This window comes from Bacteroidota bacterium, assembly GCA_038746285.1.
Lineage (GTDB): Bacteria > Bacteroidota > Rhodothermia > Rhodothermales > JANQRZ01 > JANQRZ01.
Window position 1 is genome coordinate 1 of the sequence record JBCDKT010000001.1, and the last position, 57,351, is coordinate 57,351.

Genomic DNA, 57,351 nt, shown 5'->3' on the forward strand with positions numbered 1-57,351 from the left:
CGCGTGTTTGGCTGGGCGTGGGCAGTGGTGCATCGAGAGCCGGGTCAGCGTGGGTTCGTAGTGCTGAAGAAGCGTTGGATCGTGGAGCGGACGTTCGCGTGGTTCGGTGGCTACCGTCGGTTGTCGAAGGACTACGAATATATCCCGGCGGTCAGCGAGGCGATGGTGCATCTGAGCGCGATCCGCTTGATGCTTCGTCGAGTAGCATAGCTTACCAAACAGTCTCTAAGACTATCTAGACCTGAGAGCGACTGTAACGAGTTGTTATTCTGTATGGAGAGACCGCCTCCACCGAACGTAATAGAAGCGAGACCCTCCAGCCCTTCCAACGTCTCCAACGCTCCGTTTCCAAGGAGAGAAAAACCTGTTGCAGAGGTGAGGTTCTCTAACCCCGACAGCGAAATGAGTCCACTGTTCTGAAGGATTCTAACATCATCGCCAACAGAGGCGAGCCCTTCTAATCCTGAGAGCGACGTCAGTGCTCCATTCGATGAGATCTCTACTGAACCACCGACAGAGACGACCCCATCTAGCCCTGAGAGGGACGATAGGGCAATGTTGCTCTCTATGACCAAGTCATCTCCAACCGAGCCTATGCTTTCTAGGCCCGCCAGCGATTCCAAAGCGACGTTACGCCTTATGAAAAGGTCCTCACCGACAGAGGTAAGTCCAGATAAAGGAGAGAGACTGATGATATCGGACGCATTCGGGAAAGTGCCAATGAAGAGACTCCCTGTTACCTCCGTGCAATCGAACGCGTCGACATCGTCTTGATCGCTGAGTATAATAGTCCCCTCGCACACCTGTGCCTGAGCGGGCGGTACGGTGCTGGCGAGGGCGAGGAGAGCGAGAAACAGTAGGTAGCGCATAGCAAGCGTGAGGTTGGTTTAGTGTGAGCCTTAGCTAACTCCAAAGTATGGGTCACCCACCAAACATGTGGCGCTTCCGACCGATTACTTCTGGCGCACCGCGCTGAGATGCTTATCCAGTACCCCCTACGAGCGACCCGTCTCGGACTGCTCCGCTGGCACCTCCGGCCGGACCGGCACCGGCTCTGCGGTCTGGCCGTCGCCCGCCTCGCGCACCGGCTCCAGCGTCGCGTCCTCGGCCGTCGCTACGGTGTCGTCGAGGTCGCTGAACTCCTCGATGAACATCTCCCAGACGGTGATGAACAGCCCCGCGATGATCGGGCCGATGACGAAGCCGGAGAGGCCGAAGGCCACGATCCCGCCGAGCGTCGAGAACAGGATCACGTAGTCCGGCAGCTGGGTGTCGCGCCCGACGAGGAGGGGCCGGAGGACGTTGTCGACGAGTCCGATCAGGAGGGCCCCGACCGCGATCAGGATGATGCCTTTGGCGACCGACCCGGTGGCGATGAGGTAGACCGCCGCCGGCCCCCACACGAGCGCCGAGCCGACCGCCGGGAGCATCGAGAGGATCGTCATCACAACCCCCCACAGCACCGGCGCGCCGAGCCCGAGCACCCAGAAGAGCAGCCCCCCGAGCGTCCCCTGCACGATGCCGACGACGAGCGTCCCCTTCACCGTCGCCCGCGAGACCTGGGCGAAGCGGGCGAAGAGCTTGCGCTCGCGCGGGTCGCCGAGCGGGAGCGCCCGGATCAGCCCTTCGATGAGGCGGTCCCCGTCGCGCAGGAAGAAGAACAGCAGGTAGAGCGTGAGCACGAACAGGATGAGCACGTTCACGGCCCCCTGCCCGAGCGCAATCGCCTGCGAGGCCACGAACTGGCTCACCGTGACGGCCGTGTTCTCGAGCGACTCCCGCACCCGGTCGAAGTCTACGTTGAAGCGCTGCATCTGCTCGCTGGCCAGCGGGAGCCACCGCTCGAACGCCTCCACGGGGGCCGTCACGTCGATCTCGCCGGAGGCCACGCGGTCGTAGACCGTCACGGCCTCGCCCGTCACCGCGATGCCGATCCCGGTCAGCGGCAGGATCACGAGGAGCACGACGGCCCCGATCGTCAGCACCGACGCGAGCGTGCGCCGGCCGCCGAGTTGGTCGCGCAGCGCCTCGTAGACCGGGTTGAACAGGATCGCCAGCACGACGGCCCAGAAGACCGGCTCCAGAAATGTCCGCAGCAGCCCCAGGAACGCGAGCGTCACCAGGACGACGAGCGCGAGGAAGGAGGCGTTTTCGACCGTGCGGATGCGCATACTTGGGGGCGCGGAGAGGAGAAGCGTGCCGTAAGGTAGCGCTCCTACGCGGCGCGGCGGCAGAGGGTGCACGAAAGTGTGAGAGACTGCTGAGGATTCACCTGAGCGGGCTACGCGCGGCTGCGACGCCCCGCCTCGGCGTCGCGCTGCATCGACGCACCGCAGAGGGTGCGCCTGGTGGGGTCGCTATGCTCCCCGATCCTACGGATTCGCGCTTCTTGAGGCAGATCGTCTCGCTCGCGCTCGCCTTCACTCTGGAAACGAAGTTCGGCGCAGCCAAATCTCAACAGTCTCTAACGTTTCCGCCGGCACCGGAGCTTCGAGCCCGAGCACGGATACACGCACCACCTCCCTCGCCACCGCACCGCTCCTATGCTGCCTCGCCTCGCGCTCTGCGCCCTCGCACTCACCCTCGCCGCCTGCGCCACGGCCCAAGATGAGGGGTTGACCGACCGCACCCTCCCCGGCTTCTCGACCAACACGGCCCAGCGCGCCATCGACCTCGGCGAACTCCGCGCCGGCGGGCCGCCGAAAGACGGCATCCCGTCGATCGACGAGCCGGTGTTCGTCTCGGCGGGCGAGGCTGCCGACTGGCTGGAGCCGCAGGAGCCGGTCGTCGCGCTCACCCTCGGCGGCGAGACGCGGGCCTACCCGCTCCAGATCCTGACGTGGCACGAGATTGTCAACGACGTGTTCGAGGGCGGCGCGGCCCCGGTGGCGGTGACGTTCTGCCCGCTCTGCTACAGCGCCGTCGCCTTCGACCGGCGGGTCGAGACCGAGGGCGGCACGCGAACCCTCACGTTCGGCGTCTCGGGGTTTCTCCGCTACTCCGACCTCGTGATGTTCGACCGCGAGACGGAGACCCTCTGGCAGCAGCTCACGGGCGACGCGCTCGTCGGCGACCTCCTCGGGACCCAACTCACGGTGCACCCGGCGCAGATCGTCTCGTTCGAGCAGTTCCGCGCGGCCTACCCCGAGAGCCGTGTCCTCTCCCGCGAGACCGGCCACACCCGCGACTACGGGCGCAATCCCTATGCGGGCTACGACGACATCGACCGCCAGCCCTTCCTCTTCGACGGCCCCGAGGACGACCGGCTCCGCCCGATGGAGAAGGTGGTCGCGCTCAAGCTCGACGGCGCGGAGAAGGCCTACCCGTACACGCTGACCCGCGAGCAGCGTGTGGTGAACGACGAGGCGGCCGGCACCCCACTCGTCGTTTTCCACGCCGACGGGGCCGTCTCCGCCCTCGACGCCGCCGAGATCGCCGCCTCCCGGCAGGCCGGCTCGACCGGCGTCTTCGACCGGCGCGCAGGCGGGCAGACGCTGACGTTTCAGTGGGACGATGGGTTTGTGGACACCGAGACCGGGAGCCGGTGGGACGTGACGGGCCGCGCCGTCGCCGGGCCGCTCGCGGGCACCCAGCTCGCCCGCCTCCCGCACGGCGACTACTTCGCCTTCGCGTGGCTCGCGTTCAAGCCCGAGACAGAGATCTACCGGTAGGGCACATCACCGCCGCGCCAGCTTCTTCACCAGGTCCTGCCTGCTGTGCGCAATCGCAAGTGGTTCTACCTCACTACCGTCTTCTAATGCAAGGTAGACGACGCGAAATCCTTCGACGATCAGCTCCCAAAACGCCTCGTTCCCTATCTCCGGCACTTGGCGGCCCATGCACGGGAAGTCTTCCAACCGGGATACCGACTCGAACAACCGGCTGACGATGGGGCGGGCGTACTCCGGCGAGCGGTCTTCGTAGTAATCGCGGATCGTTGCCAAGTCTTGCCGGGCGGCTACCGACCACGCTATGACAGCCACTGCTCGAACTCCTCGCGCACCTCGTCGTGCGGCACGGTGCGCCCTGCCCGCACGTCCGCCAGCCCGCGCTCGACTTTCTGGAGGAAGTATAGTTCGTACAGGATGTCCTCGAACGTGACATCCTCATCGAGGCGCTCGATCAGGCGCAGGGAGGCTTGCTTGTCTGAAAGCGTGCAGGGAGGCATGGGTCGGGTTAGGGTCGCTTGTTCTCGGTTCTACGCCCGGGACGCAGATTGTTCTACGCACCCGCTCTCGCCCGGAGGTGCGCCTGCGCGGCGGCGAGGCGGGCGATGGGGACGCGGAAGGGCGAGCACGAGACGTAGTCCAGCCCGGTCTCGTAGAAGAACGCCACCGACTCTGGCTCCCCGCCGTGCTCGCCGCAGATACCGATCTTGAGGCTGGGCTTCGTCGCCCGGCCCTGCGCCGTCGCCGTCTGGACGAGGAGGCCGACGCCCTCGCGGTCGAGGACCTGGAACGGATCGTCGGGGAGGAGGCCGTGCGCGGTGTAGTGCGGGAGGAAGGTGCCCGCGTCGTCGCGGCTGTAGCCGAAGGTCATCTGCGTGAGGTCGTTCGTGCCGAAGGAGAAGAAGTCGGCGGCCTCGGCGATGGGGCCCGCCACGAGCGCGGCGCGCGGCACCTCGATCATCGTCCCGACGAGGTAGTCGACGCGCGCGCCCTGCTCCTCGAAGACGGCCTCGGCGGTCGCCTCGATGAGGGCGCGCTGGTGGGCAAACTCGGCGACGGTCCCGACGAGCGGGACCATGATCTCGGGCCGGACCTCGCCCCCCTCGTTCTCCAATTCGACGGCCGCTTCGAGGATGGCGCGGGCCTGCATCTCGGTGATGGCCGGGACGGTGATGCCGAGGCGGCAGCCCCGGTGCCCAAGCATCGGGTTGAACTCGCCGAGCGCTTCGACGCGGGCCTGCACGGCCTCGGCCGTCATCCCGAGGCTCTGGGCGAGCGCCTGCTGGTCTTCGGCGTCGTGCGGGAGGAACTCGTGGAGCGGCGGGTCGAGCAGGCGGACCGTGACCGGCCGGCCGGCCATCGCCCGGAAGATGCCCTTGAAGTCCTGCTTCTGGTGCGGCAGGAGGGCGTCGAGCGCGGCGCGGCGCTCGGCCTCGCTCTCGGCGAGGATCATCCGGCGGACCGTCGTGAGGCGCTCGGCGTCGAAGAACATGTGCTCGGTGCGGCAGAGCCCGATGCCCTCGGCCCCGAAGCGGACCGCCTGCGCGGCGTCGGCCGGCGTGTCGGCGTTCGTGCGGACGCGGAGGGTGCGGAAGCCGTCGGCCCAGCCGAGGACGGTCGCAAAGGCGTCGCTCATCTCGGGATCGACGAGCGTCTGCTCGCCCCGGATCACCTCGCCCGTCGTGCCGTTGATCGAGAGCCAGTCGCCCTCCTGGATCGTCGTCCCGTTCGCAGCGAACGACCGGGTGCCGTAGTCGATGCGAATGTCGCCGCAGCCGGCGACGCACGGCTTACCCCAGCCTCGGGCCACGACGGCGGCGTGCGAGGTCATCCCGCCGCGTGCCGTCAGGATCCCCTCGGCGGCGTCCATCCCACCGATGTCTTCGGGGCTGGTCTCGACGCGGACGAGGATCGTCGGCGTGCCCTCGGCCCGGTGCGCCTCGGCGTCCTCGGCGCTGAAGACGGCCCGCCCGACGGCCGCCCCCGGCGAGGCGGGGAGGCCAGTCCCGATCACGTCGGCGCTGTAGTCGGCGTCGTCGGCGAAGCGGGGGTGGAGGAGCGCGTCGAGGTGGCCCGGCTCGACGCGGTCGCGGACGACCTCCTCCTCGGTCGCCAGCCCGGCCTCGACGAGGTCCACGGCGATGCGGACGGCGGCGGCTCCGGTGCGCTTGCCGGTCCGGGTCTGGAGGAGGTAGAGCGCGCCCTCCTGGACGGTGAACTCGATGTCCTGCATGTCGCCGTAGTGCCGCTCCAGGCGGCCTGCCACGTCGACGAGCTGGTGGTAGGCCTCGGGGAAGGCGGCCTCCATCTCGGCGATCGGCTTCGGGGTGCGGATGCCCGCGACCACATCCTCGCCCTGCGCGTTCTGGAGGAACTCGCCGTAGAGTTCGGGGGCACCGGTCGAGGGGTTGCGCGTGAAGCAGACGCCGGTGCCGCTCCCCGCGCCGGTGTTGCCGAAGACCATCGCCTGGACCGTGACGGCGGTGCCGAGGAGCCCCCCGCCGAGGCGGTTGATCTTGCGGTAGCGGATGGCGCGCTCGTTGTTCCACGACGCGAAGACGGCATCGATGGCGAGGCGAAGCTGCTCGGCCGGGTCGGTCGGGAAGTCGCCGCCGGTGTGGGTGCGGTAGACGGCTTTGTAGCGCTCGACGAGGTCCCGGAGATCGGCGGCGCTCAGGTCTAGGTCGTGCCGGGCGCCCCTCTCTTTTTTGAGCGCGTCGATAGCTGCCTCGAAGTGCTCGTGGTGGACGCCCACGACGACGTCGCCGAACATGTCGATGAAGCGGCGATAGGCGTCGTAGGCGAAGCGCTCGTTGCCGGTCTCGGCCGCGAGGCCGGCCACCACCTCGTCGTTCAGGCCGAGGTTGAGGACCGTGTCCATCATCCCCGGCATCGAGATCGCCGCACCGCTGCGGACTGAGACCAGAAGCGGGCGCGCCGCATCCCCGAGCCGCCGCCCCATCGCCTCTTCGACGTGGCCCAGGCCGCCCTGGACATCGGCCTCCATGCCGTTCGGCCACGCGCCGTCGTGCTCGATCACGTAGCGGCAGGCGGCGGTCGAGATCGTGAACCCGGGCGGGACAGGCAGGCCGATGCTGCTCATCTCGGCGAGGTTCGCGCCCTTGCCGCCGAGGAGCGATTTCATGGAAGCGCTTCCGGCCGCGGTTCCGTTTCCGAACTGGTAGACGTGCGAGGTGAGCATGGTAGCGGGTTGTGGGGCAGGAGTGACGGCGCGCCCTCGGTCCTGCCGCTAGCGTGCCACGGCTGCGAGGAGGCGGATAGTGCGCCGAGAGGGAAGAGACGGGCTACGCGGGCGATGCACTGTCCGGCTGGGCCGCGCTCGCGATGCCCCGCAGGTAGGCGACCGCTTCGGCGTGCTCGGCCGGGACGTCGCTCCAGAATACGGCCTCTTTGATGGCCCCGGTGGCGGCGCGCTCCGGTCCTTCCAGCGTCGGGACAACCTCGTCGAAGAGGGCGGCCCGGCGGAGCGCCTCGTCCTTCTTCGCCATCATGAACGCGAAGGCGGGGTCGTGCTCGTTCGGGATCTCGCCCTCCAGGATCGCCTCGCGGATCCACTCCTTGACGATCCCGACGGCGACGCCCTCGCGCACGCCGAGCGTCTCCATGATCTCGTGCCCGTCCACCGGCGGCTCGAAGTGGCGCAGCCGGTCCTTCTCCTCGACCTCGGCGAACTTGGCCTCGACCCTGTCGAAGGCGGCGAGGTAGCGGCGGACGCGGCTCGGGTTCTTACTCGTGATGTCGGCGCGGACGAGCAGCATCAGGTCGTCGATCCGGTCGCCGGCGTCGAAGAGGAGGCGGCGCACGGCGGAGTCGGTGACGGCGTCGTCGACGAGCGCGACGGGGCGGTGGTGGAGCGCGACGAGGTCGCGGACATAGATCATCCGCTCGTCGAGCGGGAGCTTGAGGCGGCGGAAGAGGGTCGGGACGTTGCGCGCACCGCGGTCCTCGTGGCCGTGGAAGGTCCAGCCCGAGGCCTTCGAGAAGCGCTTGGTCTCGGGCTTGGCGTGGTCGTGGAGGAGCGCCGCCCACCGGAGCCACAGCACGCGCTCGTCGTCGCGCTCGGCGGTCATCGCGGCGAGGTTGTCGACCACCTCGAGGGTGTGGAAGAAGTTGTCCTTGTGGCTCTGCCCGCCGACGGTCTCGACCCCCGCGAGCGCTGGAAGCTCGGGCAGGAAGTGCTCCAGCAGCCGGGCCTGGTACAGAATCTCCAGCCCGACCGACGGCTTGGGCGAGAGGAGGATTTTGTTCAGCTCGTCCACGATCCGCTCGGCGCTGACGATCGCGAGGCGCGGGGCCCGGTCCCGCATCGCGCGCTCGGCGTCGATGTCGAGGTCGAAGCCGAGTTGGGCGGCGAAGCGGGCGGCGCGGAGCATCCGCAGCGGGTCGTCCTCGAAGGTGACGTGCGGGTCGAGCGGCGTGCGGAGCTTCTTGCCGACGAGGTCGATCATGCCGCCGAAGGGGTCGAGGACGTTGCCGAAGCGCTCGGCCCCCAGCGCGAGGGCGAGGGCGTTGACCGTGAAGTCGCGCCGGGCCTGGTCCTCCTCCAGGGTGCCGTCCTCGACGAGTGGCTTGCGGCTCTCGGCGCGGTAGCTCTCTTTGCGCGCCCCGACGAACTCCAGCACCAAGCTGCCTTCCGACTCGGGCAGGCGGATCGCGGCCGTCCCGAAGTTTTCGTACACATGCACCGTGCGTCCGCCCATCTTCTTCCCCACCGCCTTCGCCAGCGTGATCCCGCTGCCGTTGCCGATAGAGACGAAGTCGAGATCGGTCGTTGGACGCCCGAGGAAGGCGTCGCGGACGGCCCCGCCGACGGCGTACGCCTCGATCTTGAGCCTGTCGGCGACGGCCCCGACAGTGCGGAGCACGGCCTCGTGCGGAAGAGGGGTATCGCTCATGCGAACACGACCGTATTCATTTCAACTGGAGAGCACGTCATCCTGAGCGGAGGCCGTAGGCTGGAGTCGAAGAACCCGAAGGCTCGGCGAAGCCCATCTCTTCGGAGAAAGCCTCAGCAGCATGGTATCCCGGTGCCCGAAAAGATCCATTCGACTGCGCTTCGGGCTGCGCCCTCCGCTTCGCTCAAGATGACCCGGTGGAAAGCGTGGGGTCTCACGGCTCAAAGCGCCGAGGGAAAGCTACCAACCCGAGCCCGCCTTCGCACACCCGGCAGCGTCTTCGCTCTGTTTTGATGCGTCGGCGCTGAACCCGGTCCCCGACGTGTATGTTGGACGCACCGTGCCTTCTCTCCTCGATCCCTGCCGCTATGCGCCTGCTGCTACTCCTCCTTCTTGCTGCCCCTCTTGCGGCGCAGGACATCCCCGCCGTCGGCACCGAGCAGACGCTCGACGTGGCGACGTGGAACATCGAGCGCTTCGGTGATGCCGGCGGTCCGAGCGACGCAGGGCAGTTCGCCAACGCACTCGCCGTGATCCGGGCGGCCGAGATCGACCTGTGGGCGCTTCAGGAAATGAACGACGAGGACGACTTCGAGGCGCTCGTCGATTCGCTCGGCGACGGGTGGGAGGGCGAGTGGCGGCGCGGCGGGCCGCTCGGCTACGGCTTCATCTACAAGACGGACATCATCAGTCCGCTCCTCGACCTCGTCATCCTGGACGAGTTCTCGTTCGCCTTCGCCAGCCGGCCGCCGCTCCTACTCCTGGCGAACGTCACGCTGCCCGACACGACCGTCCGGGGCCTCCACTTCATCGACATCCACGCCAAGTGCTGCAGCGACCAGCCGAGTTACAACCGTCGCCTCGACGCGTCCGGGGCGCTCAAGGACTACCTCGACGAGGAGATCCTGGCCGACGGCGACAAGGCGATCATCCTCGGCGACCTCAACGACGAACTGCGGAGCTCGATCACGCCGGGCGAGGTCTCGCCCTACCAGAACTTCCGCGACGACGGCGACAACTACCGCTTCCTCACCGAAGTCCTCGACCTCGCGAACGTCCCGACGTTCTGCTCGAACCAGTCCTGCACCTCGGGCTCGACGCTCGACCACATCCTCCTCACGCGCGAGGTCGAGAGCGACTACCAGGACCGCTCGCTGTCGCGCTTCGACGAGGTGCTCGAAGAAATCCCGAACTACACCTCCACGACCTCGGACCACGTCCCGGTCTACGCCCGCTTCGACTTCGCGCCGGTGGTCTCGACCGAGAACGAGACCGCGCCGACCGCCTTCGCGCTCCGCGCCCCGTTCCCCAACCCGTTCCGCGAGGCGACCACGCTGGCCTACGACCTCCCGGCGGCCGCCACCGTGCAGCTCGAAGTCTTCGACGCCCTCGGCCGCCGCGTGGCGACACTCGGCCAGGGTCCGCGCTCGGCTGGCACGCACGAGGTCACTTTCGCCCCGGTCCGCCTCGTCCCCGGCCTCTACCTTGTCCGGCTGACAGCGGACGGGCAGACCGCGACGCGGCGGCTCGTGCATGCACGATGAGAACTCATCGTCAGGCGCGGGGTAGATGCTGCTCGCACAGAGGAAAAGACCCATGAGTTTGCAAGAGCTTATCGAGGCCGTCCGGCAGCTCCCGCCGGAGCAGCGCCGCCAGTTTGAGGTGGCGTACGAGCGGATGCGGTCCGGCGGTGACGGGGCCGAGGCCGACGAGCGCAGCGCCTACGACAAGTTGAAGCACCTCATCGGCAGAGCCGAAGGTCCGCCCGATCTGAGCACGAACCCTGACTATATGAAGGGGTTTGGCGAGGACTCACTGTCGTGAGCCCGACCGCGATTGCTGACACGGGCTTTATCGTAGGCCTGCTCAACCGGCGCGACACCTATCACGATTGGGCAACTGGGCACGTCGGGCGTTTCTCTGTCCTCCATACGTGCGAAGCCGTCATCACCGAGGCGTGTTTCCTGATGCACGAACGAACCGGCAGCGCCGAGTTAGTGATCGGGATGCTCTCCACCGGCGGCCTTGTCGCCAGCTATAGTGTCCAGGGTGACGAGGCCCGCATCGAGGCGCTGATGGCGAAGTACGCCGACGTGCCGATGAGCTTTGCCGACGCCTGCCTCGTGCGGATGAGCGAGCGGCACCCTGAACGCGAGATCGTCACGGCCGACGGCGATTTCCGCGTGTACCGTCGCAGCGGCAGCGACATGATCCCTGCGATCCTTCCCTAGCATCGCTGCCGCACGCTGCGCGTGCTTTGTCTTCACGCGCTTCTCGTGCTCGCCGGAGGTATTGGTTTTTATTTTGAACCAGTCTAAACAACAAGCCCCAACCCGCCATGTATCGCCCGCTGCTCTTCCTCCTCGCTGCTCTCCTTGTCCTCCCCGCCTGCCAGACATCTGACTCTGACGTGACCGCCGACGGTGCCACCGCCGAGTCCGGCGAACTCGTCATCTACTCCGGCCGCAAGCAGGCCCTCATCGAGCCCATCGTGGACCGCTTCCGCGACGAGACCGGGATCGACGTCCAGGCCCGCTACGGCAGCGACGCCGAGATGATCGCGGCGCTCGAAGAGGAGGGCGACCGCAGCCAGGCCGACCTCTTCCTCGCCAACACCGCCGGCGCGCTCGGCGCGGCGCGCAACGCCGGCCTGTTCACCGACCTCCCGGACAGCTTGCTCCAGATGCCGTCGGGCTTCGTCCCGTCGAGTGGGCAGTGGGTGCCGGTGACGGTCCGCTTCCGCGTCCTCGCCTACGACAGCACGCGCGTCGACCCGAGCACGCTCCCCGCCTCCGTCCTCGACATGCCGGGCGCGTCGAACCTGGCCGGCCGGATCGGGTGGACGCCGACGTACTCCAGCTTCCAGGACTTCATCACCGCCCTCCGCATCGACCAGGGTCCCGAGGCGACCGAGGCGTGGATCGAGGGCGTGCAGGCGCTCGAGCCGAAGGCCTACGGCTCGAACACGCCGATGCTCGAAGCCCTCGCCGCGGGCGAGATCGACGTGGCGCTGACGAACCACTACTACGTCCTCCGCCTCCTCAACAACGCCGCCGACGCCCCGCCGCCGGTGGGGACCCACCGCTTCGCCGAGGGCGACGCGGGCAACCTCGCGCTCGTCACCGGCGCGGGCGCGCTCGGGACCGGGCAGAACCGCGAGAGCGCACTCCGCTTCCTCTCGTTCCTCCTCCAGCCCGAGACGCAGGCACTCTTCGCCGAGGAGGTGCGGGAGTACCCGGTCGTGCGCGGCGTGGACGTACCGCCGGCGCTCCTGTCGTTCGACGAGGTCCAGAACCTCAGCCCGGACATCGACTTCGAGGAACTCCGCGACCTCGAAGGCACGCTTGCCCTGCTCCGCGACGAAGAACTGCTCTGAGCGACGAGCTACGAACGACGAGCTACGAACGGGCGTACCCTGCCCCCATGCTCTCACTCGACGTTCGCCGCTCGCCGTTCGCAACACGCTGGTATCTCTGGACGCCGGTGGCGCTCGTCGTCATCGGCGTCTCTGTGCCGCTGGCCTACCTCGTAGTCCGGGCGTTTGAGGCGGAGGCGGACACGCTCGTCTCGCTGGTTTTTCGAATGCGGAACCTGCGGCTGCTCGGCAACACGGTCGGGCTGGCCGCGGCGGTCCTCGGGGCGACGGCGGCGCTGGCGCTCCCGCTCGCGTGGCTCTCGGCGCGGACCGACGTGTGGGGCCGCCGGGCGGTGACGCTCCTCGGCGTGCTCCCGCTCGCGGTGCCGGGCTACGTGATGGCCTACGCCCTCCTCGCCACGGCCGGGCCGAACGGAACGCTCGCCGACCTTGCCGGACTCGTCGTCCCCCGGCCGCACGGGTTCGTCGGAGCGTGGCTCGCGCTCAGCCTCTCGACGTTTCCGTACCTCTTCCTAAACCTTCGGACGGCGCTGCTGGGTCTCGATCCGGCGCTGGAGGAGTCGGCGCGGTCGCTCGGGGCGACGCGGCGGGCCGTCGTGGGGCGCGTCGTGCTGCCGCAGCTTTTGCCGGCCTTTCTCGCGGGCGGGCTGCTCGTCGTCCTCCACGTCCTGGGCGACTTCGGGGTCGTCTCGCTGATGCGGTTCGAGACGTTCAGCTACGCGGTCTACCTCCAGTACGCGGCCTCGTACGACCGGATCTACGCAGCGTGGCTGGCACTGATGCTGCTGGCGCTGACGGGCTCGCTGCTCTGGGGCGAGGCGCGGCTGCTGCGGGGGCGGCGCTTCGACCGGGCCGGGAGCGGGGCCGTGCGGCGCCGCCGGCGGACCCGGCTCGGGGCGTGGCAGTTCCCGGCGGTCGGGTTCGCAGGCAGCGTCGGGCTGCTCTCGGTCGGGGTGCCGGTCGTGACGATCGTGTACTGGCTCGGGCGCGGGACGGAGCGCGACACCTGGGGCCACCTCGCCGCCGCGCTCGCCGACTCGGCAACGGCGAGCGCACTCGCGGCGGTGCTGGCGGCGACGCTCGCGGTGCCGGTGGCGTACCTCGGCGTGCGGCAGGCGACGCGCGGGACGCGGATCCTGGAGCGCGTCGCCTACCTCGGCTACGCGACCCCGCCGCTCGCGTTCGCGCTCGCGTTCGTGTTCTTCTCGCTGCGCGCGGTGCCGTGGGCGTACCAGACCCTTGGGCTGCTCGTCTTCGCCTACGCGCTGCACTTCCTCGCCGAGGCGCTCGGGCCGGTGCGGAGCGCGCTCTACCAGGCCCCGCCGCAGGTCGAGGAGGCGGCGCGCTCGCTCGGGCGCTCGCCGGTCGGGGCGTTCTTCGCGGCGACGTTTCCGCTCCTGCGCCGGGGTCTCGTGGTGAGTGCGGCGTTTGTGTTCCTCTCGGCACTGAAGGAACTCCCGATCACGTTTCTGCTTTCTCCGCTCGGCTTCGAGTCGCTGGCGATGCGGCTGTGGAGCGCGGCGAGCGAGTCGCTCTTCAGCGCCGCTGCACCCTACGCCCTCGCGCTCGTCCTGGCCTCGGCGGTGCTCGTCGGGCTGCTCTTACAACGGGAGGAAGAGTAGGGGTTTGATTAATCAAACCCCTACGGGTGCCAGGCGAGAGCGATGATGCTAGCTTCTTGCCCACTGTCTTACCGTCCACCGTCTCACCGTTCACCGTGCCGTCCCTTCTCACGGTCTCCTGCCTCTCGAAACGTTTCGCCGCCGGCGCGCTGCCGGTCGTGAACGGCCTCTCGTTCGAGGTCGCCGAGGGCGAGACGTTTGCCCTCCTCGGGCCGAGCGGGTGCGGGAAGACGACGGCGCTCCGCTGCATCGCGGGCTTCGAGCAGCCCGACGGCGGGACGGTTGCGCTCGGCGGCCGGATGCTCGTGGGCGAGGGGGCGCTCGTCCCGCCGGAGCGGCGCGGGATCGGGTTCGTGTTCCAGGACTACGCCCTCTTCCCTCACCTCTCGGTGCGCGACAACGTCCTCTTCGGCCTCGGCACCCTGCCCAAGCGGGAGCGCCCGGCCCGCGCCGACGAGGTGCTTCGGCTGGTCGGCCTCGGCGGGCTGGAGGACCGCCGGCCGCACGCGCTCTCGGGCGGGCAGCAGCAGCGCGTGGCCCTCGCCCGCGCGATGGCCCCGCGCCCCCGGCTCCTCCTCCTCGACGAGCCGTTTTCCAACCTCGACGCGCTCCTCCGGCAGGAGATGCGCGCCCGCGTCCGCGACCTCCTCAAGCGCGAGGGCATGACCGCGCTTCTCGTCACCCACGATCAGGAAGAGGCCCTCTCGTTCGCCGACCGCGTGGCGGTGATGCAGGCCGGGCAGATCGACCAGACGGGAACGCCAGAGGAGATCTACACGACGCCGCGCACGCTCTTCGTCGCCCAGTTCCTCGGGCAGACCAACCTCCTGCTGACCCAGGCCGAGGGCGACGAGGCGGAGACCGTCCTCGGGCGTCTCAGGCTGGACCGGGCGGCGCACGGCTCCGTCCTGCTCTCGATTCGGCCGGAGCACCTGGCGCTGGCTGCGTTCCCCGAGACGGAAGCATGCCTCGCGGGCACCGTCCTTGCGAGGGAGTACCGCGGTCACGACATCACCTACCGCGTCGGGCTCGGGACGGACGGCGGGGTGGACTGCCTCGTCCACTCCGACAACCGGACGACCTTTGCCCCGGGCGATGCTGTCTGGGTGCGGGCGCTGGAACCGGCGGTCGTCCTGGAGAAGATCGGCGCGGCTCCGTCGTGACCGAGGCCGCGAGCCGATCCTGTCCTTACTCATTCCGACAGCACTATGCGTACTGCGATCTCCATCCTTCTTCTCGGCTCCACCCTCGTCCTCGCCGGGTGCGACGCCAGCGAGACCGACCAGGCCATCGACCTGCTAACGGACGGCGCGTGGCGGATCGTCGACCCAGCGGCCAATCCCGATTTGCCCGTGCGCTACGAGTTCCGGCAAAACAACCGCGGCGGCCGTCTCGACCTCACCTTTGCCAACGGTTCCGAGCTGACCACGGAGTGGGCGCTCGACGAGAACGCTACGGTCCTCGTCTACCGAGACCAGGGCGGTGAGCAGATCAACATCCCGATCCTGACGCTCACCGAAACCGACCTCAGGCTGGAGTTCGACGGCACGCCCGTCGATTTCGTCCGGGCGTAGGCTACGGCCTTAGACGTCGCCGTCCGGGGCGACGCGGATGTCCCAGGCGAGCATCTGCTCGATGTCAGCGTAGTCCTCCTCGTCGTCGCCTTCGAGTAGGAACTTGTAGTCGCCGAGGTCGCCGCGCTGGCTGGCCTTGACGCGGCTCCAGGCGGTCCCGTCGGTGTCGGTGAAGGCGTCCGGGAACGGACTCGGAATCCGGTGCGACGGGTGGTAGTTGCGGTAGGTCTTCTGGGCTTCGTAGAGCGCGGCCCGGCGCGCCCCGGCCCGCGTCACGCTCCGGCCCTCGACCCGGAAGGGGGCGACCGTGATGCTCGCGCGCACCTCGTCGCCGCCGCTTTCCTCCTCGGGGTCGAGGTACTCTGGGCGCATCACCTTGAAGTCGTCGGGGTGCGGGTAGGCACTGCGTTCGGCGTCGTACATGGGGCGGCGTTGCTTTTTCTCTGGATGCAGCGTTTGCAGGTAGACAGGGCGTCGTAAACTACCGACGCCCCGCCGAGCCTCCCACCAAGACCCCTCGAAGTTTCGCGCTCGGCCTCACCCGAACCACGCGACGACGACATGGACCCGCACCCCCTGGCGATGCCGGCCGCCCTGGGCGACCTGCCCGACGGTATCGACTTCGAGGACGACGACGACCTCCTCGACGACGACGAGTTCGACGACAGCGACCTCGAACTCGACGACGACGACTTCGACGAGGACCTCGACTTCGAAGAGGATGAGTTCGACGACGACGACCTCGTCTTTGACGACGACGATTTTTAGAGGACGAGACGCTGGTGCCGGATCGGCTGACCGGTAGCGGCGACCGGTGGCGAGGCAGCGGGCACGCGTGATAGCCGTTATCGGTTCAGCTAGGATGCTGTTATTGTGGCCTGCCGGTCGGGCCTCGCCTGCGCGCGGTTATCCACAGGGGCTGTCGTTCTGTGTATTGTTGTGCATAACGGATATATTGCGTGCGTATACACGCTCTGTTCGTCGCTCTCGCTTGACGAACGGGTGTGGACAAGCCGGTACGAAAGCCGGCTCACGGGTGTAGATATCGTGTGGGAAAGTTGACTTGCAGGAAAGGCCAATGTCCGGTTATTTACTGGGCACGGCTCTACGCGAATCTGCCTCCTCCCCACATCAATAACGGACACCCCGCCATGCCCCGTACCACGAAGACGCCCCCGCCCTCCGACACTGCGCACGGCCTCACCGTCGACCGCACGTTCTCCACCGAGGGCGACGGCCCCTTCGACAGCCTCGAGTGGGAGCACCGCGACGCGGCCATCAAGAGCCACACCGGCGAGGTCATCTTCGAGCAGAAGGACGTCGAGTTCCCGACCTCGTGGAGCCAGCTCGCGACGAACGTCGTCGCCTCGAAATATTTCTACGGCGACATCGCCGCCGGCAACGGGACCCCCGCCGACGGGCAGCGCGAGTACAGCCTCAAGCAACTCGTCCACCGCGTCACGCGCACGATCGCCGACTGGGGCCGCGACCAGCACTACTTCGCCTCCGACGCCGACGCCGAGACGTTCTACGACGAACTGACCTGGCTCTGTGCCAACCAGTACGGTGCCTTCAACTCGCCGGTCTGGTTCAACGTCGGGCTCCACCACCAGTACGGCATCCGGGACTCGGGCGGCAAGACGATCTACGGCTGGGACCCGGCGACGGACACCATCCAATCGGTCGACCCCTACGAGCGCCCGCAGGGAAGCGCGTGCTTCATCATCTCGGTCGACGACTCCATCGACGACATCTGGAAGCTGATGGAGGAGAGCGCCCGGCTGTTCAAGTTCGGCTCGGGCGTCGGGGCAGACTGGAGCACGCTGCGCTCGACCCACGAGAAGCTCTCCGGCGGCGGCATCCCCTCGGGCCCGGTCTCGTTCATGAAGGTCCAGGACGCCACGGGCGGGACGATCAAGTCGGGCGGCAAGACGCGCCGCGCGGCGATCATGCAGACGCTCAAGTCGTGGCACCCGGACATCCGCGAGTTCGTCGCGGCTAAGATGGAGGAGGAGAAGAAGGCCCACGCCCTCATCGAGCAGGGCTACGACGGCAGCTTCAACGGCCCCGCCTACGGCTCGGTCGCCTTCCAGAACGTCAACCAGTCGGTGCGCGTGGACGACGCGTTCATGCAGTCCGCCGCCGACGGCACCCCCTACGCGCTCCGCGCCGTCACCGACGGCGCGACCGTCGAGACGGTCCAGGCCAAGACGATCCTCGACCAGATCGCCGAGGGCACCTGGGTCTGCGGCGACCCCGGCCTGCAGTACGAGGACACGATCCAGCGCTGGCACACCTGCCCCAACTCGGCCCCGATCAACTCATCCAACCCGTGCGTGACCGGCGACACGCTCGTCGCCACCGAGGCCGGCCTCCAGCGCATCGACGCGCTCGTGGGGACCACCCCGAAGGTCGTCGGCCTCGACGGGAGGCTCCACGACACAACGCGGGTGATCGAGACGGGGATGAAGCCGGTCTACCGCCTCCGCACGCGCGCCGGCTACGAGCTGCGCCTCACGGCCGACCACCGCGTGTGGACCGAGAACCGGGGCGACGTGCCCGCGGCCCAGCTCACCAAGGACGACATCGTCCGCCTCCAGCCGGCGCCCTTCGGCACCGAGACGCTGGGCGGCGACACGGCCGAGTACGTCGGCCTCGTCCTCGGCACGGACCGGCCGAGCGGCGAGGCCCCGGCCCCGTACGACGCGTGGGAAGAGGCGGTCGCCGACAAGGCCCTCACGACAGCGCGCAGCCTCGGCGACGGGGCCCCCCTCTCGCCGAGCCGCTTCGGGACGCTACCCGGCGGCGGCGTGACCGTCGCCCAGCGCACCAGCACCTCGAACGCCGCCGCCGTCTACCGGACGGCGGCGAGCTACGCCATCTTCGACGCCGACGCCTCGGCGCAGCGCCTCACCGACCGAGCGCTCCGCCTCGACCGCAGCGGCGCGGCGGCGCTCCTGCGCGGCCTCTTCACCGCCGCCGGCGTGGTGGTCAACTACGGCAACCGGAGCCAGTACGTCGGCCTCAACTCGACCTCGGAAGAACTGCTCCAGCAAGTCCAGCTCCTCCTGCTCAACTTCGGCATCCGGTCGAAGATCGTCCGCAACCGCCGCCCGCTCGGCCAGATGACGGCGCTCATCCCCGACGGCGAGGAGCTGCGCGAGCAGAAGATCGACCAGATGCACAGCCTCCGCATCTGCCGCTCCAGCCGGATGCAGTTCCAGCAGGAGATCGGGTTCATGGAAGAGAGCCGGAAGGCCGGCGAGCTGCGGACGCTCAACGCCCGCATCCGCACCTACCGCGACCGCCTCGTCGACCGCGTGGACAGCCTCGCCCTCCTCGGGATCGAGCCCGTCTACGACCTCACGGAGCCTGCTACGAGCCACTTCGCCGCCAACGGCGTGGCCGTGCATAACTGCTCCGAGTACATGTTCCTCGACAACTCGGCCTGCAACCTCGCCTCGCTCAACCTCCGCAAGTTCCAGCAGGAGGACGGGACCTTCGACGTGGACCGGTTCTGCGCGGCGTCGCGGATCTACCTCACGGCGCAGGAGATCATCGTCGACAACGCGGGCTACCCGTCGGCCAAGATCGCCAAGAACTCGCACGACTACCGGCCGCTCGGGCTCGGCTTCGCCAACCTCGGCGCGCTCCTGATGTCGATGGGCCTCCCCTACGACTCCGACGAGGGCCGCGCCGTCGCCGGCGCCATCATGGCGATGGAGCACTGCGAGGGCTACGCCCGCTCGGCCGAGATTGCGGCCAACGAGAAAATCGGCCCCTTCAACGGGTTCGAGGCCAACCGCGAGCCGTTCCTCGCGGTGATGCGGATGCACCGCGACGCTGTCGCCGAGATCGACGAGTCCTGCCCGGCCTACCTCCGCGAGGCCGCCCAGGCCTCGGCCGACCGGATGGTCGCGCTCGGCGAGGCCCACGGCTACCGCAACGCCCAGGCGACGGTCCTCGCCCCGACCGGCACGATCGGGTTCATGATGGACTGCGACACGACCGGCATCGAGCCCGACATCGCGCTCGTCAAGTACAAGCTCCTCGCAGGCAAGGGCGAGGGCATGATGAAGATCGTCAACAACACCGTCGGCGACGCCCTCGCCGCGCTGGGCTACTCCGCCCAGGACGCCGAGGCGATCCTCACCTACGTCGACGAGAACGACACGATCGAGGGCGCGCCCGAGCTCAAGGACGAGCACCTCGACGTCTTCGACTGCGCCTTCAAGCCCTTCAACGGCGAGCGGTCGATCCACTACGAGGGACACATCAAGATGATGGCCGCCTGCCAGCCGTTCATCTCGGGCGCGATCTCGAAGACGGTCAACCTCCCCGAGAGCGCCACGCCCGAGGACATCGCGGGGGCCTACCAGCAGGCGTGGGAGCAGGGCGTCAAGGCCGTCGCCATCTACCGCGAGAACTCGAAGCGCAGCCAGCCACTCTCGACCAAGGAAGGCGGCAACACGAAGAACAAGGAGGTCGAGGTCTCCGGCGACGTGTCGGGCGACGGAGCCCTCACCGAGGCCGTCCTCGGCGAGCCGGAGGTCGTCGAGCGGATCGTCTACCAGCCCATCCGCAAGCGCCTCCCCGACGAGCGCCCCTCGATCACCCACAAGTTCTCGATCGCGGGCCACGAGGGCTACCTCCACATCGGGCTCTACCCCGACTCGCAGCTGCCCGGCGAGATCTTCATCACGATGGCGAAGCAGGGCTCGACGGTCTCGGGGATGATGGACGCCTTCGCGACGGCGATCTCGCTCGCGCTCCAGTACGGCGTCCCGCTCGAGGACCTCTGCTCGAAGTTCAGCCACATGCGCTTCGAGCCGGCCGGGTTCACCAACAACCCCCAGGTCCCGATTGCGAAGTCGATCATGGACTACATCTTCCGCTACTGCTCGGTCAAGTTCCTCGGCGGGGCCGAGCCGGAGGCCGACCCGCCCGGCATCACGGACGACGTGGGGGAGGATGTCGTAAACCCTAGCGAGGCCGTTGCGGCCGAGGTTGACCGCAACGGCCCTGCCGCCGACCAGGTCCAGATGAGCATCTTCGACGCCCCGACCGCTGAGGTCAACCCGCTCGTCGGCCAGACGATTGACGCGTTCATGCAGGCTGCCGACGCGCACGCCGTGGCCGAACCGAAAATCGCGTTCCGGAACCAGGAGGACGCCCCCGCCTGCCACGTCTGCGGCAGCATCACCATCCGCGCCGGAGCATGCTACAGCTGTCCCAACTGCGGCGCGTCCACAGGCTGCGGTTGATCTGACGTAGAGGGGGAGGCTGCATCCGAACTAAGCAGCCTCCCCAATTCAGACATCGAGAGGTGCTCTCCTTTCACTCCATCTAGAAATAGCTCAGCCCCGACAGTTGCCGCTGTCGAGGCTGAGAAGTAGCGTTCTGAAAAACGTCGTCTTTGGTGCAGGCCAGCAACCAGCAGACAGTCTCCAGTCCACTCACTTTGGTCCTTCATGGTACGGAATCAGTTCGACAGAATCAAATCGGAAAATCGGTTTTCAAATAACTACGACACGCTCAATTCGCCAGGTTCGCGTGGTCATCGCCTTCGTCAATCGGTCTTAGTCGGGGACCTATTCAGAGGACTGCTCGGAGGTTATACATTCCTCGCAGACGAGGACATCTCCACCAATGAAATCAACGTCCTCCGTGACCGTGACTACGAAGTGCGAGCAGTGCTCGAGGAATTGCCGGGTGCAGATGATACTGACGTTCTTTCTTTAGCGTCCCAGGAAGGCCTGGTACTGCTCGGATGCGATAAGGGTTATGGGACTCTCATCTTTCGCGACGGTCATCCACCGCCATTAGGCGGAATACTATTCAGGGGCCAGCCGCGTAACATCGCGGACTTGACAATGGACGTACTATGTTCGGGAATAGCGCTAATGGGGAATTACATCGTAGTGAGGCCAGGGCAAATGGTTTCTAGGTCTCGTCCACTTCCCCCCCGTTCCAACGGTGAAACTAAGATGGTACTTCTCGAACCTCCACGTCCTCGCATAATCACCCTCGGAGAAAACAAACAGACTGGTTCTTCCTGACCATGCCGATGTCCTGAAACGCTCCTCTCCGTAGATCTCTCCACTCGCTGCGCTCGGTCGAGATGACAAAGGGAAGGGGCCTGTGGTGAGTGCCCATCGAGTCATCCCGAGCGGAGTCTCGGAGAGGCGCAGTCGAGGAACCCGAAGGCTCGGCGAAGCCCATCTCTAGTGGCACAGCGTTCAAGGCGCTCGCATCCCTGTGCCCGGAGCGTTATTCCTCGTCCCGCTTCCGGTCATAGAAGCGACGGGCTGCTGACGGCTTCCCCGGAAAGATCCCTCGACTGCGCTCGGGATGACGTTGGGGAAACCGGTGTTCCTATCGCAATGACAGGCGGGGGTGAGGCAACCTAGCTCTGTGTGCGGAAGTACCACGGAGCAGACCAACCGAGCGAGCCATGCAGGCCCACCGCGCCGAAGCCACCGTAGCCGGGGACGGAAGCATCACCGTCCGCGACGTTCCCTTCTCCGAGGGCGAGGAGGTCGAGGTCATCGTGCTCCCGCGCGTGTCGGCCTCTCCGTCGGACCGCGATGCTTTGAAGGGCAGCGTGCGGCGCTACACCGATCCGTTCGATTCCGCCGTAGACCCGGATACGTGGGACGCAGGACGCAAAGCGTCGTGATCGTTCTCGATACGCACGTCTGGATCTGGTGGGTGACAGGAAACGACCGGCTCACGGAGTCGCAAAAGGAAGCTCTGCGTGAGGGCGAGCAAGACGGCATCGGCGTCAGTGTCATCTCATGCTGGGAGGTGGCAAAGCTCGTAGAGATCCGTCGTCTGGACTTGGACCGGCCCATCGCCGAGTGGCTCCGCCTCGCCCTCAGCTTATCTGGTGTCCGTCTGCTCGACCTGACACCCGAAATCGCTGTCGCCTCCACCACACTACCCGGCGATTTCCACCGCGACCCCGCCGACCAGATCATTGTCGCCACGGCTCGCTCGGCAGGTTGTCCGCTCGTCACGTCGGACCGGCAGATCATCGCATACGAGCACGTAGAGACGATAGCCTGACGGCCGGCACGGATGTGTCATCCCGAGCGGAGTCTCGGAGAGACGCAGTCGAGGAACCCGAAGGCTCGGCGAAGCCCATCTCTAGTGGCACAGCGTTCAAGGCGCTCGCAGCCCTGTGCCCGGAGCGACGCTCATCGCCCCGCTTTCGGTCCTAGGAGTGCTGGGCTCCGACAGTTTCCCCGGAGAGATCCCTCGACTGCGCTCGGGATGACGTCGGAGAGAGAGTGCGCTTACCTTCTGAGCCTAACTGGAGAAGCACCGTCATGGCAAAGACGTACTGGGTCTACATCCTCACCAACCGCTCGGGGACGCTCTACATCGGCATGATGAACGACCTGGAGCAGCGGGTGGCGGAGCACCGGGCGCAGGCGGACTCGGGGGCGTTCACGGCGCGCTACGCGACGGACCGGCTGGTCTACGCCGAGTCGTACCCGACACCGACTGAAGCCATCCGGCGGGAGAAGCAGCTCAAGGCGTGGCGGCGGTCGAAAAAGGTCGCGCTCGTTAGCGCCGCAAACCCGTCGTGGCGGAACCTGAGCCAACCCCCTGAGCAAGTCGTCTCAAGTGAGGCTCGTGGTTAGGGCCGAAGAACCAGCGGAGCTAGCCTGCCGGTCGAGGGAGCCGTCCACTGAGTCCCGACTCTGAGCGTGCCGCCCGTCACTGGGTCATCGCGTAGATGAGGAGGTTGGTGCCCATCCGCAGCGCGGCCTGGCGCTTCTCCGGCGGGTTGTCGTGGACGCCCTCCGGCTCCCACCCGTCGCCGAGGTCGCTCTCGTAGGAGTAGAAGACGACGAGCCGCCCCTCGTGGAACAGCCCGAGGCCCTCGGCGGGCTGGCCGTCGTGCTCATGGATCTTGGGGAGGCCGTTCGAGAACTGGAAGTGCGCCTGGTAGACCGGGTGGTCGAACGGGACGCGGGCGAAGTCCTGCTCGGGGAAGACCTTCCTGATCTCCTGCCGGAGCGTAGCGTCGAGCCCGTAGTCGTCGTTGACGTGGAGGAAGCCGCCGCCGAGGAGGTAGCGCCGCAGCCGCTCCGCCTCGCGGTCGGTGAAGCGGACGGTGCCGTGCCCGTTGAGGTAGAGGTACGGGTACTGGAACAGCTTGTCGCTCGTGAGCTCGACGATCTCTTCGCGCGGGGCTACGTCGAGGAGGGTATGCTCGCGGACGAAGGCGAGGAGCGTCGGGAGCGATTCCTCGCCGCTGTACCAGTCGCCGCCGCCGCCGTACTTGACGCGGGCAATCGTGACCTCGTGCCCGTCGGTCTGGGCGAGCGTGTCAAGGGGTAAGGCGAGGAGGGTCAGCAGAAAGAGAAGGCGGAGCATGCGGAGTGGGTAGCGTTTCGGGCTTCAACGGGAAGGGTACCCGCGTGTTTTGCCTCATGTGAACGTGGCAGTCTCTCGGCGTCGTACCGGCGGCAGAAGGTTTTCCACCCTGTGGAGAAGGGTGTGGAGAACGGTGGACGCGGCGGGGACAGATGCTGCGCTGCTCCGAACTGCCAAAAAGGCCCGCCCGTCAAGCCCTCATCGTCCACGCGATATCCAGCCTGCATCCACAGGCCCTCCGACGTTGACATCGTGTGGAGGAAGCGGGCCGCGCTGTGTGGACGAGCGTGGATACGTGGACAACATCGTCAGACCGAGCCAGGCGATACCACCGGCAGCATTCTTAGCCGTCTCGGTTGTGGACAGCTTCGCGGATAACAGCGGGAGTTTATGCACCGCTTCCCACAGTCTGTTCTTTTTTCCCTTCTCCACATGTCCACAGGCCCTACTACTACATCAACATCACTTATTAAATACTTTATATAGATAGAGCGTGTGGAAGACACCTCAGCCCCTTATATCGGCCTATACCAGTCCGGGCTTAAGCGACCCGTGCTGCGCGCGTGCCGTACCTTGCAGCCCTCACCTCCGCCTCCCACCTCGCCATGCTCAAGCGCATCCTCGTCGCCCTCGACTTTGATTCCGATACCTCCGTTGCCACCCGCTACGCTATCGACATCGCCCAGCGCTCCGGTGCTGAGGTGACGGGCCTCGCGCTCGTAGACCGCAAGGGTGCCGAGGACGAGGCTACGGGTGCAGGGCTCGGAGCGATGTACTACGCCGAGAAGCTCCAGCACGAGCTTTCCGCCGAAGCCCGCGCCCAGGCTCAGGATCTCATCCGGGCGTTCGCGGCCGAGCTCGACCGCGCCGGCGTCCGCCACGGGCGCGACCACGTCGAGGAGGGCGTCCCGTTCGAGCGAATCGTCGAGGACATGAAGTACCACGACCTCCTGGTCGGTGGACACGAGTCGCACTTCTTCTACCCCGACCGCGACAAGCGCACGCACGCGATGAACGAGGTCGTCGAGAAAGGGGCCGCCGCGACGCTCATCGTGCAGCCGACCCACCGTCCGGTCCGCCGGGTTCTCGTGGCCTACGACCGGAGCGTAAGCGCCGCCCGCGCCATGCAGAAGTTCGCGCAGCTAGACGCCTTCGGTGCCGAGCACGTCGAGGTCGAGATTGTCAACGTGCGCGCCGACAACGACGACGCCCGCGCCGAGTCGGAGCTGATGCTCGGCCTGGCAACCTCGTACTTCGAGGCGCACGGGTTCAGCAGCGTCGCCGGGACGAGCCTGCCCGGCAGCACACCGAAGGACCTCCTCCTCGACCACGCCGACCGCACCGGCGCCGACCTCATCGTGGCCGGGTCGCACGCCAAGGCGGGCCTCTCCAAGTTCCTCTTCGGCTCCACGGCCACCGGTTTCATCGAGGAGGCTACCCTCCCGCTGTTTCTGTACCACTAGCGCGGTCGCGTTATACCGCTGCAAGACACGGCTGCGCACAGAACTAGAGTCGTACTGAAATACTCCAGGCGTGCATGGGCGATCGCTTACTCGCGAGGATGTGAGTCTACTACGCGTCCGGCAGACGCGTTACATTGCGTCTCGTCGACACTTGATTACCGGCTCTACCACCTCGCGCCATGCGCAATCCGATCCGTCGGAGCCGAAAAATTGGTAAGACGCAGGGCGGCCGGGTCAAGGACGGTCGGCCGGAAGAGAAGTGGAGTCGTCTATTCCCGGTCAACATCTATCGCCAACTCTCCGAGAACGGGGAGAAGTGGCAGGTGCTTCGGGAGAACCCTTCGCGCGACTACTACCACCCGTGCTCAGGCGACGACTACCTCGCCGTCCTCGACCGGCTCCCGGACGACTTGACCGAGTGCGTCCGCGCCATCGTACTCCGCCGATTACCAAAGGGGGATGAGCGTCTCGGGATTGACGCCCGGCAGCGGTACTCGTGCGTCATTATGAACTCGTTCCCGAAGTCGAACGAGATGCCATGGTCGAAGCGACCAACCAAAACAGCGGTCCAGCACCTCGCGCCGTGGTGCGACCGCTGGCGCTCAGACGGGGACCACTGGCGGCTCGTGTGGGAACCGGAGGAAGTTCAGCGGTACTACCTCTACCACGTTTTTCTCCACGAGGTCGGCCACATCAACCAGCCGTGGTCGTACTCGCACCGCCAGCGCGAGGCGTTCGCAGAAAACTTCGCACTGGAATGGGCTCGCAAACTCGGTGTGCTGTGAGTCGGCGGTAGAGATCTGTTCCCACTGCGAGCGACACCGGGGCGCTCTACTTCACGACGAGGTAGTCGTAGACGATCCGCCCGCGCCGGTTGGTGGTGCCGCGTCCGCGGACGACGACGACCTCGCCACCGACGTAGCGCTTGGCCAGGGTCCGCTGGAGGCCGCTGAGCTCGTCGAACGCGCCGAACACCTGGTGGTCGCGCTCGCGGTTGAGGATCGTCTGGCTGCCGCCGGCAAAGCCCACCGCGAGTTGCTGCGGGATCTCTACCCCTTCCATCCGGCGGGTGGACACCTCGCGGACGGTGTCAGGGCGTCGCAGGCGGAAGCGGCCGCCCTCGCGGACGGCGGCGAAGCCCACCACCCGGTCCTCGAATCGCGAGGCCGGCAGCACGAAGTAGCCCACCTCGGCGTCGCGTCCGTGCTGCACGTAGCGGTAGGCGGCGCGGACGAGCTTCGGCGCGAAGTCGGTCTGGAAGGTGTGGTCCATCGTGGCCGTCCCGGAGACGCGCTCGGTCCGCCCGTCGATCGTGACCGTCCCCGAGACACGGGCGTAGGGGATGTGGAGGAACATCCCGATCTGCTCGTCGCCGAGCCGGAAGACGCCGTCGCCCCACGTCAGCCCGGCGGCGATGTCGGAGAAGGCGAGGTCGACCTCGTACTGGACACCGTTCTTGCTCGCCTTGAAGTAGGCCCGGTGGCGCTGCGGGAGCGCGCCCTCGAAGTAGATGTTCGGGTGGACCTGGAGCCGGTGGGCCCCTTCGGAGAAGACTAGGTCTTCGGCGTCGTACTGCTTGGCAGCGCGGTACGTCCGTCCGCCGAAGCCGGAGATCGAAAACTCGGCCCCGGACACGGAGGACATCAGGCTGCCGAGGTTGGCGCGGGTGAGGCTGAACGTCGCCTGCATCCCGCCGTCGAGGGCGAAGGCGTAGGCCCACGCCTCGTTGTAGGTGTTGCCGGTCGCCCGGTGCGGCCGGAGGTCGGCGACGGTGAGGCCGCGCTGTCCGCCCTCAGGCACCGTCACGCGCTCGTCGGCACCTCGCGCGTCCGCTGCTGCCGTGACCGGCGCTGCGAGGAGGGTCGCGAAAAGAACCGGCAGGAGGAATCGGGTCATCGTCAGGCGTGGGGCTGCGGACCGGCGGCGTGCCGGTCTTCGAGCCATTGCAGGAGGGCGGGCAGGAAAAAGAGCGCGGCGAGGAGCGTCGTCCCGATCCCGATCACGGCGAGCAGGCCGATGGACCGGAGGCCGGGGTGGAACGAGAACAGGAGGCCGGAGAAGCCGATCATCGTGGTCAGCGCTCCCATCGTGACGTGCTCGCCGGTCGAGCGGAGCACGTCGCGGAGCGAGCCGCGCCCCTCTTCGCGGTAGCGGTGGACGAGGTGCACCCCGCAGTCATTCCCGATCCCGAGCACGGCCGGCAGCACGACGAGGTTGTAAAACGTCAGCGAGACGCCGGTTAGTACCGTCATCCCGAGCATCCACAAAATCCCGACCACGAGTGGCAGGAGGGCGAGGAGCGTCCACTTCAGGGACCGGAAGACGAGGAGCATGAGGAGCCCGATCAGAACAAACGTGAGGCCAATCATCAGCGGGCTCTCGGCCAGCATCAGCCGCAGCATCTCGGCCGCCACGATCGAGGTCGACCCCGCGTGGTACGTCGTCCCGCCCACCTCGACCGTACCTACTTCGTCGGCAAACGCCATCGAGAGGCGGGCGTCGCGGGAGAGCGGGACGGCCGGGTAGACGATCACGAACGTGCCGACCTCGCCGGACTTCGAGGTGAACGTCCGCTTGAGATCGACGGGCACGTCGCCGAGCGGGATCGGCTCCGTCGTGCTGGCGGCGCGGCGGACGCGGGCGATCTGGCCCGTCGTGTCCTGGCGCAGGAACGGATCGTTCGTGAGGTCACGGATGCCGTCCAGGCGAGCGAGCTTGGCGCGCGACGCGGCGGGCGTCGTCGGGAAGCGCTCCTGGAGGCTCTCGACAGCGAGGATGAGGGTGTCCTCCTCGGCGCGGCGGCGGAGCTCGTCCACGACGGGCTGCACGTCGGCGGTGTCGTCGAGGACGAGGTAGGCTGGGTTGCGGCGGCCACCGCTGCCGCCGAGCGCGGGGCGGATGCGGTCGGCGCGGTCGTAGTAGGCCCGGTACTCCGGTTCGAGGCTGCTGAAGTTGTACTCGAACCGCTCCTGCGGCAGCGCGAGGACCGAGAGCACGACGGCGACGGCGCTCGCGGCGAGGACCGGCTTGACGGCCGGGAACGGGCGCGGGTCAGAGGCGAAGACGGCCTCGCCTGAATCGACATCTAGGCGCGGATCGAGCCGGAGCAGGCCCCACCGCTCGGCGAGGGCGAGGAGTGCCGGGAGGACGACGAGCATCGCCACGAGCGCGAACAGGATCCCCACGCCGCCGATCAGCCCGAACTCGCTGAAGCCCCGGAAGTCGGCAATCGTGAGGGCGAAGAGGGCGACCGAGGTGGTGAGGGCGCTCACGGCGACCGCAAGGCCGGTCGAGACGAACGTGGTCTCGGCCGCGTCCTCGACCGTGCAGCCCGCGCCGCGCTCCTCGGCGTAGCGGGCGTAGAAGTGGATCCCATAGTCGATCCCGAGCCCGAAGAGGACGAGCGCGAGCGTCGAGGTCATCAGGTTCAGCGTCCCGAAGGCGACGCCGGCGACGCCGAAGGTCCACGCGAGGCTCATCACGAGCGGCAGCCCGATCATCAGCGCTGTCACCGGGAGCCGCGCCAGCTCGCTGAGGATCGTCTCGCGCCGGACGCCGCGCACCTGGAGCGCCTTGTAGAAAAAGTAGAGCACGACGAAGAGCAGCACCGCGCCCGCGCCCAGCCCGAAGCTGCCGCGCACGTCGTCCGTAATGGCGTCGATCTCGATCTGCTGCCGGAGGAGCCGCCCGGCCGTCGTCACTTCCATCTCCGGCTGGAAGCCCGCCGGGCCGAGCGCGGCGACGAGGGAGTCGAGCCGCCGGTAGGTCGTGCGGATGCCGCCGATGTTGGACTGCGCACCCGTCGGGAAGAGGCGGACGGCGAGTACGGTCGAGTCTGGGGAGACCGGGTACTCCTGCACTTGCAGGTTGCCGAGCGAGGCTTCGAGGCCCTCAGTGTCTTCCTCGTCCTCCAGCCCGAGGTCGTCGTCGAGGTCGACGAAGAACGGGTTGGCAGCGAGGCGGGCGTCCTCGGCCTCGGTTTCGAGAAAGGCCTCGAGTTGGTCCAGCTCCTCGCCCGAGGCGAAGTAGAGCGCGTTGAAGGCGAGGAACGTCGTGTCCTTGCGGAACTCGGCGCGCGAGAACAGCGGCTCGTCGCCCGCCCGCAGCGCGAGCGCCTCGGGGATCAGCGCCTCGGCAAAGGCGAGGTTCGCCTCGAACGACGGGCTCTCGATCCCGACATCGACCGGCGTTTCCGAGCCGACCGTCTCGCGGAGCCGTTCGAGGGCCTGGACGCTCGCGTAGTCCTCGGGCAGCAGGTTCGCGAGGTCGGTGTCGATTCGCAGGTCGGACGCCGCCAGGAGGCCCGCAGCGGACAGTGCGAGGCCGAGCAGAACGACCGCGAGCGGACGCCGGACGACGGCGCGGATGAGCGGGCGGAGGGCGTCGAAGAAGCGTTCCACAGACGAGGCAGGGTGAGGCCGAATGGAAGCCGACGCCGGGCCGCGCGGGGTCACATGAAGCCGAGGCGAAGGCGGCCCAGATACGCCGCGCGCCGTGGCGGGTTCAGAAACTGTTTGGCGAACGAAAGTCGCGGCCTGCGACCGGCTATGGCCACCCGCTGCGGCGTCGCGCTCCATCGCCGATGCCTCAGCATCGGCTGCTTCGCGCTCCTTGCGGCGGTCGGACTCGCTCGGTCTCGGCTTCCCGCTCCTTCCCCAAACAGTTTCTCAGGTCAGCACCCACCCCGCGAGCGCCCCGCCGAGGACGATCCAGGCGGCGTTGACCTTGAACCGCAGCGCGAGCACCGCGGCGACGGCGAAGATCACCCACGCGCCCGGGCTGACGAGCACGTCCGCGCCCAGCTTCAGCGTCACGACGGCCATCAGGGCGACCGCGCTCACGTTGACGGCGTCGAGAAATGCCGCCGTCCACCGCGAGTCGCGCAGGCGGGGCACGACCGGGTTGAGGATGCCGACGAACACAAATGCGGGCAGGAAGATGCCGAGCGTGGCGACGGCCGCGCCGGGCACGCCGCCGAGGACGTAGCCGATGAACGTCGCCGTCGTCAGCACCGGCCCCGGCGTGAACTGACCGATCGCAATCGCGTCGAGGAGTTGCTGCTCGGTGAGCCAGCCGTAGTCCTCGACGAGTCCGCCTTCGAGGAAGGCGATGAGCACGTAGCCCGAGCCGTAGAGGACGGCGCCGACCTTGAGGAAAAACAGCCCGAGCGCCCACAGCGACACGCCCGCCGCTGCCCCCGTCGCCCCCACCGCCACCGCGACCGAATCCTGCGGCACAACCGGCAGCAGGAACCCTCCTCCGCTCTTCCGCTCTTCTGCTCTTCCCTGCCAGATTCCCAACACCCCCATCCCCACGATCCCGCCCGCCAGTAGCGCCCACAGCTCGCCCAGCCCCAGCGCCAGCGCCGCGCCGACCGCGAGGCCGAGCACGGCCAGCGTCCAGCTCTTGACGGCCTTCTTCCCGAGCCGCCACAGCGCGCCGAGGATGACCGCCATCACGGCCGGTTTGATGCCGGCCAGAAACGGCGCGACCGCCGGGACCTCGCCGTAGCGGACGTAGAGCCACGCCAGCAGGCCCGTCGAGAGCGCCGCCGGGAAGATGAACGCCCCGCCCGCCACGAACAGGCCGGGCCACCGCCCGCGCTCGTAGCCGACGTGCATCGTCATCTCGGTCGAGTTCGGGCCGGGGACGAGGTTGGTCGCGCCGATCAGGTCGAGGAAGTGCTGCCGGCTGAGCCAGCCGCGGCGCTCGACGATCTCGTCCTCCATCATAGCGATGTGCGCCGCCGGCCCGCCGAACCCGATCACGCCGAGCTTGAAGAACACGCGGGCGAGCACGCCGAGGCCGCCGGATGCGTCGGGGGACGATGGGGACGGGTCGGGCTGCAACTGAGGGCGGGGCGATGGGTACACGGGGCGACGCTCCCGGTACAGTCCGGCCTCGCGCCCGTTCCCCGATGCAGATTACCGAACCGCTATCCGACCCCGCGCCGGTCGACGACGCGCACCCCGTCGTCCTGTTCGACGGCGTCTGCAACCTCTGCAATGCGGCCGTCAACTTCATCATCGACCGCGACCCCGAAGCCGTCTTCCGGTTCGCCCCGCTCCAGTCGGAGGTCGGGCAGCGGCTGACGGCCCGCTGCGGCGTCGGCGGCGGAATGGAGACGATGGTGCTCGTCGAGGGCGGGCGGTGCGCGGCGCGCTCGACAGCGGCGCTCAGGATCGCCCGGCGGCTCGGCGGGGCGTGGCCGGTGCTCTCCCTCCTGCTCGCCGTCCCGGCCCCGCTCCGCGACGCCGCCTACCGCCTCGTTGCCCGCAACCGATACCGGTGGTTCGGCCAGCGCGACGCGTGCCGCCTCCCGACGCCGGAGTTGCAGAGCCGTTTCCTCGGCACGGCGTAGATTCCCGCTCGCCCTGTCACCCGTGGGGGCGTATCGCTATACGCCCCTACGCTGTCTCCCTCCCATGCCCGAGCACACCTACGACTCCATGCAGGTCGGCGACACCTTCGAGTGGAGCCGCACGATTTCCGCCGCCGACGTGCAAGCCTACGCCGACGTCTCCGGCGACGACAACCCGCTCCACCTCGACCCGGAGTACGCCGCCACGACGCCTTTCGGTGAGCCCATCGTCCACGGCGCGTTCCTGCTCGGCGTCGTCTCCAAAGTTCTCGGCCGGGACTATCCGGGGCACGGCAGCGTCGCCGTCTCGCTCTCCGCCAAGTTCCTCCGGCCCGTCCCCATCGGCTCTGAGGTGCGCATCGAGGTCAAGGTGGCCGAAAAGGTCGAGCGCTTCGGACACGTCCGCGTCCGCGTCACGGCCTACAACGAGGCCGGCAAGACCGCCCTCGGCGGCGAGGCCGTCGTCATCCCGCCGAAGGAGTAGCAAGCGTTGCACGATGATTCGGTCATATTCCGCGTGGGATCCAATCCAGCGCCACCGCCCGATAGTCGCGCCCGATGCGGACCGACCACAACAGCGGAGATGTGCCGGGCAGCTTTTTGAAGTGGAGCGACGGGTGGCGTGGGTCGGCTTCGAGCAAGCGGTAGTTCTTTCGCGCCAGTCGCTGCACCGACTCGGGCAGCCGGTCGAACTGCTTCCAGAAGCCGGCCGTTGTGCGGTGCGTCACGGAAGCGGTCGGGTACGCCCCGCCTCGATATCCGCTTCAGCCTCACGGACGAGCGCGTCGAGCCTCCCGGCACGGGCGTCTTCTTCGATCTGCCGGTCCCACTCGTTGGCCCGGTACTCCGCTACCCACTCGGCGAACAGGGCAAGGTCCTCCGACGAGAGTTTCGTAACGGCTGTTTCGAGTTCCTCGATGCTCATGGTCCTGGAGGCAGAACAAGATGCCTCTCCAACGGGAGCCTGTACGTTTGGTTCAGTCAGCACTGGCGGCGAGGCCGTCGTCATCCCGCCGAAGGCATAGGGACAGGATGGATTATGGCTTCTCGGCGCGAAGTACAGCGTCCTCCGATGCGTAGTCAAGAGGTAGTGTGTCGCGGTGTCGCCGCTCCCACGCGATGGTTCGTTTCAGGGCCTCACGCCGACCGACGGGCTCGGCATAGCCCAGTTCTTCGCGGATACGGCTCGTGTCTGTGGCGAGACCGTAGCGGACGTCAAACGGAGGCCGGAGAGGCTCGGGCAAGCGCTCGGCCGGAACGGTGACGATCCGTCCTGTCCAGCCAGCCACCGCTCCAATCTGGCCCACCCACTCCCGCTCGGTCGGTGTCGTCGCCTCTCCGATGTTATAGACGCGCCCGGCTGCCCGTTCGTCAGTCACCGCGAGGGCGATAGCGGCCGCCACGTTCTCAACGTAGCCTCTCGTCCACTGCCAGCCCGCTTGCTTTTCCGACAGCAGAATGGCGGGACGGCCGTCGTCCATGCGCCGGAGGTACGGCCGGAGCCGGTGCTGCCGGTCGCCCGGTCCGTAGACGGCGGGGAGCCGGAGGACGGTGCCGAGCAGGTCCGGCGCGCTCAGGACAGCCTGCTCGACCAAAAATCTTGTCGTAGTCGTCAGCCCACGGCTGCGGGAGGCCGCAGCCTCGGTACGGGAACCGCGTCTCGCGGAGTGGGGCATCTTCCCGGAGCGGGGCCGGATCCGGCGAGGCTGTCGCCTGCCCGCGCGCGCCGTCGTAGTTCCGGTACACGTCGGCGCTGCTGAGGGCGATGACGCGTCGGGCAAGGCCTCGGAGCGCCTCGACCAGGGTGCGAGCGTGCTGCTCGGTGTAGAGGATCAGGTCGAGGACGACTTCTGGCGCGAACCGCTCTAGCTCGGAAGCCATACCAGAGAGGCTGCTGCGGTCGCCGAGGATGTGCCGTGCGCTGGCCGGCAGGTCGGCGCTCGTCTCGCCGCGATGGAGCACGGTGACCTCATGCCCCTGCTCGACCAGGAAGCGTACGGTGTGAGGGCCGATGAATCCGGTCGCTCCGATGGCAAGGACTCTCACTGGGACATTCCTGCTGCTGAGAGCGATGTTGCGCTCAGCGCTGGGGCAGCTTGAGGGGGGTGCCGGCCGAGATCTGCTAAGGTTCGCGCCCTTCGCTTCCACCGAACTGCCGGGTCGAGTGGAACACCGAGAGAATCTCTACCTCTTCCTCGCCCTCTGCGTCACTGACGAGGTGGAAGATGCGGTAGCCTTTGTAGATAATCTCGCGCAGCGCAGCGTCCTCGATCTCCGGCACCGCACGGCCTGAGTTGGGGAAGACCTCCAAGCGCTCGACCGCAGCGAACGCGCCGTCTACGAACGCCTGAGCGTAAGTCGGTGCCTCGCGTGCGAGGTAGTCGCCGACAGCTTCGAGGTCGGCCAGCGCCTGCGGAGACCAGATTACTCGTGCCACCGCTTCATCCGGCGCTTTGCCTCATCGTGCGGGATACCCTCTCCGGCGGCGAGTTGCTCGCGTCCGCGCTCGATCTTCTGGAGCATGTAGACCCGCTCCATCACCTCCTCAAAGGTGATGTCGCTTGGCATCTCTTCCACGGCGCGGAGCACCCGGTCACGGACAGTCGTTTCGGTCATAGTGTTGCGTTTGCTGGCAGCGTCAAGGCCTAGTGGTACGATAGTACAAACGGTGCGTTTCTCTGAGCACGTTCAGCGCTGGGGCAGCTTGAGGGGGGTGCCGGCCGGGATCTGCTCGCCGAGCGACACCTCGTTCATGATGGCGAGGCCGTTGGCATCCAGACCGGTCGGCATCGGGCGGCCGCTGAGGAACGTCTGGAACGGCGCCGTCCGGTTGGCCTCGAATACGTCGAGGCGAACAGGCTGGCGGTTCAGCTTGTCGCTGTCGGTCAGGCGGTCGAAGCTGCGGGCGGTGCGGTCGAACGCGTCGCGGTAGGTGCCGAGGTCGCCCGCGCCGGTGTACCCGAGGAATTGGAAGACGTTGCCGTCATACTCGACGAACGTGGCGAGGAGCGCGACCTCGCCCTGCTGCGTGCTGGCCGTCCCGGTGACGGTGTAGGCCGTGTTGCCGTTGATGCGGGTGGGGCTCTGGTCCGAGACCTGCAACCCCTGCTGCCCGGCGAAGGCCCGCCCGGCGGCCTGCGCCGAGGATTCCTGCGCGAACGTGAACTGGATGATCGCCCGCCCGTTCTGCTCGGCGATCTGGACCGCCGCCGCGCCATTCGCGACCTGCCAGCCGTTGGGGTAGTCGAACTCGAAGCGGAGGTCGGGGTGGTAGAAGACGCCGTTCTCAGTAAAGCCCTGGCGCGGGTTCGTGCCGAGGACGAGGCCGTCGATCTGGCGGAGGTAGGCGGCGCTGTTGACGGCGGTGCCGGTGTCGTACTGCGCGGCGAGCTGGGGGATCGTCTGCTCGCGCTCGCCCGGGTCGGGGTGGGTCGAGAGGAACGAGGGGAGGCTGCCGCCGCCCTGGGCGCTCAGGCGGCTGAGCGAGCGGAAGAAGCGCGCGGCCTCGGCCCCGTCGTAGCCCGCGAACTCGGCGTAGGCCACGCCGGCGCGGTCGGACTCGCGCTCGGCCTCGCGGCTGTTGGAGAGGAAGAGGAGCTGGACGCCGGTCCCGCCGTAGTTCAGGATGCCCTCGGCCACACCCCCGCCGCCGACGACCCCGCCGAGCACCGCCGCGCCGAGCAGCCCGATCTGGCCCTGCTGCGCCCGCAGCGCTCGCTGCGACGAGTGCCGCCCGAGGACGTGCCCGATCTCGTGCCCGAGGACGACGGCGAGCTGGGCCTCGTTTTCGAGGTGGGCCAGGAGGCCGCGCGTGATGTACGTGTAGCCGCCCGGCAGGGCGAAGGCGTTGACCACATCGCTGTCGAGGAGGCGGAAGTAGAACGGCGTGTTGCGGATCTCGGCCGGCGTGGTGGGCTCGGAGTAGGCACTCGTCTGGAGCACCTCCTGGCCCATCCGCTCGACGTAGGCCTCGAGGCCGGGATCGTCGTAGAGACCGAACTGGGCGATGATCTGCTGGTCGGCCTCGCGGCCGATCTGGACCTCCTGCTGCCAGGTATACGCCCCGCGCACGGTCTCGCCGGTGATGAGGTTGGTCGACGCCTGGCCGCACCCGACGAGGGGCAGCGCGGCGAGCAGGAACAGGAAGAAGAGGGGCCGGAGGTGGGGATTCATGGGACCGATGGGAGTAGATGGAGAGAGGCAGAGAGAGGAGAGAGGGCCACGCCGAAATCTTACGAAACGTCGGCATCGACGGGCGCGGCGACTCCTCCGTGTACGATGCGAATCGCCCGGTGAGTTTCCGCGCCGAAGTCCACGGCGTCGTCGAACGGCTCGCTGCGGGCGGCGGTGATCAGGCTCTGGCCGACGGCGTCGGACTGCAGAAGCTGCAGGAAGATGTCGGCCCGGCGCGGGTCGAGGTCGCCGAAGACGTCGTCGAGGAGGAGGAGCGGTGTTTCTTCGAGGCGGTCGCGGAGGTAGAAGTACTTGGCGAGCTTGAGCGCGAGGCCGAACGTCCGGTGCTGGCCCTGCGAGGCGTAGGGGCGGACCTCGAACGTGTTGAGCCGGAAGACGAGCTCGTCGCGGTGCGGGCCGGCGAGCGTGCGGCCCCGCTCGCGCTCGCGCCGGGCGAGGCGGTGGAGGGTGGCCCGGAACGCCTCGGCGATGTCGGCCTCGGTCGTCTCCTCGGCCAGCGGCACGGCGGTCTGGTATTCGATGCTCGGCTCCTCGCCTACGGCCTCGATCCGGGCGTAGGCCTCGGCCAGAAACCCCGCGAACTCGGCGATGAACCGCCGCCGCCGCTCGATCAGCCGCGCCCCGAGCGTGACGAGTTCTTCGTTCCACGCCTCCAGCGCGGCGGGGTCGGGCGCGGTGCGGCTCCGGCGATGATGCAGCAGAAGCGCATTGCGCTGCTTCAGCGCCCGCCGGTAGCCCATCAGGTCGCCCAGGTAGGTCGGCCGCGCCTGGCTGAGCGTGTTGTCGAGGAACCGCCGCCGCTCCTCCGGCCCGCCCGCCGTCAGCGCCCCGTCTGCCGGCGCGAGCACGACGACCGGAAGCTGCCCAACGACCTCCGAGAGCCGGTCGATCGGGGCCTTGTTGAGGAAGAGCCGCTTGCCCTCGTCGGGTACGTAGACGAGGCGAGCGGTGAGGCTCGGCCGCTGCTCGCCCTCGAACGCGCCCTCGACCTCGAAGTAGGGGCAGCCCTGCCGGAGCGCGTGGGTGTCGGTCGAGGTAAGGAAGCTCTTGGTCAGGCAGAGGTAGTGGACGGCCTCCAGCAGGTTCGTCTTCCCCGCCCCGTTCGGGCCGACGATCAGGTTGACGCCCGGCGCGAAGGCGACCTCGGTCTCGGCGTGGGCGCGGAAGGAGAGCAGGCGGAGCGAGCGGAGGCGCATGCGGACGTGGGAGAGGAGCGCGGGGTGATACCGGTGCCTGCCGGGCGGGTTCGGCGGCACCTGTATCCGAAAGCGCATGCCGATTGCGCTGCATATTTACCTGCGAAGAGGTAGCTTAGGCCGGAAGCGTAGGATACACTCGCTTTGCTGCCATGCGCGTTCTCTCTCTCCTCTTCCTGCTCATGCCCGGCGTGCTTGCCCGGCCGGACTGCGAGGCCGTGTTCCAGCGTGCCCAGGCTTCCTTCGACCGGCTCGACACCCGGACGGCGGATTCGCTCGCGGTGGCCGCGACGCGGCGTGCGTTCCAGGAGGCCCGCGCCTGCTACGCCGCGACGCCGACCCTCGACAGCACGGCGGCGAACCACCTCGCCCGCGCCTACGGACGCGACGCGCAGATTCTCCTCGAGACCGGCCAGATCGACGAGGTCGCGGCGCTCATCGACACGTTCTTCGACGGGCCGTACCTCCGGGCCGACTCCGCCGGCGTGCGCTACATGCTGGAGTTTCGGGGGTTCATTCTGGACCAGCAGGGGCGCGTCGAGGAGTCGCTGCGCGCGCGGCTGCGGCTGCTCGACTATGCCGCCTCGGCGACGCCCGCCGTCCGCACGCGCATCTGGATGGGGCTGGCCGGAGCCTACGACCGGCTCGGGCAGTGGGACGAGGCCCTAGCCATCTACGAAACGGTTCAGCGCACGCTTGGGGCCGAGCCTGAGCTTGAGCTGCAGCTCCGCGTCAGCCTCGCCCGGGCCTACACGCGGGAGGCCGAACTTCGGATCCGCCAGTCTCGTCGCCCTGACGCAGCCGCGCGGAGCCTCGTGGCGGCGCGCACTGCGACCGACTTGCTGCGCGGCCTCCCCTCGCCCCGCGCCGAGCACTTTCTGGTCTTCGCACGGATCACCCTCGCCGATGCCTACCTCGCGCAGGGCCAAGCCGACTCGGCGCTCGTCGTGGTGCAGGCGGCGGCCGACCTCGCGGCGCGGTTGCAGCGGCCCTCGCGCAGCGCAGAGATCACGAGTTGGGAGGCCGTTGGGACGACGCACCTTGCGCTCGGCCAGGCCGAGGCCGCGCGCGCGGCGTTCGAAGAGGCACTGGCCGTGGGCGACCGCTACGGCGTGCAGATCCGCCGCCCCGATCTCTTCGGCAGCCTCGCGCAAGCCTCGATGCGTCTCGGCGACTTCGCGCGCGCCGACTCACTCGTCGGGCAGGCCCTCCGCCTCGTCGAGGCCGAACGGGCAGGGCTGAGCGCCGAGGTCGAGGCGAGCCGGGCCGGGACGTGGTACGACACCTACCTCACCCGCGTCAGCCTCCTCCTAGCGCGGCAGCGCCCGACCGACGCCTTCCTTGCCCTCGACGAGGCCCGCGCCCGCGTCCTGCGCGACCTGCGCCACCGCCGCGTGCTGCTCGGCGACCTCGCGCCGGAGACCCGCCGCCGCGCCGACAGCCTCACCGCGACGCTCGAAGCCCGCCACCGCCGCTTCGCCGAGCCGGACCTCGACCCGGTGGAGCGGCTTCGGCTTCGCGGGGAGATCGAGGCCCTCGAAGCGGACCGGGCCGCCGTGCTCGGAGACGGGGGCGCGAGCGTCACGGCGGACCTCGGCCGGATGCAGCAGACGCTCGCCGCCCGAGGCCAGGTGCTGCTCACCTACCACCCCGCTGCGCCGCAACACGCCTTCGTACTGCGCCCCGACACCCTCGTCGCTGTGCCTCTTGCCGATGACCTCGACGCGGCCCGGATCGAAGCGCTGATGGCGGCCGTGAGCCCGCTCTGGGTGGAGGGCAGCGGCCCGGTGGACCCGTTAAACCTCGCCTTCGACCCGGCTCCGCTGAAGACGCTTTACGACCTCCTGATCGCACCGGTCGCGCCCTACCTGCCGGAGGGTGCAGGACTCGTCGTCGTGCCAGAGGGGCCGCTGGCCCAACTGCCGTTCGGGCTGCTGCTCGAAGAGGCCGTCGCGCCCACGGACCCGATGGGCACGGCCCCGTTCCTGCTGCGTCGTCATGCGATCTCGACTGAACTGGCAGCGGGACTGCTCGCGGAGGACGAAGCCCCGTCAGGAGCGGCTTCGGACCTGGTCGCCTTCGGGCGGAGCGCCTTCGGCGGGGTCGAGACCGACTCGCCGCTACGCTCGGTCTACGAGGAGGGTGCGCCGCCGGACCTCCCGAACGTGGCGCGCGAACTGGCCGACCTGGGGCGCCGCTTCCCGTCGGCCTTCGTCGCGCTCGACGAGGAGGCGACGGAGTCGCGGTTCTACGAGCGCCTGGAGGACGCGCGGCTGCTCCACATCGCCTCGCACGCCTTCGTCGAGGACGCCAACCCGCTCGGGAGCTACATCCAACTCTCGCCCGACCCCGACAGCACCGAGGACGGGCGGCTCTACCTCTACGAGCTGATGCAGCAGCCGCTCGCGGCTGACCTCGTGGTGCTGAGCGGGTGCCGCACGGCGCGCGGGCGCGACCTCCTCGGCGAGGGTGTCCTCGGCCTGCAGTACGCCGTCCGCGCCGCCGGGGCCGCGAGTACGCTCGGCACGCTCTGGCGCGTGGACGACGCCGCGACGGTCGAGCTGATGGACGGGTTCTACGCCCACCTCGCGCGCGGCGAGCGCAAAGACGTAGCCCTCCAGCAAGCGCAGCTCGACTACCTCGAAACCCACGGCGGGCTGCGCAGTAGCCCCTTTTTCTGGGCCGCGCCGATCCTCTACGGCGACCCGAGTCCAGTCCCCATTCCGTCCGGCTTCGGGGTCTGGTGGTGGATCGTTGGCGCGGGCCTGGTTGCCTCGGCCCTGCTGCTGCCCCGCGCGTTGCGCCGCAGGAGGCCCGGCACCCCTCCCCCCGCGTAGCCTGTCGACCCTGCGATGCGATCCATTCTGCTCAGGCGTGTAGGAGCGTACGGCATCGACATCACGCTGCTTTTCGTCATCCTGACGCCGCTCGGCTTCCTCGTCCAATGGATGCTCGGGCTCGGGCCTTCGTCCACACCCCAGGAGGTCTACTTCACCCTCGTCCTCAACTTCTCGCTGCCCGTCTGGGTCTACTTCACGCTGGCGGACCGGTCCGAGAGCGGGGCGACGCTCGGCAAGCGCTCCCTCTCGATTTGCACCCAGGCGGAGGGCGGAGAGCCGGTGGGATTGGGGCAGGCGCTGGCGCGGACGGCAGTCAAGATGGTCCCGTGGGAGGTCACGCACGCCTCGGCGTTCCTGTTCGCCCCCGCCATCGGCGAACTAGCGACGGAAAACTGGGTAGGGATCGGCGCGGCGTACGTGCTGGTCTTCGTCTACCTCGTCGTTGCATGGCGCACGCAGGGCCGCCGGAGCGTCCACGACCTCGTCGCCTCCACGAGCGTCGAGCGCGCCGCTACGTCCCTCTCGCACTCTGCCTACGTCTCGTAGACGCATTTGCCTCCGCACTGCACTCCCTCTCCTTCCGATGGCTGAGTCCGACCTCTTCCGCGAACTGCAGGCGCTCACGACCGAGACCCGCAACCCGCGCTCGATGCGGATCGACGCGGCCTCGACCGAGGACATCCTCCGCATCATCAGCGACGAGGACGCACGCGTCGTCCCCGCCGTCCGCGCCGAGCTACCGTACGTCGCCGAGGCCGTCGAACTCGTGGTCGATGCGTTCAAAAACGGGGGGCGTCTAGTCTACGCCGGGGCCGGGACGAGCGGACGGCTCGGCGTCCTTGACGCCGCCGAGTGCCCGCCGACGTTCGGGAGCGACCCCGAGCAGGTGCAGGGCCTGATCGCAGGTGGCCAGGCGGCGATGTTCGTCGCCCAGGAAGGGGCCGAAGATCACGAGTCGAACGGGCGCGACGCGCTCGGCGAGGCGGGCGTGACCGAGCGGGACGTGGTCTGCGGGATCGCGGCGAGCCGGCGGACGCCGTTCGTGGTCGGGGCCGTCAAGCACGCCCACGCGCTCGGGTGCACGACGCTCTTCGTGACCTGCAACCCGCGCGAGGCGTTCGACCTCCACGAGGTCGTCGATGTGGCGATGTGCCCGGCGGTCGGGCCGGAGGTCATCATGGGGTCCACGCGGATGAAGAGCGGGACGGCGCAGAAGCTCGTCCTCAACATGATCACGACCGCCGCCTTCGTCCGGCTCGGGAAGGTCTACGAGAACATGATGATCGACCTCCAGATGACGAACGCGAAGCTCGTCGAGCGCTCGAAGCGAATCGTGATGACGGCGACCGGCGTGGGCTACGAGGAGGCTGCCGGCATCCTCGCCGAGGCCGATGGGCACGTCAAGACGGCGCTCGTGATGCTCCTGGCCGAGGTCTCCGCTGACGCCGCCCGCGAGCGTCTCGCGGCGGCCGGCGGGTTCGTCCGGCAGGCGATTGCGGGGTGAGCGTCGAGGGACCCGTCGGGCTGCCTGTTCGTTGCACAGGACCCAACCGTAGGGGCGCAGCATGCTGCGCCCCTACCCGTGTTTCACCGACCCCTCTCTCCTCGTGTCCCTCACTTCGATTCGCACCCGCGTCGCCGCCGCGCCGTTCTTCGTCCAGCTTCGCCGCGACGCGGCCAGCCTCGCCTCCGGCGACCGGCTGCGGCTGCGCGGCACCGTCGGCTCGCTCCCGGCCTTCGCCCTCGCCGATCTCGCGGACGCGGGCACCCCGCTCTGCTGCCTCCTCCCCGAGCACGAATCGGCGACCTACCTCCAGAGCGACCTCGAACAACTCCTCGGCGAGGACACCGAGGTGCTGCTCTTCCCGCCGACCGGGCAGGCACCCTACGACCGCGACCGGGTGGCCGAAAGCGCCGCGCTCATCCGCCGAGCCGACGTGCTCCAGCGCTTGCAGGAGGGCTTCGCCGGAACCGTCGTGACGAGCGTCGAGGCCGTCGCCGAACTCGTCGCGCCCCCTGAGACGGTCGCCCAGGAGACCCTCACGATCCGCGTCGGCGACGAGGTCGGGCCGGAGGCCCTCGTGGAGCGGCTCGTCGGGCAAGGGTTCGAGGCTGCCGAGTTCGTCGAGCTGCCGGGCGAGATCGCGCTCCGCGGCGGCATCCTCGACGTCTACCCCTTCGCGGGCGACTACCCCGTCCGCATCGAGTTCTTCGGCGACGAGATCGACTCGGTCCGCGAGTTCGACCCGCAGACGCAGCGCTCGGTCAGCCGTCTGAGGCAGGCCCGGATCGTCCCCAACCTCGACGCGCCGGCCTTCGACGCGGTCGCGCATGTCGCTCTGCTCGACTACTTTCCCGGCGGCACCCTCTTCGCGCTCTTCGACTCCGTCCGGCTCAGCGAGCGCGCTGATGCCGTCTACGCCGAGGCCGCCGACGCCTTTGCTGCGCTCGAGGACGACGAGGCTCCGCCGCCGGACCGGCTCTACCTCACCGGCGACGCGCTCGGCGACAAGCTGTCCGACCGCCCTGCCCTGCTTTTGGGCACGTTCTCCGACGACGCCGACCGGACATTCGCGCTCGATGCCCAACCGCAGCCCGACTTCAACGCCGACGTGCGCCGCCTCCGCGAGCACCTCGCCGAACTCAAAGACCGTGGGTTCGAGGCGCACGTCCTCTGCGACAGCCAGGGCCAGCGCGCCCGCCTCCGCGAACTCCTCGGCGACGAGGAGCACGAGCCGGACGCTGCGCTCACCGTCGAGTCGCTCCACGAGGGGTTTGTCCTCCCCGACGAGCGGCTCGCGGTCTACACCGACCACCAGGTCTTCAACCGCCACCACCGCCCGACGGCGCGCAACCGCAAGCGCGTCCGCGGCGGCCTCTCGCTCCGCGACCTCCAGGGCCTCAGCCCCGGCGACTTCGTCGTCCACATCGACTACGGCATCGGGCGTTTCTCCGGCCTACACACGATCACGGTCCGCGACAAAAAGCAGGAGGCCGTCAAGCTCCAGTTTCTCGGCGGCGATGAGCTATTCGTCAACGTAAACGCCCTGCACAAGCTGCACAAGTACTCGGGTAAGGAAGGACACCAGCCGAGACTGACTAAGCTCGGAAGCGGACAATGGGAGAAGGCGAAAAGCCGTACCAAGAAGCGAGTCAAAGACATCGCCCGCGACCTCGTCAAGATCTATGCGAAGCGCAAGGCGAGCCCGGGCTTCGGCTTCGCACCCGACTCGGTGTGGCAGCGCGAACTTGAGGCGTCGTTCAAGTGGGAAGACACCCCCGACCAGGCCCTCGCGGCGAGCGCGGTCAAAGAGGACATGGAAGCCTCGGTCCCGATGGACCGGCTCGTCTGCGGCGACGTCGGGTTCGGCAAGACCGAAGTGGCGGTCCGGGCAGCGTTCAAGGCCGTGCAGGACGGCAAGCAGGTCGCCGTCCTCGTCCCGACCAGCATCCTCGCACTCCAGCATTTTGAGACGTTTTCAGAGCGTTTAGGCCGGTATCCGGTGCGTATCGCTCAACTTTCGCGGTTCGCCACGACCGCCGAGCAGAAAGAGACGCTCGGCCGGATCGAGCGCGGCGAGGTAGACATCGTGATCGGCACCCAGCGGCTCGCGGGCAAGAAGGTCAATTTCAAAAACCTCGGGCTGCTCATCATCGACGAGGAGCAGCGGTTCGGGGTCGCGGTGAAGGAGCGGCTGCGGGCAATGCGCGCCGAGGTGGACACCCTCACGCTGACCGCGACCCCAATCCCGCGGACGCTCCAGTTCTCGCTCCTCGGCGTGCGTGACCTCTCGATTATGAATACCCCACCGCCGAACCGGCAGCCGGTTGTCACGGAGATTCATACCTTCGATAGAGACCTTATACGAGATGCTATTTCGTACGAAGTAAATCGAGGCGGGCAGGTCTTCTTCGTCCACAACCGGGTGCAAACGATTGAGGAGATGTCGGCTATGATCCAGGCGCTCGTGCCGGACGTGCGCATTAAAGTTGCGCACGGGCAGATGAAGGCGTCCGACCTCGAAAACGTGATGCACGACTTCATCCAGCACCGGTTCGACGTGCTCGTCTCGACTAACATCGTCGAGAGCGGGATCGACGTGACGAACGCCAACACGATCATCATCGACCGGGCTGAGCGGTTCGGGTTGGCAGACTTGCACCAACTCCGCGGGCGGGTCGGGCGCAGTGCGCAGAAGGCGTTCTGCTACCTCCTCGTGCCGAGTGTCCACACGCTCACGCGCGAGGCCCGGATGCGGCTCCAGGCCGTCGAGGAGTTCTCCGACCTCGGCAGTGGGTTCAACATCGCCATGCGCGACATGGACATCCGGGGTGCCGGCGCGATGCTTGGGGCCGAGCAGAGCGGATTCATCGAAGACCTCGGCTACGAGACCTACCACCGGATCCTGGAAGAGGCCGTGCAGGAGCTGCGCGGCGAAGAGTTCAGCGACCTCTTCGCGGACGAGGCTCCGCCCCCGTCTGGCGATGCAACGATTGATGTGTCTGAGGACGCGTTCATCCCGACCGCGTACGTCTCCAACGGCACCGAGCGGATGAACCTCTACCGCCGCCTTGCCGACCTCCGCGCCCCCGACGACCTCGCCGCGTTCCGGCAAGAACTCGGCGACCGCTTCGGCCCGATCCCGAAAGAAGTCGACGCGCTCCTCACCGCCGCCGAGATGAAGGCCGACGCGCAGGCGCTCCGGCTCCCCCGCGTGCAGTTCAAAAACCAGCGCCTCTTCCTCGATCTCCCTACTCAGGACGCCGACCCGCACTTCTACGAATCGACGTTCCATCCGCTTCTCGAAGCACTCGGCGGCCTCGACCGGCGCTACGTGATGAAGGAGACGCCCGGCGGCAAACTCCGTGCGATCATCCAGAACGTCCCCGACCTCGCCACGGCGAAGCGCCTGCTAGAGCGGCTGCGTCCCGCCGAAGCGCTCGCGCTCTAGCTGTAGTTTCCCGACAGCGGAGCGTGCTCGGCTGGAGCCGTTTTTGCGAACGGCTCTCAGACGATCGGCCAGGGTCTAAAAGTCTGAATAGATTGGTCCTATGCTTCGACGGGTACAGCACCGTAGTGCTCGGCGAGGCGGGTCGCCCGTTCGCGGAGCGTCTCCCGCAGCGCGTCCGGCTCCAGAGCCTCAACATCGGTCCCGTAGCGAAGCAGCCACTGCGCGATGTAGCCGATGTTCTCGAAGTAGAACGTCACCCGCACGCCGTCGTCGGTTGCGACCTCCTCCTCGATCTCGGCTGGGATGCCGCGCTTGGCCCAGCGGTAGGCGCGGGGGTTGAACCGAAGCGTGATCCGCTCACTTCGCGGGTTCGACCCCTTCTCCTTAAGGTACTCGTTCAGGTCGAAGTCCTCCGGGCGCTTGAAGGTGTCCATCATCATCCGCATCTTCCTGATCCGGTCGAGCCGGAAGTTGCGGACGTCTCCCCGGAGGTGGTCGTAGGCGATCAGGTTCCAGGAGTCGGAGTAGTAAACCAGCCCGAGCGGATTCACCTTGCGCTTCGTCAGTTCGTCGCGGCTGGCGACGTAGTAGTCCATGTAGACGCAGCGCTGCTTCGCCACGGCCTCGCTGAGGTCGTACCACCGGCCCTCATCGTCGTGCGCGCCCTGGCCGGGTTCGAGGTTGCGGATGTAGGGCGCAATGACGGTGCTCTCTTGCAGCCGGTCGATGTAGTCGCGGATCGGGCCGGGAAGGACCGAGCGAATCTTGAGCGCCACGTCGTCAGCGTCGGTCCGAAGCGACTGGTCGGGCTGGATCTTAGTGAACGCTGTGCCGACGAGGAGGGTGGCGGCCTCGCGGGCGGTGAACATCAGCGGCGGAAGCTGGTAGCCCTCGAGGATCTCGTACCCGCCGCCGTCAGCATAGGTGAGCGGCACGCCCGACTCGCCGAGTGTGCGGAGGTCGCGGAAGATGGTCCGCCGGCTGACCTCGAAGTACTCGGCGAGGTCCTTCGAGGTCATGTTGGGACGGTTCTGGAGCAGCAGGACCAGGGCGAAGAGCCGTTCCGTTTTGTTCAGCGTGCGGTCGGACTGGGACATCGAGATTCCGGTGAGGTGTGACATTAAAATGTCAACGCATAGAGACCCGTTCGGTTCGCGGGTAAAAGTTCGTGCCCCGCCTTTTTTTGCGTCTTCTGGTGGTTTCTTGCTGTGCGTTTTTCCTTGCTCCCGTCCCTTTATTCGACGTACTCCATGCGACCGTTTTTCCTCCTTGTGCTCGGTCTCGTTGCGGCGGGATACAGCTCTTTGGCCTCGGCGCAGAACACGTTTGGCATTCGGCTCGGCATCAGCACCGCCACGCTCACTGGCGACTTCGCTTCAGTCAATGGTGCCGAGCGCAGAACAGGCTTTGCGGCGGGCATCTACGGTGCTGTACCGCTCCGGTACGGCATCATTGTTCAGCCAGAGATACTCTATATGCAAAAGGGCTTTCGCCCTACAGATCCGATGCAGGTCGGCAGCGCTGAGCCTGTCGTGGAGTTGACCTACATCGAGATGCCCCTGCTGTTCAAATACCCGCTTTACGTGGGTGCGTTGCGGATCGACCCGTACGTCGGGCCGTTCGCGGGCTTTGAACTCGCGGAGCGTGTGCGCATCGATGAGGTGGGGGAGGGCGCTTCGGAGCGGGCCAGTGATCTGGTATCGCCGGACCTAGGCTTCGTGGTGGGCAGCGACTTCAACTTCACGCTGGAGACCCTGGACCTGGTGTTCGGCGTCCGGTTCAGCCGCGGCTTAAGAAACATACTAGAACCAGATGCAGCCCTCCGGGGCAACTCCACCGACGTCTTCACCCGAACGACCTCACTACTCGTTGGCCTGAACTTTTAGCCTAGGATGACGACTCGGCGTGCACCGTGACAATCACCTTGCTCTCGAAGTACGGAGCGCCAAGCAAGGGGAGAAGGGGGCAGTTTTCGACGCGCAGTCCGGAATGCATATCGCGGAGTTCTGCTAGCTCGTTTGTCAGATCACCACCCTTGAGACAGATCAGACCGGGCTTCCAGTGGTCTGAGGGGGCATCGAGCGGAGAGAAGCAGCGGCTGTGCCACGCCCAGAGTGTAGCAAGCGGTGATGTTGCACGTGAAACACTGTAACTCGCGGACCCCTGCCACTGCTCGGCTCTGCTGTGATAGGTGCGCACGTTCGGCAGCTCGAGCCTGCGCGCCATAGTCTCGACGGCTCGGATCTTCTTGCCGACTGAGTCCACGAGATGAAAGGTGGTCTCGGGAAACGCGATGGCGAGGGGGAGGCCAGGCATCCCGCCTCCGGTGCCCCAGTCGACGACATCGGAGCCAGGTGGAAAAGGGCGTGAGGCCAGCGCTAGACAGTGCAGCAGGTGGCGCTCCCGAAAGTGCTGCGTGCTCTCTTTGGAGTACAGGTTGAGTTGCCGGTTAAGCCGAAGTGCAAGCGCCTCCAACTCGGCTAGCATTCCGCGCTGGTCCTCCCTGAGCAGCGTGTCGGTGAAGAGGGTAGCCATTTCACGAGGGGAGAACCTGTGTTTCACGTGAAACACTGGGGGTGCTCTTTGTGAAACGACCGCTCTTGAGCAAAACCGTGAGGGCAGAGATGTCGGCCGGACTAATCCCGCTGATGCGCGAGGCCTGACCTAGCGTGTCCGGGCGAATGAGAGTGAGCTTCTCGCGTGCTTCCATCGTGATGCTGCTGATGGCACCGTAGTCCACACCAGATGGGATGGTCCATCCTTCCATCTGGTGCATCTTCTCCACGAGCTCCTGCTCGCGGTCGAGATAACCCCTGTACTTGATCTCGACCTCTGCTAGATGAGCGGTGGATTCCATACCCGGAGCGGGCGTCACGATATGTTCCTGCCCGAGGAACTCTAGCAGGTCGGGCAGTGAGACCTCGGGACGGGAGACGAGCCGGTCGAGTCGAACAGGCGTGGCGATAGGCGCGGTGCCAACCCGTTCGAGATAGCCGTTCGCCGCATCGGGTGCGACGGGCGTGGCCCGGAGCGCTGCGAGGGTAGCGGTGAGCGCTTCCCGTTTCCCGTGCGCTCGGTCGAGACGCTCACGGGAGACCAGGCCGAGGTCGTAGCCGAGCTGCGTGAGGCGCTGGTCGGCGTTGTCTTGCCGGAGCAGGAGGCGGTGCTCGGCGCGCGAGGTGAACATCCGGTACGGCTCCTCGGTGCCTTTAGCCACGAGATCGTCGACGAGGACGCCGACATACGCCTGCGAGCGCTGAAGGACGAGCGGGCCGGCGTCGCCGAGGTGCCGGACGGCATTGACGCCGGCGACGAGGCCCTGGGCAGCTGCCTCCTCGTAGCCCGTCGTACCGTTGATCTGCCCAGCGAAGAAGAGACCTCGCACCGCCTTTGTTTCGAGACTGTAACGGAGCTGGTAGGGCGGGAAATAGTCGTACTCGATAGCATAGCCGGGACGAAGCATATGGGCGTACTCCATGCCCGGTACCTGCTGGAGGGCCGCAATCTGGACCTCCTCCGGCAGCGACGTCGAAAAGCCGTTGACGTAGACCTCGTACGTGTCCCACCCCTCGGGTTCGAGGAAGAGTTGGTGCTGGCTCTTGCCTGCGAACCGGTCGATCTTGTCCTCGATCGACGGACAATAGCGAGGCCCCGTGCCCTGAATCCGGCCGGCGAACATAGGGCTGCGGTCGAAGCCTGTGCGGAGTGTCTCGTGAACGGCGGGAGTGGTGTACGTCAGCCAGCACGAGCGCTGCTGGCTCGGGAGCGCGTCCGTCATGAACGAGAACGGGCTCGGAGTCTCATCGCCGGGCTGTTCCTCCAGGCTGGCGTAGTCAATGGTGCGACCGTCGACGCGGGGTGGGGTGCCGGTCTTGAGACGTCCGATCTCGAAGCCGAGCCGCTCCAGGCTTGCGCTGATGCCCGTGGCGGCGCGCTCGCCCGCCCGACCCCCGCCATGCTGCTGCTCGCCGATGTAGATCGTGCCGTTGAGAAAGGTGCCGCTCGTGAGGATCACACACCGGGCGCGGAAGACCTGGCCTGTCTGCGTCTCCACACCGGTCACGCGACCGTCTTCGACGAGCACGTCCGTTGCCATGTCTTGTCGGAAGAAGAGGGTAGGGACGGCTTCGAGCGCTTCGCGGACCGCGGTGGCGTAGAGCGTGCGGTCGCTCTGGGCGCGCGGACTCCAGACCGCCGGTCCCTTGCTCCGGTTCAGCATCCGAAACTGAAGCCCGGAGCGGTCGGCCACGCGGCCCATCAACCCGCCGAGTGCATCGACCTCGCGGACGATCTGGCCTTTGCCGATGCCGCCGATCGCGGGATTGCAGGACATCCGCCCGAGCGCTTCGAGGCTCATCGTGATGAGCAGCGTGCGGGCACCCATGCGGCCAGCAGCATGTGCAGCCTCGGCTCCGGCATGGCCACCGCCGACAACGATCACATCGAACTGGTCGGGATTAAGCATAACGATCAAGTCGTAAAGACGGTTGTTGAGAAGAAAATACTAACGTCTTGAATCGGGACTACTATGTGCGGTGGTGCGCTGGAGCGCCGGAGAAGCCGTTTCACCGTGAAACACGCAAGGTCACTTCCCGATGCAGAACTGCGAGAAAATGGCACCGAGCACGTCATCGTTGGTGATCTCGCCGGTGATGGACCCGAGTTCGTGCAGGGCGGTGCGGAGGTCGAGCGCGAGCGTTTCGCCTGTGGCCCCGGTTGCCAGTGCTTGCCCCGCGGCATGCACCGCGTCGAGCGCCCGGCCGAGGTGCTGACGGTGCCGCTGATTGACCACGACCGGCGTAGCCTCGGCGTCCGACAGGTCGCCGAGCACCGCATCAACGAGCCAGGACCGCAGTGGGTCCAGCAGCTCTCCATCGGTGAGCGCATGGCGCGCCGAGACGAAGAAAAGGGGAAAGCTAGAAGCAGCGTCGTCGGTAGCCTCTTCAAGCAGGTCCTGCTTGTTAGCGACGAGCAGAATCGGCGGCCCGGGCTGCGTGGCTGCTTCCACCTCTACTTCGCTGCGTTGAGCTTCGTTGAGTCTACCTTCGCTACGTTTCACCGTGAAACAGTCGAGCCAGTCGCGCTCCTCAGCGTCGAGGCCGAGCGTGGCGTCGAAGACGTAGAGCAGCGCGTCGGCTCGGGCGATGGCGTCGCGGGTGCGGCGGACGCCTTCGGCTTCGATGGCGTCTTCGGTCTCGCGCAGCCCGGCGGTGTCGACGAACCGGAAGCTGAGCCCGCCGATCTCGACCTCAGCCTCGATCTCGTCCCGCGTCGTGCCGGGGGTCGGGCTGACAATCGCGCGGTCGTGCCCGGCGAGCGCGTTGAGGAGCGTCGACTTGCCCGCGTTCGGCCGGCCGCCGATGACGACGCGGACGCCGTCGCGCACGAGCGCGCCGAGGCGGTACGAGTCGAGCAGCCGCGAGAGGAGGGAGGCCGTGCGGCCGAGGAGCGCTTCGAGTTGGGCTTTGTCCGCGAACTCGACGTCTTCCTCAGCGAAGTCCAGCTCTAGCTCCACGAGCGCGCAGGTTTGGAGCAACTCCTGCCGGGCGGCAGCGACGGCCTCGGAGTAGCGACCCTGCAGGTGGCTCAGCGAGACGCGGTGCGCAAGCGACGACTGCGCGTGGATAAGGTCGGCCACGGCCTCGGCTTGCGCGAGGTCGAGCTTGCCGTTCAGGAAGGCGCGCTCGGTGAACTCGCCGGGCCGAGCGAGGCGTGCCCCGGCATCGAGGAGTGCTTTGAGGATGAGCTGCGGAGCCACGTCGCCGCCGTGACAGGTGACCTCGACCACGTCCTCGCCCGTTGCCGAGCGCGGCGCTCGAAACAGCGTCACCACGACCTGGTCGATCCGCTCGCCCTCGGGCGTCGTGACGAACCCGACGTGGGCCGTGTGCGAGCCGGCCGCGGCGAGGTCCTTCGACGGGAACAGGCGGTCAGCGAGGGCGACGGCTTCGGGGCCGGAACAGCGGACGACGGCGAGGGCTGCGCGGCCCCGCGCCGTGGCAATCGCGGCAATCGTGTCAGCGACTAGGACCACGCGACCTACGACTTCTTGGCGCGGGGCTTCTTCCGCTTCGTGGCCTGCCCGTTCGTCTTCGCGCGGGCCCGGCCGTTGCGGCTCGGCTTCTTCGCCTTCGGGGCGTCGCCGGATGCGGCGGCGGTTTCCACCTCCTTGTTGATCAGCTTCTGCTGTACGATCGTCAGGACGTTGAAGGTCAGGTAGTAGAGGCTGAGGCCCGAGGCGAGGCGGTTGAAGACGACGAAGAGGATCAGCGGCAGGAAGTACATCATCACCTTCGCCTGCGTCCCGCCGCTGTCCGGCATCGAGACCTTCATCTGCACGATCATCGTGAGGCCCATGATGAGCGTGAAGCCCGCCACGAAGTCGCCGTAGAACGGGATCGCAAACGGCAGGCCCAGGATCGGGTCCGGGGCCGAGAGGTCGGCCGCCCAGAGGAACGACTCCTGCCGGATGACAATCGAGTTCTGGAAGTAGCGCCAGAGCGCGATGATGATCGGGTACTGGAGGAGGAGGGGGAGGCAGCCGGCGAGCGGGTTGACGCCCGTCTCGCGGTACATCTTCATCATCGCCTCCTGCTGCTTCTGAGGGTCGTCGGCGTACTTCTCCTTGATGACCTCCATCTTCGGCTGCAGCTCGCGCATCCGCGCCGTGTTCTTGTACGACACCTTCGTCAGCGGGTAGAGGAGCAGCTTGACGAGGATGCCGAACAGAATGATGACGAGGCCGTAGTTCGGGAGCAGGCCGCCAAGGAAGCGGAATGACGGGGAGATGATGTACTTGGCGATGGGCCGCGTCATGAACGCCCCGAAGCCGTAGTCGATCACGTCGTAGAGGTCGGGATCGAACGCCGCGATCCGGTCGAACTCCATCGGGCCGACGTAGAGGCGGAAGTCGTTCGCCTCCCCCCGAGGCCGCGGCATGTCGAGCCGGGCCGAGAAGTCCTCGGCGAACTCGAGGTCGCCGATCTCGCCGACGCGGTTGCCTTCAAGCTCGGCCCCGTCGGAGGGCGACTCTGGGCGGACGGTGGCGACGAAGTACTTGTTCTTGACCGCCACCCAGTCGACGGCTCCGTTGAGCCGCTGCGAGCCGGCCGCGTCCGAGGCCAGGTTGATCTTCTCGACTTCGCCGCCGCTGCGGGCGTAGGCCCCGGACGCCGTCGCGTCGAGCCCGCTCAGTTCTTCGGCGAACGGGATCGACCCGTCCCAGGCGATCTCGTACCCGCCGGACGCCGAGAGCAGCGTGCCGCCGACCTCCTCGACGCGGAGGCCGATCTCGTAGGTGTCGGGGGAGAAGGTGTAGGTCTGGCGCAGCGTCCCGCCGGGCAGGGCAACCTCGAAGCTCAGTTCGCGTGGCGCGTCGGTGACGGCGAGCCGGTCGCTGCTCAGACCGGGCGTCTCGAAGAAGAGCACGCGCGTGTCGAGGTAGCGCCCCTGCGGCGGCGTGAAGGCGAGCGCGAGCGCCCCGTCCTCGGACGACACCATCTCGACCGGCGCGCCGCTTTCGCCCGCGACGTTGTAGTTCTTCAGCACGAACGAAGTCGGCGTCGCGCCCTGGGTCGAGAACACGGCGCGGTAGCGGTCCGTCTCGACCGTGATCGCCCGCGCCTCGCCCGTGGTGACCGCTGCAAACGCCGAGTCGACCGGCACCACTATGCCTTCGTCCGGCCCGACCTCCGGTGGGGCTACGGATTCGGCGGCTTCGAGCGAGTCTGGGCGTGCAGAATCCGCAGGTCCGGGCGGCGGCGGTTGCGGCCTGAAGTAGACGAGCCACACGGCCATGATGATCGAGATGAGGATCATCCCGATGACGCCGGTGCGGTCGAGGCCCGGTTCCTGGTTCAGTGACATGCGAGGTTCGTCAGGTTCGAGCGCGGTACGGAGTCGCGTGCGGGCCGTTTCACTTGGGTGTGGAGTTTACGCCTCCTGGTGGGAGGGCTCGGCAAAGTCGGCGGCGATGCGGTAGAGCGCCTCGGGTAGGTCGCGGCGGATCGCGGCGCTGGCTCCCTCGGTGCGGCCTCGGTAGAGCACCATGAGCGTCAGCGTTTCCGGTCGGTCCGCGAAGGCGTCGGCAAGGGTCTGCTGGTGGAGCCGGAAGCTCTCGCGCAGCAGCCGCTTGATCCGGTTGCGCGTCGGCTTCGAGCCGAGGTGCCGCCCCGTCGCAAAGCCAACCTGAAGCGGTACTGCAAAGCTCACGTCCTCGGGCGCGGCGAGTCGGTAGCGGACCAGGAGCGTGCCGACCCGGACCGCGTGTACGTCTTTCCGGCGACGGTCGAAGAGCGGCCGGATCAGGCGCTGCCGCTTGAGCCGGGCCGCGCGCGGAAGCCGGTAGTGCCCAGTCTCCTGGGTCGGCGGGCCGGCCACCGGATCACTTGCCGGGCTTGGAGTCGCTGACGGTGAGGCGCTTGCGGCCTTTGGCGCGGCGGCGTGCGAGGAGGCTGCGGCCGTTCTTGGAGGCCATGCGCGAGCGGAAGCCGTGCTTGTTGGCGCGCTTGCGGCGGCTCGGCTGGTAGGTTCTTTTCATGACAGGTACGAAGCGTGGGGCGGAGCGGTGACGTAGCTTTCCGGGCAGCGCGCGCGGTCCGGCGTCGGGATGCGGCGAGCGGAGCGTAGAAACATACGGAAGGGGAGGGGAGGAGCCGGCCCGGCCGTTGACTTTCGCAGAGAATGCGATTAAGTTGCCCCCCTGCACGCCGGCCCGCGGAGCGCTTCCGCCGAGGCCGGCGCAGAGCGCGGGAATAGCTCAGTTGGTAGAGCATCAGCTTCCCAAGCTGAGGGTCGCGGGTTCGAGTCCCGTTTCCCGCTCTGCACAGCGATGAGTGACGAGCGCCGCATACCGAGAGGCCGCCTGTTCGACACTCGTCGTTCGTCACTCGTCGTTTCACCAGGGCGGTTAGCTCAGTTGGTTTAGAGCACCTCGTTTACACCGAGGGGGCCGGGGGTTCGAGTCCCTCACTGCCCACCGAGTTACCAAGACAAGCGAGGGCACGGCTGCCGAAGCAGCCGCGCCCTCGCCTGTTGGACTCCGCCGGTTCGCCACCGGGCGACGGTAGAGGGTCTTTGCTCAGCTCAGTCCCCACGGGCGAAGCTGCGAGGGAGTAGGTCGCTGTCGGCGTGGTCAGCAGTGCCGCTGTCGGCGAAGAGGCCAGCATCGATAGGACTGCGCACGCTCGTGGTAGTCCGTAGCGGGTTCCGGTAATCGGTAGACAGACTTCTGATGTCTTGATGCTGGTTTCGCATGCATATGCCAAGGCAGATTTGCGCGAGTATCCCAACACTTCGTATGAGTCTGTATATGTTCAGAAAATACCTGTACCGCGTTTGCGAAATGGCTCGGTCATGCGTGGTCGCTTGCAGCGCTACTATCGGGTCCATCTCACTGGGGGCTACACCGCATGCAGGGTTTCGCGGCATCCTCCTTCCTTTCTGTTGGCGCGCTAACTGAGGACCCACATGGCTACAGACAAGATTTCGGTCGACCGGCTTCCTTCCGACAGCCTCTCGCGCAGACGCGTGAAGCACGCTCGCCAGTCTTCCAGCACGGGCGACACCACCGCTCGAGTCGTGCGACGCAGCGGAAAGCTCCGGCAGGCCCCCGCAGTCTCCCCCGCTCAGCAGGTTCCGATCACGGAGGCTGTCAGCCTTCTCGAAGCGCACTACGCTAGCGCCTGGTCATTCCGCCTTCAGCGTCCGATAACAGTCAGGGAGTACCTGGCTGACATCCTGGACACCCTCGAAATCAACCGGTTCGTGTCCATCGTGACGACGGCCCCTACCTCGGAACTGCCGGGGGGTGCGCCGTCCTCGAATGGTGCGTCTTCCTTGGAGTGGGTCACCCTCGCGTATCCGGCAGTCAGGGGGTCGGACGAGAAGACCGAGCGAATGCTTCCCCTCGTGCCCCGCGTAGCGCAGGCAGCCGACGCATCCGCTACGTCGTGAACGCTGCTGAGCCTCGATGTGCCTGCAGAGATGAACACCGTTGGGGCCGCACGGAGGCGCTGCGACCTCGGACAGCTCTTGAGCCGCCGCTCGTCAGCGCAGTGAGGATTCGCGCCAGAGGACAGCCTGTTGGAGCAACTCTGTAGCGCTCGACAGCCCCAGCTTCCGCTTGATGTTCTGCTTGTAGCTGTCGACCGTCTTGACGCTGATCTGCATCCGCTCTGCCGTCTCTTTGCTCGTGAGGCCGCCTCCGACGTGCTCGAAGGTTTCGAGTTCGCGGTCCGTCAACTGCTCGACACCAGGGATTCCGCCGGTGTCACCGAGGCCACCGGGGCGGCCCATGAGGCGCGTCATCAGCACATCTCGAAACGACTCCGTCACGAAGACGCGGCCGCCGAGCACATGACGGATCGCCTCGATGATGGCCCTCGGTGCTTCCTGCTTCATCAGGTAGCCGTTCGCACCGGCAGAGAACGCGCGCTCGGCGTAGAGTACGTCGTCGTGTGCGGACACGACGAGCACGTAGCCTTCGAAATCGACGGAGCGCAGTCGCTTCAGCAGTTCGATCCCGTTGATGCCGGGCAGGGAGAGGTCGAGCAAGACCAGGTCCGGGCTCAGGTCCGGGATCGAAGCGAATGCCTCTTCTGCCATGGCTGCCTCGCCGCACACCTCCAGGTCGCTCTCGCCCTTGATGATGCTCACGTACCCCTCGCGCATGACGGGGTGATCCTCGACGATGTAGATGCGGCGGGCCATGGCGGTATCGCTGTCGCAGGGGGACCGCGGGTGGGGGTAGACAGGGGCGCGAATGTACGACGGATGAGTTCAGCCAGTACAGCGTTAGACCCGAAGCGGTGCTCGGAGGATCACGCGCGTCCCGTTGCCAGCGTCGGAGACGATCTGCAGCGTCCCTCCGATGAGGTGGAGGCGCTCGCGGACGCTGAAGAGCCCGAAGCCTGCCCGCTCCTCGTCGCGGTCGTGCTGCAGCGCCGCCTCGTCGAAGCCGCGCCCGTGGTCTGCCACCTCCACGCGCAGCATCTCCCCGTCGGCTTCCACGGTCACGTCAGCCCCGTCCACGCCGGCGTGCTTGACCACGTTGAAGAGCAACTCGCGGACGAACTGGAAGAGGAGCACGTGGACGCTCATGTCCAGTTCGGCGTAGCTGCGCACGTGCAGCGCCGTGTCGAGGCCGTACGCTTCGCGCATCCGCGCGATCAGCCATTCGAGGGAGCGGTCTAGCCCTTCACCGGCCAGCACGGGTGGGCTGAGGTCGACCGTGAGCGTCCGCGCAGCTTGGATGGCCTCGTCGAGAATCTCGATGCCGCGCTCCACGAAAGGCTGGGCCTGCGCCTGCGAACCCGCGCTGCCGATCTGCTCCAGCTTCATCTGCAGGGCGTAGAGGTACTGCTGGAAGTCGTCGTGAAGCACCTGCGCGATGCGCCGACGCTCCTGCTGCTCGGCCTCGGTGAGGTCGTTGGCGAGCGTGCGGACCTGCTTCGTGCGCTCCCGGACGCGGTCCTCTAACTCCGCCGTAAGCGCTTCGAGCCGGCGTTGGGTCTCTTTCAGCGCGGTGACCTCCTGCACAGTGACGCTCACGTAGGCTACGGCTCCCTCCTCGTCGAGGATGGGGTGGTAGCTCACGAGCCAGTCCCGCCGCTCGTCGGGCGACGAGGGCACCGGGAGCAAGTAGAGCACATTCGTCTGGGCCTTGCCCGTCGCGTAGACGCCTTCCAGGTTGGGCCGCACCTCCTCGGCGATGTCGCCAAACAGGTCGTAGGCTACATGTCCGAGGTGCTCCTCGACGGAGCGGCCCTGGATCTCGGCGAGGCGCTGGTTGATGCGCACGAACCGGCGCTCGCGGTCGAGCAGGCACAGGCCGACCGGCGTGGACTCGTAGATGCTCGATATCTCCGTACGCCGACGCTCGGCCGCCTCCTCGGCATGCTTGCGCGCCGTCACGTCGAGGACGACCCCTGCGAGGCGGACGGGGTGGCGCTGCCCCTCCTCGTCCGTCTCGAAGAAGCACCGCCCGCGCGAGATCACCCAGCGCGTCGCGTCCCGGTTGAGGCGGTGCTCGAAGTCGTAAGCGTCCTGCTCGTCGCCGGGGTCGAGCGCCCGCGCGATGACGTCGGCGACGAGGGCGCGTTCGTCGGGATGGACGTTTTCGAAGCCGGCCTCCAGCGACACGGTCTCGGGAAGCCCTGCGATCTCGGCGGCGCGGGCGTCGAACGAGAGCGTCTCGGTTTCCGGGTCGAGCGTGAGGCTGCCGAGCCGGCCTCCTTCGAGGGCGAGCTGGAGCCGCTGCTCGCTCTCGGCGAGCCGCTCCCGGGTGCGGATCAGCTCGGTCACGTCGCGCACGACGACGTTGATGCCGACGATGCGCGACTCGACGCGCTGCGGGACGTAGCTCGCCAGGAAGATGCACTCCTCGCCGGGGTAGCGGGGCGTGGATCCTCGGATCTCGACGTTCAGGACCGACTCGCCGCCGTCAAGCACGCGGTCATAGAGCGCTTCAAGTTGGTCGGCTAGCGTGGGGAGGACCTCGCGGACGGAGCGGCCGAGGTGCTCCTCAATCGGCTTTCCGTCGATCTCAGCGAGGAGGTGGTTGATGCGAACGAAGCGGTAGTCTCGGTCGATGAAGGCGAGCCCCACCGGCGCGGTGTCGTAGACGGCCTCGATCTCGCTGAGTTGGGAGGCGATCACGGCCTCGTCATGGTCGCGCTGCAGCGCGGCGCTGAGCACGTTGGCGACGCTCTGCACGAAGCCGATGTCTTCGGGCTGGAAGTGGCCGGGCGTGCGGTGATAGACGCCCAGCACCCCGAAGGGCGATGCGCCCGGCCCGGGAAT

Annotated in this window: 50 protein-coding genes, 2 tRNA genes and 1 pseudogene (1 of these 53 only partly in view); 25 read left to right on the plus strand and 28 right to left on the minus strand. The window is 67.4% G+C overall.

Annotated features, from left to right (window positions below):
• Positions 1–210: transposase (locus AAGI91_00005; protein ID MEM1040989.1), on the plus strand; the 210-nt coding region annotated here is incomplete at its 5' end.
• On the opposite strand, the gene AAGI91_00010 is transcribed toward AAGI91_00005, so the two are convergent.
• Both AAGI91_00010 and AAGI91_00015 read right to left on the minus strand, forming a co-directional pair.
• Complete coding sequence (locus tag AAGI91_00010; protein ID MEM1040990.1) at positions 132–869, minus strand: hypothetical protein; 738 nt, start codon at positions 867–869, stop codon at positions 132–134. The genes AAGI91_00005 and AAGI91_00010 overlap by 79 nt on opposite strands.
• A gap of 126 nt (positions 870–995) precedes the next feature.
• Positions 996–2,171 (minus strand): AI-2E family transporter, encoded by a 1,176-nt coding sequence (locus AAGI91_00015; protein MEM1040991.1) that lies wholly within the window; start codon positions 2,169–2,171, stop codon positions 996–998.
• A gap of 372 nt (positions 2,172–2,543) precedes the next feature.
• Here AAGI91_00015 and AAGI91_00020 point away from each other — a divergent pair, with 372 nt between their 5' ends.
• Positions 2,544–3,671 carry a DUF3179 domain-containing protein gene (locus tag AAGI91_00020; GenBank protein ID MEM1040992.1) on the plus strand — a complete coding sequence of 376 codons (1,128 nt, stop codon included), beginning with the start codon at positions 2,544–2,546 and terminating at the stop codon, positions 3,669–3,671.
• A gap of 6 nt (positions 3,672–3,677) precedes the next feature.
• On the opposite strand, the gene AAGI91_00025 is transcribed toward AAGI91_00020, so the two are convergent.
• From AAGI91_00025 to AAGI91_00040, 4 genes are all read right to left on the minus strand, one after another.
• Positions 3,678–3,944 (minus strand): type II toxin-antitoxin system RelE/ParE family toxin, encoded by a 267-nt coding sequence (locus tag AAGI91_00025; GenBank protein ID MEM1040993.1) that lies wholly within the window; start codon positions 3,942–3,944, stop codon positions 3,678–3,680.
• A 26-nt stretch (positions 3,945–3,970) separates the two neighbouring features.
• Positions 3,971–4,168 carry a hypothetical protein gene (locus AAGI91_00030; protein MEM1040994.1) on the minus strand — a complete coding sequence of 66 codons (198 nt, stop codon included), beginning with the start codon at positions 4,166–4,168 and terminating at the stop codon, positions 3,971–3,973.
• 53 nt (positions 4,169–4,221) lie between these two features.
• Positions 4,222–6,870, minus strand: coding sequence for a pyruvate, phosphate dikinase (gene ppdK / locus AAGI91_00035; protein MEM1040995.1), 2,649 nt, complete (start codon positions 6,868–6,870; stop codon positions 4,222–4,224).
• Between the two features lie 103 nt (positions 6,871–6,973).
• Complete coding sequence (locus tag AAGI91_00040) at positions 6,974–8,584, minus strand: HD domain-containing protein (GenBank protein MEM1040996.1); 1,611 nt, start codon at positions 8,582–8,584, stop codon at positions 6,974–6,976.
• A gap of 368 nt (positions 8,585–8,952) precedes the next feature.
• Between AAGI91_00040 and AAGI91_00045 the strand changes: the two genes are divergently transcribed.
• From AAGI91_00045 to AAGI91_00075, 7 genes are all read left to right on the plus strand, one after another.
• Positions 8,953–10,128, plus strand: coding sequence for an endonuclease/exonuclease/phosphatase family protein (locus tag AAGI91_00045; GenBank protein ID MEM1040997.1), 1,176 nt, complete (start codon positions 8,953–8,955; stop codon positions 10,126–10,128).
• Positions 10,129–10,180: 52 nt separating this feature from the next.
• On the plus strand, positions 10,181–10,408 hold the full coding sequence (locus AAGI91_00050; protein ID MEM1040998.1) for a hypothetical protein: 228 nt from the start codon (positions 10,181–10,183) through the stop codon (positions 10,406–10,408).
• Entirely contained in the window at positions 10,405–10,815 is a 411-nt protein-coding gene (locus AAGI91_00055) for a PIN domain-containing protein (GenBank protein MEM1040999.1), read from the plus strand. The genes AAGI91_00050 and AAGI91_00055 overlap by 4 nt, the downstream gene beginning before the upstream one ends.
• Positions 10,816–10,922: 107 nt before the next feature.
• Entirely contained in the window at positions 10,923–11,960 is a 1,038-nt protein-coding gene (locus AAGI91_00060; protein ID MEM1041000.1) for an extracellular solute-binding protein, read from the plus strand.
• A 47-nt stretch (positions 11,961–12,007) separates the two neighbouring features.
• Positions 12,008–13,582, plus strand: coding sequence for an iron ABC transporter permease (locus AAGI91_00065; protein ID MEM1041001.1), 1,575 nt, complete (start codon positions 12,008–12,010; stop codon positions 13,580–13,582).
• A gap of 95 nt (positions 13,583–13,677) precedes the next feature.
• The gene (locus AAGI91_00070) at positions 13,678–14,745 is read left to right on the plus strand and encodes an ABC transporter ATP-binding protein (GenBank protein MEM1041002.1); all 1,068 of its coding nucleotides are present in this window, start codon (positions 13,678–13,680) and stop codon (positions 14,743–14,745) included.
• A 45-nt stretch (positions 14,746–14,790) separates the two neighbouring features.
• On the plus strand, positions 14,791–15,156 hold the full coding sequence (locus tag AAGI91_00075) for a hypothetical protein (GenBank protein MEM1041003.1): 366 nt from the start codon (positions 14,791–14,793) through the stop codon (positions 15,154–15,156).
• A 9-nt stretch (positions 15,157–15,165) separates the two neighbouring features.
• Here AAGI91_00075 and AAGI91_00080 read toward each other — a convergent pair whose 3' ends face one another.
• Positions 15,166–15,579 (minus strand): hypothetical protein, encoded by a 414-nt coding sequence (locus AAGI91_00080; GenBank protein MEM1041004.1) that lies wholly within the window; start codon positions 15,577–15,579, stop codon positions 15,166–15,168.
• Between the two features lie 138 nt (positions 15,580–15,717).
• Between AAGI91_00080 and AAGI91_00085 the strand changes: the two genes are divergently transcribed.
• The 5 genes from AAGI91_00085 to AAGI91_00105 all read left to right on the plus strand — a co-directional run bounded on the left by AAGI91_00085 (position 15,718) and on the right by AAGI91_00105 (position 22,805).
• Positions 15,718–15,924: a hypothetical protein gene (locus AAGI91_00085; protein MEM1041005.1), complete on the plus strand. Its 207-nt coding sequence runs from the start codon at positions 15,718–15,720 to the stop codon at positions 15,922–15,924.
• A 383-nt stretch (positions 15,925–16,307) separates the two neighbouring features.
• The gene (locus AAGI91_00090) at positions 16,308–20,420 is read left to right on the plus strand and encodes an LAGLIDADG family homing endonuclease (protein ID MEM1041006.1); all 4,113 of its coding nucleotides are present in this window, start codon (positions 16,308–16,310) and stop codon (positions 20,418–20,420) included.
• A gap of 1,190 nt (positions 20,421–21,610) precedes the next feature.
• The gene (locus AAGI91_00095; GenBank protein ID MEM1041007.1) at positions 21,611–21,835 is read left to right on the plus strand and encodes a hypothetical protein; all 225 of its coding nucleotides are present in this window, start codon (positions 21,611–21,613) and stop codon (positions 21,833–21,835) included.
• Positions 21,832–22,224: a type II toxin-antitoxin system VapC family toxin gene (locus AAGI91_00100; GenBank protein MEM1041008.1), complete on the plus strand. Its 393-nt coding sequence runs from the start codon at positions 21,832–21,834 to the stop codon at positions 22,222–22,224. Before AAGI91_00095 ends, AAGI91_00100 begins: the two co-directional genes overlap by 4 nt.
• 263 nt (positions 22,225–22,487) lie before the next feature.
• Positions 22,488–22,805 carry a GIY-YIG nuclease family protein gene (locus AAGI91_00105; protein MEM1041009.1) on the plus strand — a complete coding sequence of 106 codons (318 nt, stop codon included), beginning with the start codon at positions 22,488–22,490 and terminating at the stop codon, positions 22,803–22,805.
• A gap of 76 nt (positions 22,806–22,881) precedes the next feature.
• Here AAGI91_00105 and AAGI91_00110 read toward each other — a convergent pair whose 3' ends face one another.
• Positions 22,882–23,544 carry a DUF4159 domain-containing protein gene (locus AAGI91_00110; GenBank protein MEM1041010.1) on the minus strand — a complete coding sequence of 221 codons (663 nt, stop codon included), beginning with the start codon at positions 23,542–23,544 and terminating at the stop codon, positions 22,882–22,884.
• 563 nt (positions 23,545–24,107) lie between these two features.
• Here AAGI91_00110 and AAGI91_00115 point away from each other — a divergent pair.
• Positions 24,108–25,007, plus strand: coding sequence for a universal stress protein (locus AAGI91_00115; GenBank protein ID MEM1041011.1), 900 nt, complete (start codon positions 24,108–24,110; stop codon positions 25,005–25,007).
• 179 nt (positions 25,008–25,186) lie between these two features.
• Positions 25,187–25,792 carry a hypothetical protein gene (locus AAGI91_00120; protein MEM1041012.1) on the plus strand — a complete coding sequence of 202 codons (606 nt, stop codon included), beginning with the start codon at positions 25,187–25,189 and terminating at the stop codon, positions 25,790–25,792.
• 46 nt (positions 25,793–25,838) lie between these two features.
• Here AAGI91_00120 and AAGI91_00125 read toward each other — a convergent pair whose 3' ends face one another.
• From AAGI91_00125 to chrA, 3 genes are all read right to left on the minus strand, one after another.
• On the minus strand, positions 25,839–26,903 hold the full coding sequence (locus tag AAGI91_00125; protein ID MEM1041013.1) for a hypothetical protein: 1,065 nt from the start codon (positions 26,901–26,903) through the stop codon (positions 25,839–25,841).
• 2 nt (positions 26,904–26,905) lie between these two features.
• Positions 26,906–29,407 (minus strand): MMPL family transporter, encoded by a 2,502-nt coding sequence (locus AAGI91_00130; protein MEM1041014.1) that lies wholly within the window; start codon positions 29,405–29,407, stop codon positions 26,906–26,908.
• A 267-nt stretch (positions 29,408–29,674) separates the two neighbouring features.
• Positions 29,675–30,856, minus strand: coding sequence for a chromate efflux transporter (gene chrA, locus AAGI91_00135; GenBank protein ID MEM1041015.1), 1,182 nt, complete (start codon positions 30,854–30,856; stop codon positions 29,675–29,677).
• Between the two features lie 68 nt (positions 30,857–30,924).
• On the opposite strand from chrA, the gene AAGI91_00140 reads away from it, so the two are divergent.
• The gene (locus AAGI91_00140) at positions 30,925–31,368 is read left to right on the plus strand and encodes a thiol-disulfide oxidoreductase DCC family protein (protein MEM1041016.1); all 444 of its coding nucleotides are present in this window, start codon (positions 30,925–30,927) and stop codon (positions 31,366–31,368) included.
• A 64-nt stretch (positions 31,369–31,432) separates the two neighbouring features.
• Positions 31,433–31,852, plus strand: coding sequence for a MaoC family dehydratase (locus tag AAGI91_00145; protein ID MEM1041017.1), 420 nt, complete (start codon positions 31,433–31,435; stop codon positions 31,850–31,852).
• Positions 31,853–31,874: 22 nt separating this feature from the next.
• On the opposite strand, the gene AAGI91_00150 is transcribed toward AAGI91_00145, so the two are convergent.
• The 8 genes and pseudogenes from AAGI91_00150 to AAGI91_00185 all read right to left on the minus strand — a co-directional run bounded on the left by AAGI91_00150 (position 31,875) and on the right by AAGI91_00185 (position 36,758).
• Positions 31,875–32,096, minus strand: a complete 222-nt coding sequence (locus AAGI91_00150; GenBank protein MEM1041018.1) for a hypothetical protein — start codon at positions 32,094–32,096, stop codon at positions 31,875–31,877.
• Positions 32,093–32,293, minus strand: coding sequence for a hypothetical protein (locus AAGI91_00155; protein MEM1041019.1), 201 nt, complete (start codon positions 32,291–32,293; stop codon positions 32,093–32,095). Before AAGI91_00155 ends, AAGI91_00150 begins: the two co-directional genes overlap by 4 nt.
• A gap of 112 nt (positions 32,294–32,405) precedes the next feature.
• Positions 32,406–32,963 carry an NAD-dependent epimerase/dehydratase family protein gene (locus AAGI91_00160; protein ID MEM1041020.1) on the minus strand — a complete coding sequence of 186 codons (558 nt, stop codon included), beginning with the start codon at positions 32,961–32,963 and terminating at the stop codon, positions 32,406–32,408.
• Positions 32,964–33,135: 172 nt separating this feature from the next.
• Positions 33,136–33,516, minus strand: a pseudogene (locus tag AAGI91_00165) (NAD-dependent epimerase/dehydratase family protein).
• Positions 33,491–33,805, minus strand: a complete 315-nt coding sequence (locus AAGI91_00170) for a type II toxin-antitoxin system RelE/ParE family toxin (GenBank protein ID MEM1041021.1) — start codon at positions 33,803–33,805, stop codon at positions 33,491–33,493. Before AAGI91_00170 ends, AAGI91_00165 begins: the two are co-directional and overlap by 26 nt.
• On the minus strand, positions 33,793–33,984 hold the full coding sequence (locus tag AAGI91_00175; protein MEM1041022.1) for a hypothetical protein: 192 nt from the start codon (positions 33,982–33,984) through the stop codon (positions 33,793–33,795). The genes AAGI91_00170 and AAGI91_00175 overlap by 13 nt, the downstream gene beginning before the upstream one ends.
• 72 nt (positions 33,985–34,056) lie before the next feature.
• Positions 34,057–35,541, minus strand: coding sequence for a M48 family metalloprotease (locus tag AAGI91_00180; protein MEM1041023.1), 1,485 nt, complete (start codon positions 35,539–35,541; stop codon positions 34,057–34,059).
• Positions 35,542–35,600: 59 nt separating this feature from the next.
• Entirely contained in the window at positions 35,601–36,758 is a 1,158-nt protein-coding gene (locus tag AAGI91_00185; protein ID MEM1041024.1) for a DNA replication/repair protein RecF, read from the minus strand.
• A gap of 152 nt (positions 36,759–36,910) precedes the next feature.
• On the opposite strand from AAGI91_00185, the gene AAGI91_00190 reads away from it, so the two are divergent.
• The 4 genes from AAGI91_00190 to mfd all read left to right on the plus strand — a co-directional run bounded on the left by AAGI91_00190 (position 36,911) and on the right by mfd (position 44,550).
• Positions 36,911–39,595: a CHAT domain-containing protein gene (locus AAGI91_00190; GenBank protein MEM1041025.1), complete on the plus strand. Its 2,685-nt coding sequence runs from the start codon at positions 36,911–36,913 to the stop codon at positions 39,593–39,595.
• 15 nt (positions 39,596–39,610) lie between these two features.
• Complete coding sequence (locus AAGI91_00195) at positions 39,611–40,144, plus strand: RDD family protein (GenBank protein ID MEM1041026.1); 534 nt, start codon at positions 39,611–39,613, stop codon at positions 40,142–40,144.
• 37 nt (positions 40,145–40,181) lie between these two features.
• Entirely contained in the window at positions 40,182–41,102 is a 921-nt protein-coding gene (murQ, locus tag AAGI91_00200; protein ID MEM1041027.1) for an N-acetylmuramic acid 6-phosphate etherase, read from the plus strand.
• A gap of 103 nt (positions 41,103–41,205) precedes the next feature.
• On the plus strand, positions 41,206–44,550 hold the full coding sequence (mfd, locus tag AAGI91_00205; GenBank protein ID MEM1041028.1) for a transcription-repair coupling factor: 3,345 nt from the start codon (positions 41,206–41,208) through the stop codon (positions 44,548–44,550).
• Between the two features lie 98 nt (positions 44,551–44,648).
• Here mfd and AAGI91_00210 read toward each other — a convergent pair whose 3' ends face one another.
• Positions 44,649–45,647 carry a YafY family protein gene (locus AAGI91_00210; GenBank protein ID MEM1041029.1) on the minus strand — a complete coding sequence of 333 codons (999 nt, stop codon included), beginning with the start codon at positions 45,645–45,647 and terminating at the stop codon, positions 44,649–44,651.
• 153 nt (positions 45,648–45,800) lie between these two features.
• Here AAGI91_00210 and AAGI91_00215 point away from each other — a divergent pair, with 153 nt between their 5' ends.
• Complete coding sequence (locus AAGI91_00215; GenBank protein ID MEM1041030.1) at positions 45,801–46,436, plus strand: outer membrane beta-barrel protein; 636 nt, start codon at positions 45,801–45,803, stop codon at positions 46,434–46,436.
• Between the two features lies 1 nt (position 46,437).
• On the opposite strand, the gene AAGI91_00220 is transcribed toward AAGI91_00215, so the two are convergent.
• From AAGI91_00220 to rpmH, 6 genes are all read right to left on the minus strand, one after another.
• A complete protein-coding gene (locus AAGI91_00220) occupies positions 46,438–47,085 on the minus strand; it encodes an RsmG family class I SAM-dependent methyltransferase (protein ID MEM1041031.1) in 648 nt (215 codons plus the stop codon).
• A 1-nt stretch (position 47,086) separates the two neighbouring features.
• Positions 47,087–49,015 (minus strand): tRNA uridine-5-carboxymethylaminomethyl(34) synthesis enzyme MnmG, encoded by a 1,929-nt coding sequence (mnmG, locus tag AAGI91_00225; protein ID MEM1041032.1) that lies wholly within the window; start codon positions 49,013–49,015, stop codon positions 47,087–47,089.
• Positions 49,016–49,135: 120 nt separating this feature from the next.
• Positions 49,136–50,584, minus strand: coding sequence for a tRNA uridine-5-carboxymethylaminomethyl(34) synthesis GTPase MnmE (mnmE, locus tag AAGI91_00230; protein MEM1041033.1), 1,449 nt, complete (start codon positions 50,582–50,584; stop codon positions 49,136–49,138).
• Between the two features lie 5 nt (positions 50,585–50,589).
• Positions 50,590–52,416: a membrane protein insertase YidC gene (yidC, locus tag AAGI91_00235; protein ID MEM1041034.1), complete on the minus strand. Its 1,827-nt coding sequence runs from the start codon at positions 52,414–52,416 to the stop codon at positions 50,590–50,592.
• A gap of 66 nt (positions 52,417–52,482) precedes the next feature.
• Complete coding sequence (locus tag AAGI91_00240) at positions 52,483–52,929, minus strand: ribonuclease P protein component (protein ID MEM1041035.1); 447 nt, start codon at positions 52,927–52,929, stop codon at positions 52,483–52,485.
• A 4-nt stretch (positions 52,930–52,933) separates the two neighbouring features.
• Positions 52,934–53,089, minus strand: a complete 156-nt coding sequence (rpmH, locus tag AAGI91_00245) for a 50S ribosomal protein L34 (protein ID MEM1041036.1) — start codon at positions 53,087–53,089, stop codon at positions 52,934–52,936.
• A gap of 208 nt (positions 53,090–53,297) precedes the next feature.
• Between rpmH and AAGI91_00250 the strand changes: the two genes are divergently transcribed.
• Positions 53,298–53,370 (plus strand) — tRNA-Gly (locus AAGI91_00250).
• Between the two features lie 82 nt (positions 53,371–53,452).
• Positions 53,453–53,527: transfer RNA gene (locus tag AAGI91_00255), tRNA-Val, on the plus strand.
• 1,070 nt (positions 53,528–54,597) lie between these two features.
• Here AAGI91_00255 and AAGI91_00260 read toward each other — a convergent pair.
• Together AAGI91_00260 and AAGI91_00265 are read right to left on the minus strand one after the other, a co-directional pair.
• Positions 54,598–55,260, minus strand: coding sequence for a response regulator transcription factor (locus AAGI91_00260; GenBank protein ID MEM1041037.1), 663 nt, complete (start codon positions 55,258–55,260; stop codon positions 54,598–54,600).
• An 84-nt stretch (positions 55,261–55,344) separates the two neighbouring features.
• Positions 55,345–57,351, minus strand: the end of a protein-coding gene (locus AAGI91_00265) for a chemotaxis protein CheB (GenBank protein ID MEM1041038.1). It continues 3,027 nt past the right edge of the window; only the last 2,007 of its 5,034 coding nucleotides appear in the window; its start codon lies off the right edge, out of view — the gene reads right to left on this strand; its stop codon occupies positions 55,345–55,347.

Bases quoted from the DNA above. Each gene is read 5' to 3' on its own strand.
- AAGI91_00010 (MEM1040990.1), bottom strand. From the start codon at position 869: ATGCGCTACCTACTGTTTCTCGCTCTCCTCGCCCTCGCCAGCACCGTA.
- AAGI91_00015 (MEM1040991.1), bottom strand. From the start codon at position 2,171: ATGCGCATCCGCACGGTCGAAAACGCCTCCTTCCTCGCGCTCGTCGTC.
- AAGI91_00020 (MEM1040992.1), top strand. From the start codon at position 2,544: ATGCTGCCTCGCCTCGCGCTCTGCGCCCTCGCACTCACCCTCGCCGCC.
- AAGI91_00030 (MEM1040994.1), bottom strand. From the start codon at position 4,168: ATGCCTCCCTGCACGCTTTCAGACAAGCAAGCCTCCCTGCGCCTGATC.
- ppdK (MEM1040995.1), bottom strand. From the start codon at position 6,870: ATGCTCACCTCGCACGTCTACCAGTTCGGAAACGGAACCGCGGCCGGA.
- AAGI91_00040 (MEM1040996.1), bottom strand. From the start codon at position 8,584: ATGAGCGATACCCCTCTTCCGCACGAGGCCGTGCTCCGCACTGTCGGG.
- AAGI91_00045 (MEM1040997.1), top strand. From the start codon at position 8,953: ATGCGCCTGCTGCTACTCCTCCTTCTTGCTGCCCCTCTTGCGGCGCAG.
- AAGI91_00050 (MEM1040998.1), top strand. From the start codon at position 10,181: ATGAGTTTGCAAGAGCTTATCGAGGCCGTCCGGCAGCTCCCGCCGGAG.
- AAGI91_00060 (MEM1041000.1), top strand. From the start codon at position 10,923: ATGTATCGCCCGCTGCTCTTCCTCCTCGCTGCTCTCCTTGTCCTCCCC.
- AAGI91_00065 (MEM1041001.1), top strand. From the start codon at position 12,008: ATGCTCTCACTCGACGTTCGCCGCTCGCCGTTCGCAACACGCTGGTAT.
- AAGI91_00075 (MEM1041003.1), top strand. From the start codon at position 14,791: ATGCGTACTGCGATCTCCATCCTTCTTCTCGGCTCCACCCTCGTCCTC.
- AAGI91_00080 (MEM1041004.1), bottom strand. From the start codon at position 15,579: ATGTACGACGCCGAACGCAGTGCCTACCCGCACCCCGACGACTTCAAG.
- AAGI91_00085 (MEM1041005.1), top strand. From the start codon at position 15,718: ATGGACCCGCACCCCCTGGCGATGCCGGCCGCCCTGGGCGACCTGCCC.
- AAGI91_00090 (MEM1041006.1), top strand. From the start codon at position 16,308: ATGCCCCGTACCACGAAGACGCCCCCGCCCTCCGACACTGCGCACGGC.
- AAGI91_00095 (MEM1041007.1), top strand. From the start codon at position 21,611: ATGCAGGCCCACCGCGCCGAAGCCACCGTAGCCGGGGACGGAAGCATC.
- AAGI91_00105 (MEM1041009.1), top strand. From the start codon at position 22,488: ATGGCAAAGACGTACTGGGTCTACATCCTCACCAACCGCTCGGGGACG.
- AAGI91_00110 (MEM1041010.1), bottom strand. From the start codon at position 23,544: ATGCTCCGCCTTCTCTTTCTGCTGACCCTCCTCGCCTTACCCCTTGAC.
- AAGI91_00120 (MEM1041012.1), top strand. From the start codon at position 25,187: ATGCGCAATCCGATCCGTCGGAGCCGAAAAATTGGTAAGACGCAGGGC.
- AAGI91_00125 (MEM1041013.1), bottom strand. From the start codon at position 26,903: ATGACCCGATTCCTCCTGCCGGTTCTTTTCGCGACCCTCCTCGCAGCG.
- AAGI91_00140 (MEM1041016.1), top strand. From the start codon at position 30,925: ATGCAGATTACCGAACCGCTATCCGACCCCGCGCCGGTCGACGACGCG.
- AAGI91_00145 (MEM1041017.1), top strand. From the start codon at position 31,433: ATGCCCGAGCACACCTACGACTCCATGCAGGTCGGCGACACCTTCGAG.
- AAGI91_00155 (MEM1041019.1), bottom strand. From the start codon at position 32,293: ATGAGCATCGAGGAACTCGAAACAGCCGTTACGAAACTCTCGTCGGAG.
- AAGI91_00175 (MEM1041022.1), bottom strand. From the start codon at position 33,984: ATGACCGAAACGACTGTCCGTGACCGGGTGCTCCGCGCCGTGGAAGAG.
- AAGI91_00180 (MEM1041023.1), bottom strand. From the start codon at position 35,541: ATGAATCCCCACCTCCGGCCCCTCTTCTTCCTGTTCCTGCTCGCCGCG.
- AAGI91_00185 (MEM1041024.1), bottom strand. From the start codon at position 36,758: ATGCGCCTCCGCTCGCTCCGCCTGCTCTCCTTCCGCGCCCACGCCGAG.
- AAGI91_00190 (MEM1041025.1), top strand. From the start codon at position 36,911: ATGCGCGTTCTCTCTCTCCTCTTCCTGCTCATGCCCGGCGTGCTTGCC.
- AAGI91_00195 (MEM1041026.1), top strand. From the start codon at position 39,611: ATGCGATCCATTCTGCTCAGGCGTGTAGGAGCGTACGGCATCGACATC.
- murQ (MEM1041027.1), top strand. From the start codon at position 40,182: ATGGCTGAGTCCGACCTCTTCCGCGAACTGCAGGCGCTCACGACCGAG.
- AAGI91_00210 (MEM1041029.1), bottom strand. From the start codon at position 45,647: ATGTCCCAGTCCGACCGCACGCTGAACAAAACGGAACGGCTCTTCGCC.
- AAGI91_00215 (MEM1041030.1), top strand. From the start codon at position 45,801: ATGCGACCGTTTTTCCTCCTTGTGCTCGGTCTCGTTGCGGCGGGATAC.
- AAGI91_00220 (MEM1041031.1), bottom strand. From the start codon at position 47,085: ATGGCTACCCTCTTCACCGACACGCTGCTCAGGGAGGACCAGCGCGGA.
- mnmG (MEM1041032.1), bottom strand. From the start codon at position 49,015: ATGCTTAATCCCGACCAGTTCGATGTGATCGTTGTCGGCGGTGGCCAT.
- yidC (MEM1041034.1), bottom strand. From the start codon at position 52,416: ATGTCACTGAACCAGGAACCGGGCCTCGACCGCACCGGCGTCATCGGG.
- rpmH (MEM1041036.1), bottom strand. From the start codon at position 53,089: ATGAAAAGAACCTACCAGCCGAGCCGCCGCAAGCGCGCCAACAAGCAC.
- AAGI91_00260 (MEM1041037.1), bottom strand. From the start codon at position 55,260: ATGGCCCGCCGCATCTACATCGTCGAGGATCACCCCGTCATGCGCGAG.